The organism is Streptomyces sp. NPDC001822 (genome assembly GCF_042892135.1).
In the GTDB taxonomy this organism is placed as follows: Bacteria; Actinomycetota; Actinomycetes; order Streptomycetales; family Streptomycetaceae; genus Streptomyces.
In genome coordinates, this window is record NZ_JBIATW010000002.1 from 1 (window position 1) to 55070 (window position 55070).

General features: G+C 68.5%; 55 protein-coding genes, 1 tRNA gene and 2 pseudogenes (1 of these 58 running past the window's edge). 39 read left to right on the forward strand and 19 right to left on the reverse strand.

The features are described from left to right. Positions 1 to 209 precede the first annotated feature (209 nt). Positions 210 to 1100 (forward strand): annotated as a pseudogene (locus ACFYY2_RS04200) (tyrosine-type recombinase/integrase); the annotation flags it as partial. A 291-nt stretch (positions 1101 to 1391) separates the two neighbouring features. Here ACFYY2_RS04200 and ACFYY2_RS04205 read toward each other — a convergent pair. Further along, the gene (locus ACFYY2_RS04205) at positions 1392 to 2114 is read right to left on the reverse strand and encodes a GntR family transcriptional regulator (RefSeq protein WP_388736850.1); all 723 of its coding nucleotides are present in this window, start codon (positions 2112 to 2114) and stop codon (positions 1392 to 1394) included. A gap of 78 nt (positions 2115 to 2192) precedes the next feature. Here ACFYY2_RS04205 and ACFYY2_RS04210 point away from each other — a divergent pair, with 78 nt between their 5' ends. The 8 genes and pseudogenes from ACFYY2_RS04210 (at position 2193) to ACFYY2_RS04245 (ending at position 10198) form a co-directional block, all read left to right on the forward strand. After that, complete coding sequence (locus ACFYY2_RS04210; protein ID WP_388738548.1) at positions 2193 to 2471, forward strand: hypothetical protein; 279 nt, start codon at positions 2193 to 2195, stop codon at positions 2469 to 2471. A 529-nt stretch (positions 2472 to 3000) separates the two neighbouring features. Next, positions 3001 to 3225 carry a hypothetical protein gene (locus ACFYY2_RS04215; protein ID WP_056797382.1) on the forward strand — a complete coding sequence of 75 codons (225 nt, stop codon included), beginning with the start codon at positions 3001 to 3003 and terminating at the stop codon, positions 3223 to 3225. Between the two features lie 8 nt (positions 3226 to 3233). Continuing rightward, positions 3234 to 3964: pseudogene (locus tag ACFYY2_RS04220) on the forward strand (GntR family transcriptional regulator). Continuing rightward, positions 3961 to 4263: a hypothetical protein gene (locus ACFYY2_RS04225; protein WP_079099411.1), complete on the forward strand. Its 303-nt coding sequence runs from the start codon at positions 3961 to 3963 to the stop codon at positions 4261 to 4263. Before ACFYY2_RS04220 ends, ACFYY2_RS04225 begins: the two are co-directional and overlap by 4 nt. Before the next feature lie 500 nt (positions 4264 to 4763). Continuing rightward, positions 4764 to 6158, forward strand: a complete 1395-nt coding sequence (locus tag ACFYY2_RS04230; RefSeq protein ID WP_079099412.1) for an N-6 DNA methylase — start codon at positions 4764 to 4766, stop codon at positions 6156 to 6158. After that, entirely contained in the window at positions 6155 to 7786 is a 1632-nt protein-coding gene (locus tag ACFYY2_RS04235) for a restriction endonuclease subunit S (protein WP_107103328.1), read from the forward strand. The genes ACFYY2_RS04230 and ACFYY2_RS04235 overlap by 4 nt, the downstream gene beginning before the upstream one ends. Next, complete coding sequence (locus ACFYY2_RS04240) at positions 7787 to 9331, forward strand: AAA family ATPase (RefSeq protein WP_388736854.1); 1545 nt, start codon at positions 7787 to 7789, stop codon at positions 9329 to 9331. 87 nt (positions 9332 to 9418) lie between these two features. Beyond that, on the forward strand, positions 9419 to 10198 hold the full coding sequence (locus tag ACFYY2_RS04245; RefSeq protein ID WP_157862914.1) for a hypothetical protein: 780 nt from the start codon (positions 9419 to 9421) through the stop codon (positions 10196 to 10198). Between the two features lie 325 nt (positions 10199 to 10523). Here ACFYY2_RS04245 and ACFYY2_RS04250 read toward each other — a convergent pair whose 3' ends face one another. Continuing rightward, the gene (locus ACFYY2_RS04250; protein WP_037828775.1) at positions 10524 to 10991 is read right to left on the reverse strand and encodes an NUDIX hydrolase; all 468 of its coding nucleotides are present in this window, start codon (positions 10989 to 10991) and stop codon (positions 10524 to 10526) included. Between the two features lie 18 nt (positions 10992 to 11009). Between ACFYY2_RS04250 and ACFYY2_RS04255 the strand changes: the two genes are divergently transcribed. The 11 genes from ACFYY2_RS04255 to ACFYY2_RS04305 all read left to right on the forward strand — a co-directional run bounded on the left by ACFYY2_RS04255 (position 11010) and on the right by ACFYY2_RS04305 (position 18721). Continuing rightward, positions 11010 to 11789 (forward strand): GntR family transcriptional regulator, encoded by a 780-nt coding sequence (locus tag ACFYY2_RS04255; RefSeq protein WP_103511814.1) that lies wholly within the window; start codon positions 11010 to 11012, stop codon positions 11787 to 11789. 139 nt (positions 11790 to 11928) lie between these two features. Next, positions 11929 to 12285: a hypothetical protein gene (locus ACFYY2_RS04260; protein ID WP_030636120.1), complete on the forward strand. Its 357-nt coding sequence runs from the start codon at positions 11929 to 11931 to the stop codon at positions 12283 to 12285. A 2-nt stretch (positions 12286 to 12287) separates the two neighbouring features. Next, positions 12288 to 13643, forward strand: a complete 1356-nt coding sequence (locus ACFYY2_RS04265) for an FtsK/SpoIIIE domain-containing protein (protein WP_388736858.1) — start codon at positions 12288 to 12290, stop codon at positions 13641 to 13643. A gap of 75 nt (positions 13644 to 13718) precedes the next feature. Next, positions 13719 to 14384 (forward strand): DUF2637 domain-containing protein, encoded by a 666-nt coding sequence (locus tag ACFYY2_RS04270; RefSeq protein ID WP_359282722.1) that lies wholly within the window; start codon positions 13719 to 13721, stop codon positions 14382 to 14384. 18 nt (positions 14385 to 14402) lie between these two features. After that, on the forward strand, positions 14403 to 14594 hold the full coding sequence (locus ACFYY2_RS04275) for a mobile element transfer protein (protein ID WP_014047488.1): 192 nt from the start codon (positions 14403 to 14405) through the stop codon (positions 14592 to 14594). Positions 14595 to 14606: 12 nt separating this feature from the next. After that, positions 14607 to 14762, forward strand: coding sequence for a hypothetical protein (locus ACFYY2_RS04280; protein ID WP_388736862.1), 156 nt, complete (start codon positions 14607 to 14609; stop codon positions 14760 to 14762). Between the two features lie 23 nt (positions 14763 to 14785). Continuing rightward, positions 14786 to 15082 carry a SpdD-like protein gene (locus ACFYY2_RS04285; protein WP_388736865.1) on the forward strand — a complete coding sequence of 99 codons (297 nt, stop codon included), beginning with the start codon at positions 14786 to 14788 and terminating at the stop codon, positions 15080 to 15082. Positions 15083 to 15210: 128 nt separating this feature from the next. Next, on the forward strand, positions 15211 to 16584 hold the full coding sequence (gene repSA / locus ACFYY2_RS04290) for a replication initiator protein RepSA (protein WP_388736867.1): 1374 nt from the start codon (positions 15211 to 15213) through the stop codon (positions 16582 to 16584). A gap of 2 nt (positions 16585 to 16586) precedes the next feature. Continuing rightward, entirely contained in the window at positions 16587 to 16787 is a 201-nt protein-coding gene (locus ACFYY2_RS04295) for a helix-turn-helix transcriptional regulator (protein WP_388736870.1), read from the forward strand. Continuing rightward, on the forward strand, positions 16787 to 18049 hold the full coding sequence (locus ACFYY2_RS04300; protein WP_388736873.1) for a tyrosine-type recombinase/integrase: 1263 nt from the start codon (positions 16787 to 16789) through the stop codon (positions 18047 to 18049). Before ACFYY2_RS04295 ends, ACFYY2_RS04300 begins: the two co-directional genes overlap by 1 nt. 537 nt (positions 18050 to 18586) lie before the next feature. Continuing rightward, entirely contained in the window at positions 18587 to 18721 is a 135-nt protein-coding gene (locus ACFYY2_RS04305) for a hypothetical protein (protein ID WP_388736876.1), read from the forward strand. 80 nt (positions 18722 to 18801) lie between these two features. On the opposite strand, the gene ACFYY2_RS04310 is transcribed toward ACFYY2_RS04305, so the two are convergent. Beyond that, positions 18802 to 19563, reverse strand: a complete 762-nt coding sequence (locus tag ACFYY2_RS04310; protein ID WP_327116193.1) for a phosphoglyceromutase — start codon at positions 19561 to 19563, stop codon at positions 18802 to 18804. A 197-nt stretch (positions 19564 to 19760) separates the two neighbouring features. Between ACFYY2_RS04310 and ACFYY2_RS04315 the strand changes: the two genes are divergently transcribed. Beyond that, on the forward strand, positions 19761 to 21140 hold the full coding sequence (locus tag ACFYY2_RS04315; protein ID WP_388736879.1) for an MDR family MFS transporter: 1380 nt from the start codon (positions 19761 to 19763) through the stop codon (positions 21138 to 21140). Positions 21141 to 21214: 74 nt separating this feature from the next. On the opposite strand, the gene ACFYY2_RS04320 is transcribed toward ACFYY2_RS04315, so the two are convergent. After that, the gene (locus tag ACFYY2_RS04320) at positions 21215 to 21355 is read right to left on the reverse strand and encodes a hypothetical protein (protein WP_327116189.1); all 141 of its coding nucleotides are present in this window, start codon (positions 21353 to 21355) and stop codon (positions 21215 to 21217) included. A 291-nt stretch (positions 21356 to 21646) separates the two neighbouring features. Beyond that, entirely contained in the window at positions 21647 to 22324 is a 678-nt protein-coding gene (gene phoU, locus ACFYY2_RS04325; RefSeq protein ID WP_388736883.1) for a phosphate signaling complex protein PhoU, read from the reverse strand. 199 nt (positions 22325 to 22523) lie between these two features. Between phoU and ACFYY2_RS04330 the strand changes: the two genes are divergently transcribed. Together ACFYY2_RS04330 and ACFYY2_RS04335 are read left to right on the forward strand one after the other, a co-directional pair. Next, the gene (locus tag ACFYY2_RS04330; RefSeq protein ID WP_388736885.1) at positions 22524 to 23792 is read left to right on the forward strand and encodes a sensor histidine kinase; all 1269 of its coding nucleotides are present in this window, start codon (positions 22524 to 22526) and stop codon (positions 23790 to 23792) included. After that, complete coding sequence (locus tag ACFYY2_RS04335) at positions 23789 to 24469, forward strand: response regulator transcription factor (protein ID WP_327116183.1); 681 nt, start codon at positions 23789 to 23791, stop codon at positions 24467 to 24469. The genes ACFYY2_RS04330 and ACFYY2_RS04335 overlap by 4 nt, the downstream gene beginning before the upstream one ends. 130 nt (positions 24470 to 24599) lie before the next feature. On the opposite strand, the gene ACFYY2_RS04340 is transcribed toward ACFYY2_RS04335, so the two are convergent. After that, the gene (locus ACFYY2_RS04340; protein WP_388736888.1) at positions 24600 to 25256 is read right to left on the reverse strand and encodes a DUF461 domain-containing protein; all 657 of its coding nucleotides are present in this window, start codon (positions 25254 to 25256) and stop codon (positions 24600 to 24602) included. 726 nt (positions 25257 to 25982) lie between these two features. Between ACFYY2_RS04340 and ACFYY2_RS04345 the strand changes: the two genes are divergently transcribed. The 6 genes from ACFYY2_RS04345 to ACFYY2_RS04370 all read left to right on the forward strand — a co-directional run bounded on the left by ACFYY2_RS04345 (position 25983) and on the right by ACFYY2_RS04370 (position 32885). Next, on the forward strand, positions 25983 to 26465 hold the full coding sequence (locus ACFYY2_RS04345; protein WP_006380568.1) for a CarD family transcriptional regulator: 483 nt from the start codon (positions 25983 to 25985) through the stop codon (positions 26463 to 26465). Positions 26466 to 26838: 373 nt separating this feature from the next. Beyond that, on the forward strand, positions 26839 to 27603 hold the full coding sequence (gene ispD, locus ACFYY2_RS04350) for a 2-C-methyl-D-erythritol 4-phosphate cytidylyltransferase (protein ID WP_388736890.1): 765 nt from the start codon (positions 26839 to 26841) through the stop codon (positions 27601 to 27603). Continuing rightward, positions 27593 to 28108: a 2-C-methyl-D-erythritol 2,4-cyclodiphosphate synthase gene (ispF, locus tag ACFYY2_RS04355; RefSeq protein WP_388736893.1), complete on the forward strand. Its 516-nt coding sequence runs from the start codon at positions 27593 to 27595 to the stop codon at positions 28106 to 28108. Before ispD ends, ispF begins: the two co-directional genes overlap by 11 nt. Positions 28109 to 28270: 162 nt before the next feature. Then, positions 28271 to 29671 carry a cysteine--tRNA ligase gene (cysS, locus tag ACFYY2_RS04360; RefSeq protein WP_388736896.1) on the forward strand — a complete coding sequence of 467 codons (1401 nt, stop codon included), beginning with the start codon at positions 28271 to 28273 and terminating at the stop codon, positions 29669 to 29671. A gap of 106 nt (positions 29672 to 29777) precedes the next feature. Continuing rightward, positions 29778 to 30734 (forward strand): 23S rRNA (guanosine(2251)-2'-O)-methyltransferase RlmB, encoded by a 957-nt coding sequence (gene rlmB, locus ACFYY2_RS04365; RefSeq protein WP_388736899.1) that lies wholly within the window; start codon positions 29778 to 29780, stop codon positions 30732 to 30734. A gap of 510 nt (positions 30735 to 31244) precedes the next feature. Then, the gene (locus ACFYY2_RS04370) at positions 31245 to 32885 is read left to right on the forward strand and encodes a DoxX family membrane protein (RefSeq protein ID WP_388736902.1); all 1641 of its coding nucleotides are present in this window, start codon (positions 31245 to 31247) and stop codon (positions 32883 to 32885) included. An 80-nt stretch (positions 32886 to 32965) separates the two neighbouring features. On the opposite strand, the gene ACFYY2_RS04375 is transcribed toward ACFYY2_RS04370, so the two are convergent. The 3 genes from ACFYY2_RS04375 to ACFYY2_RS04385 form a co-directional block, all read right to left on the reverse strand. Continuing rightward, on the reverse strand, positions 32966 to 33685 hold the full coding sequence (locus ACFYY2_RS04375) for an NDP-sugar synthase (RefSeq protein WP_388736905.1): 720 nt from the start codon (positions 33683 to 33685) through the stop codon (positions 32966 to 32968). Positions 33686 to 33721: 36 nt separating this feature from the next. Further along, positions 33722 to 34135, reverse strand: a complete 414-nt coding sequence (locus ACFYY2_RS04380; RefSeq protein ID WP_388736907.1) for a hypothetical protein — start codon at positions 34133 to 34135, stop codon at positions 33722 to 33724. Between the two features lie 242 nt (positions 34136 to 34377). Next, positions 34378 to 35514, reverse strand: coding sequence for an ABC transporter ATP-binding protein (locus ACFYY2_RS04385; protein ID WP_388736909.1), 1137 nt, complete (start codon positions 35512 to 35514; stop codon positions 34378 to 34380). A gap of 176 nt (positions 35515 to 35690) precedes the next feature. On the opposite strand from ACFYY2_RS04385, the gene ACFYY2_RS04390 reads away from it, so the two are divergent. Further along, a tRNA-Thr gene (locus ACFYY2_RS04390) sits at positions 35691 to 35764 on the forward strand. Positions 35765 to 36374: 610 nt separating this feature from the next. After that, the gene (locus ACFYY2_RS04395) at positions 36375 to 37397 is read left to right on the forward strand and encodes a hypothetical protein (RefSeq protein ID WP_388736912.1); all 1023 of its coding nucleotides are present in this window, start codon (positions 36375 to 36377) and stop codon (positions 37395 to 37397) included. A 159-nt stretch (positions 37398 to 37556) separates the two neighbouring features. On the opposite strand, the gene ACFYY2_RS04400 is transcribed toward ACFYY2_RS04395, so the two are convergent. The 3 genes from ACFYY2_RS04400 to ACFYY2_RS04410 all read right to left on the reverse strand — a co-directional run bounded on the left by ACFYY2_RS04400 (position 37557) and on the right by ACFYY2_RS04410 (position 40365). Beyond that, positions 37557 to 37922 carry a hypothetical protein gene (locus tag ACFYY2_RS04400; protein WP_388736914.1) on the reverse strand — a complete coding sequence of 122 codons (366 nt, stop codon included), beginning with the start codon at positions 37920 to 37922 and terminating at the stop codon, positions 37557 to 37559. A 76-nt stretch (positions 37923 to 37998) separates the two neighbouring features. Continuing rightward, positions 37999 to 38685 carry a TNT domain-containing protein gene (locus tag ACFYY2_RS04405; RefSeq protein WP_388736916.1) on the reverse strand — a complete coding sequence of 229 codons (687 nt, stop codon included), beginning with the start codon at positions 38683 to 38685 and terminating at the stop codon, positions 37999 to 38001. Positions 38686 to 38964: 279 nt separating this feature from the next. Beyond that, positions 38965 to 40365, reverse strand: a complete 1401-nt coding sequence (locus tag ACFYY2_RS04410) for an NAD(P)/FAD-dependent oxidoreductase (RefSeq protein ID WP_388736918.1) — start codon at positions 40363 to 40365, stop codon at positions 38965 to 38967. Between the two features lie 63 nt (positions 40366 to 40428). Here ACFYY2_RS04410 and ACFYY2_RS04415 point away from each other — a divergent pair, with 63 nt between their 5' ends. Then, the gene (locus tag ACFYY2_RS04415) at positions 40429 to 41337 is read left to right on the forward strand and encodes an aminoglycoside phosphotransferase family protein (RefSeq protein ID WP_388736920.1); all 909 of its coding nucleotides are present in this window, start codon (positions 40429 to 40431) and stop codon (positions 41335 to 41337) included. Positions 41338 to 41383: 46 nt separating this feature from the next. Next, complete coding sequence (locus ACFYY2_RS04420) at positions 41384 to 41860, forward strand: GNAT family N-acetyltransferase (protein ID WP_388736921.1); 477 nt, start codon at positions 41384 to 41386, stop codon at positions 41858 to 41860. 110 nt (positions 41861 to 41970) lie between these two features. On the opposite strand, the gene ACFYY2_RS04425 is transcribed toward ACFYY2_RS04420, so the two are convergent. Then, positions 41971 to 43173 (reverse strand): FAD-dependent oxidoreductase, encoded by a 1203-nt coding sequence (locus tag ACFYY2_RS04425; protein ID WP_388736924.1) that lies wholly within the window; start codon positions 43171 to 43173, stop codon positions 41971 to 41973. 98 nt (positions 43174 to 43271) lie between these two features. Between ACFYY2_RS04425 and ACFYY2_RS04430 the strand changes: the two genes are divergently transcribed. Further along, positions 43272 to 43970: a pentapeptide repeat-containing protein gene (locus ACFYY2_RS04430; RefSeq protein WP_388736927.1), complete on the forward strand. Its 699-nt coding sequence runs from the start codon at positions 43272 to 43274 to the stop codon at positions 43968 to 43970. A 52-nt stretch (positions 43971 to 44022) separates the two neighbouring features. On the opposite strand, the gene ACFYY2_RS04435 is transcribed toward ACFYY2_RS04430, so the two are convergent. From ACFYY2_RS04435 to ACFYY2_RS04445, 3 genes are all read right to left on the reverse strand, one after another. Then, entirely contained in the window at positions 44023 to 44520 is a 498-nt protein-coding gene (locus ACFYY2_RS04435) for a hypothetical protein (RefSeq protein WP_388736929.1), read from the reverse strand. A 195-nt stretch (positions 44521 to 44715) separates the two neighbouring features. Further along, positions 44716 to 45363, reverse strand: coding sequence for a response regulator (locus ACFYY2_RS04440; protein WP_388736931.1), 648 nt, complete (start codon positions 45361 to 45363; stop codon positions 44716 to 44718). Beyond that, positions 45360 to 46676: a sensor histidine kinase gene (locus ACFYY2_RS04445; protein ID WP_388736934.1), complete on the reverse strand. Its 1317-nt coding sequence runs from the start codon at positions 46674 to 46676 to the stop codon at positions 45360 to 45362. Before ACFYY2_RS04445 ends, ACFYY2_RS04440 begins: the two co-directional genes overlap by 4 nt. A gap of 282 nt (positions 46677 to 46958) precedes the next feature. Here ACFYY2_RS04445 and ACFYY2_RS04450 point away from each other — a divergent pair, with 282 nt between their 5' ends. Beyond that, positions 46959 to 47516, forward strand: a complete 558-nt coding sequence (locus tag ACFYY2_RS04450; RefSeq protein WP_388736937.1) for a heme-binding protein — start codon at positions 46959 to 46961, stop codon at positions 47514 to 47516. A 106-nt stretch (positions 47517 to 47622) separates the two neighbouring features. Beyond that, positions 47623 to 49041, forward strand: coding sequence for a M1 family metallopeptidase (locus ACFYY2_RS04455; RefSeq protein ID WP_388736939.1), 1419 nt, complete (start codon positions 47623 to 47625; stop codon positions 49039 to 49041). 25 nt (positions 49042 to 49066) lie between these two features. Here the strand turns inward: ACFYY2_RS04455 and ACFYY2_RS04460 are convergent, their stop codons facing one another. Both ACFYY2_RS04460 and ACFYY2_RS04465 read right to left on the reverse strand, forming a co-directional pair. Further along, on the reverse strand, positions 49067 to 50644 hold the full coding sequence (locus ACFYY2_RS04460) for a M4 family metallopeptidase (protein ID WP_388736941.1): 1578 nt from the start codon (positions 50642 to 50644) through the stop codon (positions 49067 to 49069). A 206-nt stretch (positions 50645 to 50850) separates the two neighbouring features. After that, positions 50851 to 51426, reverse strand: coding sequence for a TerD family protein (locus tag ACFYY2_RS04465; RefSeq protein WP_327116139.1), 576 nt, complete (start codon positions 51424 to 51426; stop codon positions 50851 to 50853). A gap of 173 nt (positions 51427 to 51599) precedes the next feature. Here ACFYY2_RS04465 and arfB point away from each other — a divergent pair, with 173 nt between their 5' ends. Continuing rightward, positions 51600 to 52034 carry an alternative ribosome rescue aminoacyl-tRNA hydrolase ArfB gene (arfB, locus tag ACFYY2_RS04470; protein ID WP_329039677.1) on the forward strand — a complete coding sequence of 145 codons (435 nt, stop codon included), beginning with the start codon at positions 51600 to 51602 and terminating at the stop codon, positions 52032 to 52034. Positions 52035 to 52075: 41 nt separating this feature from the next. Here the strand turns inward: arfB and ACFYY2_RS04475 are convergent, their stop codons facing one another. Continuing rightward, a complete protein-coding gene (locus ACFYY2_RS04475; protein WP_388736944.1) occupies positions 52076 to 52582 on the reverse strand; it encodes a flavin reductase family protein in 507 nt (168 codons plus the stop codon). 347 nt (positions 52583 to 52929) lie between these two features. Here ACFYY2_RS04475 and cdgB point away from each other — a divergent pair, with 347 nt between their 5' ends. Together cdgB and ACFYY2_RS04485 are read left to right on the forward strand one after the other, a co-directional pair. Next, positions 52930 to 54582: a diguanylate cyclase CdgB gene (cdgB, locus tag ACFYY2_RS04480; RefSeq protein WP_388736947.1), complete on the forward strand. Its 1653-nt coding sequence runs from the start codon at positions 52930 to 52932 to the stop codon at positions 54580 to 54582. Between the two features lie 133 nt (positions 54583 to 54715). Next, positions 54716 to 55070 carry the 5' portion of a carbohydrate-binding protein gene (locus ACFYY2_RS04485; protein ID WP_388736949.1) on the forward strand. It continues 650 nt past the right edge of the window, so 355 of the gene's 1005 nt are visible here — the first part of the coding sequence; it begins with the start codon at positions 54716 to 54718; the stop codon falls past the right edge of the window.

Here is a 55070-nt window from a genome sequence, read left to right on the forward strand (position 1 = left end):
CCGGCTCACACCCGTCGAATACGAAACCGTCATGACCACACCGGCCCTCCAAGCCGCGTGACTGAACCTGTCACCTGAAGGTGCGGCAGACCCCAGCTTGAGCTGTGGCAGTTGCTGCCTTGTCCGCTGACCTCTTAGAGGTCCTAACAAAGGCTTTGCGTGGATCGAGGGCTGATCAGTCAGGTGGCTTCAGTGACCGATGTCGCATGCTTGGGACCCGACCCTTGGGTTCCTTCCAGCCCAGCCACATGCGGGAGTTCGTGACGCAGCTCGAAGAGTCCGGCATGTCCGGCGCTTACGCCCGTGTGATCTTCTCCAACGTCCGCGCCATCCTCTCCGCCGCTGTTGAGGACGGCTACCTGCGCCGGAACCCCTGCCACTCGCGCACGGTGATGCTCCCCGAGATGGGGACGCGCCGTGTTGTTCCGTGGCAGCCGGACCGTGTCATCGCCATGCGGAGCGCCATGGCAGAGCGCTTCCGGCCCATGGTGGACATGGGTGCCGGATGTGGCCTGCGGCAAGGCGAGATCCTCGGACTATCTGTGGATGAGTTGGACCTCGACAGCGGCACGCTGCACGTGGTGCAGCAGCTCAAACTCAGCGTGAGCAAGCCTGTGTTCGCACCGCCGAAAGGCGGCAAGCTCCGTGACGTCCCGCTTCCCGAGCCCGTGGCCGAAGCGCTCAAGGAACACATCAAACGGTTCCCGCCCGCTGAGATCACGCTGCCGTGGATGCGCGCGAACGGCCGGCCAGTGACCAAGCGTCTGATCTTCACCGGGCCCAACGGTGGGCACATCTGGCGCACCTCACTCAACGAGGACCACTGGAAGCCCGCTCTGGCGTCCGTCGGGGTCATCCCGAAGGCCAAGAGCCGCGAGCACACCGCTGCGCGTGAGCACGGGATGCACGCCTTGAGGCACTTCTACGCGTCCGTTCTGTTGGACGCGGGGGAGAGCATCAAGGCCGTCAGTGAGTACCTCGGGCACTCCGACCCCGGACTGACGCTCAAGGTGTACGCGCACCTCATGCCGAGTAGCCGCGACCGGGCCCGGAAAGCACTCGGGGAGGCACTTCGGCCGCCGCAGGATCCGCCGCACTGAGGTCCCACAGTGGGCCCAGGCCGTGAAAATGCCCCCGACCCGCGCCGTATGCGCAGGTCGGGGGCATGATCGCTATATCTACTTCTTCTTGCCCTGGGTCTTGCGGTAGATCGCGGCGACCAGGGTTTTCGCAGGTGGAGACGCTGATCGGCTGCTGGTGAGTAGTCGCCATTGGTCGTCATCGGGTGCCCTTGAGCAACCTCGGACGGCCCAGGGACGGCCCAAAAACGGCCCTCTCACCGTTCGCCGTGCGGGTCATTGTCGACCGATGGGGACTTCGTAAACGATCTCTCACAGCGCTGCGGGAAGGACGATGTCCGCCGTCTCTACGGGTCGCCCCTGATCGCTGTAGTAGGTCCGCTTGATGTGCGTCACGAGAGCGGATTTCTGGATCCCCAGGAGCGAAGCTTCCTCGGCGGTCGCCAACCGCGGCTCCGGCTGCTCGACGGCGTGGCTGACCGTGACGCCGATTTCCGCCATGCGGTTGACCACTCCTTGCCCGGCATGCGGCCCGCCCTCTGGGAGGACGACAAGGGTTCCGGCGGTGAGGTCGTACGGCTCCCAGCTCGTCGACAGCTGCACGGGTCTGCCGTCGGCGAGGAACTCGTACACGGTGCGGACGCAGAGATCACCTTCGGCGATGCCAAGGCGCGACGCGATGTCAGCCGGAGCCGGCACCTTCGCCTCGGTCCGACTCTCCCAATCGCTTTGCCTGCCCACAGCCTTCATGTCGGCCCGGAAGGGTGAGCCGGTCGGCTGCTCGCGTGCCGACGATCGCACCACCCGCACGCGTGGTCGGGGCTCGGCGACGTAGGTGCCCGACCCGGCACGGCCCTCCAGCACACCTTGGGAGATCAGCAACTCCTGCGCCCGGCGGACGACGTTCTCGCCTACGCCGCATTCCTCGCCGATCTGGGCGCGGGAGGGCAGGCGGTCTCCCGGCTCCCACACGTGCTCCACGATCCGCTGCCGGAGGACATCGGCGACGCGGAGATAAGGCGGCTGCTCAGGCATATGGAAAATCTAGTCCACTAGCTCTAATCTAGTTAACTAACTTCACTGAAAGTGATCGCTGGTGACGGAGGCTGCCCTGTGCCCGCTTCGGGAGTTAGTGCGGCGGCCATCGCCGCCCGGCTATCGGCCCTCGGGCTGCCTACGCGAACGGAGGAACACCCCCGGCACACGGCGGTGGAAACGGAGGTGCCCGACGGGTTCTCCGCCGAGTCGTGGAGGGAGGTCCTGGACGTGGTGGCTGAGGCAGATCGATTCGGGCTCCTCGCCACCAGCTTGAACGGCCGCACCTTATGGGCGGTCGTACACAAAGCGGCCCCCACGACGGGCGATGTCGGGGGACCGAGCTATCAGCGATAGGAGCTGAACAGCGTGCTTAACCGTATCCGCCGCGCCCTGACCCTCGCCAGGGCGCGGAACTCCTCAAGTGGCAGACACCGACGTGTGTTACCGCCTCCCTGCCCTCCGGCGTCCCCTGCCGCCTCCCACGGATCCGTTGGCGGGCCGACTCTTTTCCTGGGCCGGGCAGTCTCCGGTGCGGCGGCCCACCGAAACCGGCTCCCAGGGGAGGACGTTGCACTCGTCCGTCCGTACGTGCTGGCGTCAGAAAGCCGTACTCGCGCACGCTCGATGGTCATCGCCCCTCACCTGCCGTCGGTTGCCTGGCCGTTCCTGGCTGGGGGTCACTGATGCTGGCGCGTCGACAACGGCACATCTCGGGCGCCTCGGCCGTCCCCTACCGTTCGACCGCTTGCAGGATCGGCACGCACTCCTCCTGCGCGGAATCTTCTCCGGTCCCGATGCCAGCCGAGCTTCCGGTGATCTGCGAAGCGTGTGACTGCCCGTGCCACTCGCCTGCCGGCCCTTGCCTGCCCATGGAGGTGACGCAGTGAGTGCCTGGGTCCCCGGCGGCACGCTGGCTTCCAGCATCGAGATCACCGCGGCCACAGTCCAGCGCGGCGACGTCATCCAACTCGGCGGCCACACCTGTCGGGTAGGAGACCTCTTCCAGCTTCCTCGGGGAGCGAAGCAATTGGTCTTCGAGTCAGGCGAGCTGCTGATCATGCACGCGCGTACCCGGTTCCTCGCCGTGCGCATGCCGAGAAGGCGGTGATCGACTCGATGCGCTCACGTCACCACGACATCGCCGATGACCTCCGGCAGCAGATCACCGCGGGCAGTCTTCAAGCCGGCGAACGCCTTCTGTCCGAAGCCGGCCTTGCCGACCGGTACGAGGTCAGCACGTTGACTCTGCGGAGAGCTCTCGCCGTACTCCAGGGGGAGGGCCTCGTCGAGAAGATCCACGGCAAGGGCAACTTCGTCCGCCGACCTCACCGCAAGATCTTGTACGTCGGTGGCTGGGGCACCCTGGACCCGTTGACCGCCGCCGAGCCGTACACACGCGTCACGATTCGCAGCACCACGGTTCCGGCTTCCGTGCACCTGGCGGCGTTGCTGAAGGCGCCAGCAGGCAGTCCCCTCGCGGAGTACTCCTGTCTCAGCCTTGAACAGGGGACGCCGCACGGCCTGGCCCGCATCTACGTACCGCGCGACCTGGCCGTGGCCGGAGTTCTCGACGACGACTCCCTTTGCCGGGAGACAGCCGCGCGTTTCGCCGTCCTCGGGCCGTCGCCAGCCACCGTCCGGGAGACGGTCTGCGCCCGCACTCCGACCCCGGACGAAGCGTTGGCCCTACGGATCGGGTCGACCACGGCCGTCCTCGCGATCACCCGCATTGTCACCGACTGCACGGGCCGCGTCGTTGAGGCTGCGCTGCTGTCCTTCCCGGGAGACCGCGTCGATGCCGTCTTCACCGCCCCCGTGTGCTCGACGAAAGGCAGCCCGAACGATGACGGCACCGAACGAACTGCGACTTCTCCCGTGGTCGGGCCCCGAGAACAAGCCCTGCTACCTGAGCACTGACGACGCCGGTGGCTACATGTCCCAACTGGCAGATTGCGTCGAAGCGGCCCAACTAGACACAGCCGCCGAACTACTGGAAGCAGCTTCAGTAACCCTCGACAACCTCGACGCGGACCCGAGTGACCTTCGTCGCCTGGGACACGATCTGACGTGCGCATTGAGTGACGTGCTCCGCGTTGCGGCAAGCCGCGGTCACCTCTTGGCCTGGAGCGAACGTCGCCGAAGCTGAAGACTCGGCGGGACAACGGTGCCCGCCGAAGTCAGTCTCTCTTCAACGCGGGGAGGGGACCTCGACCAGAGTCGGGGTTCTCCTCCCCGTTGCGCGTTGCCGAACAAGCTGAACGCCGCGCACCGGCACATCGGGCGCACTTCTCGGCGGTTTGAACGCTGCCCGTTTGTCAGGAGCCCCTCCGCCTGGGTGTCAGCTCGGGCGGTGCACGCATGCCCTGGCCCGAAGGCACCAAGCCGGCTTGCACGGAGGTCTTCTGCTCTGGTTGGGCCAAAGGGCAAGGCAGCCCAGCACGAGGTCACGCCGCGGACGACAGCCCAACCAGACAGCAGGGCCCGCTACCAGCAGGCATCGCGTCATGACCCTTCAGTCGCCCCCCGGCAGGGAGCGAAGCGGTGCACAATGCCCAGCGGCAAGCCGGTACACCGGTCTCAAGGTCAGACACCACGGAGTGGGTGCCCCTAGGTAGGCTGGGCCACCACCAACCTAAGGATGCGACTATGCAGGACACTTCGGATGTGACCCGGAGGCTTTGGGCTCTGTGCGGAGTGCTGAGAAACGAAGGTGTGACCTACCACGAGTATTTGAATGAACTCACTTATCTTCTCTTTCTCAAGCTCGCCCATGAACTTGATATGGAAAACAGGATTCCAGACGATTGCCGTTGGGTTGAGCTTACCGAAAGTGCATCTGATGGCATCCTTTCGCGATATGCTGAAATGCTGGAAAATCTCGGCACGGCAGATGATGAAGTTGTCAGAACTATCTTTGCGGATTCGAAAACGGGCATCAATTCAGGCGAATCTCTGATGCAGCTAGTTCAAGGTATCGAAGACATTGATTGGTATCGAGCGCGACAAAATGGCCTTGGCGACGTATATGAAGGGCTAATCCAAAAGAACGCGCAAGAGTCTCGTTACGGCGCCGGTCAATACTTCACGCCTCGACCAGTGGTAGAGGCGCTCGTTCAAGTCACTGCGCCAACAGATGAAGATACTGTGTACGATCCTGCCGCAGGTACCGGTGGGTTTCTAGTAGCCGCAGGATTGGGCACTGCGACCATCCATACTTCGCCTCCTAAACTGGTTGGCATTGAGTTGGTCCGGGATGTTCAGCGTATGGCGCTCATGAATCTGCTGCTGCATGGCCTCGAAGGGAAGGTTATTCTCGGCGATGCTCTGCAGCACGATGTCGGTGAGAATGGATACTCGGTCTGTCTCACAAATCCGCCGTTCGGTGCAAAGGGTGCTCTAACTGCAGAGCAGAATGAGAGACTTGAGTACCAAACCTCGAACAAACAACTTGCATTCTTGCAGCACGTCTATCAAAATCTGGCTAAGGGAGGCCGTGCTGCGATTGTCGTTCCTGACAACGTTCTGTTCGAGGGAGGGACGGCCGCCACCGTACGGACCAGGCTCCTAGAGAGCTACAGGGTTCATACTATTTTGAGTCTTCCGACAGGAATTTTTTATGCAACCGGCGTGAAAACTTCAGTGCTATTCTTTTGCGCCGACGGCGCAACTGAAGAAACCTGGTTCTATGACTTGCGTTCAGGGCAGACGAGTTTCGGCAAAAGAAGGCAGATGCTGGCTAGCGACTTGAGCGAATTCGTCTCAGCCTATGGTGCCGATGCTTATGGAAAAGGCCCTCGGATTGAAACGGATCGGTTCAAGCGCCTGACTCGCGAGGAGCTCACCACTCGTGGTGATCGTCTCGACTTCGCTCACGTGAAGCCCGCCGGCAGTCCGGTGGGTTCAAGTAGCATCACTGATCTCCTCGATGAGACCAGAACCTTGCGCGAGGAACTCGACAGCGCCTTGGCTGGGATTTCTGACATTGAAAAAATTCTGACGCGTCATCTCCAGGACCATGAAGTGGAGACACTCGGGCGATGATAATTCCCGATGCGTTCCCCGCAGAATGGCGCTTCTGCCTGGTGAAAGAAGCTGGTGAAACTCTGGTTGGCCAACAACGTTCACCAGAGACTACAAGCGGTCCAGCGAGCGATCAGAGGGACTATCTGCGCGTTGCGAATGTTCGTGATGATGCGCTAGATCTACAGGATCTTGCAACAATGAGCTTCGACACTGTTGCCAGAGAGAAGTACCGCCTTGTAGACGGAGACATTCTTCTATGTGAGGGACAGAGTCGTGAGCTCGTAGGGCGAGCGGCGATGTATCGATCCGAGCCTGAACAGCTCTACTTCCAGAACACGCTCATCAGGTTCCGGGCTCACCGTGAGGTTCTGCCAGAATTTGCCCTACTAGTCTTCAGGGCGTATCAGCACTCCGGCGTGTTCGCGGAAATTGCTAAGTCCACTACAAATATTGCTCATCTCGGACTTCGTCGCTTTCAGGAGCTACCTTTCCCGCTGCCTCCTAGAATTACCCAAGAGGCAATCATTGATTGCGCCCGTGATATACAGAGCTCTATCGACGCGACTCTTGTAGCGATGAGTAACATCATTGATACGGCAACCGATCTTCCAGGTAGGGCGAGAAATCTTCTTATCCTGGAAGGCGGTGAGCTTGGAGTGCCTGGAGAGTCAGATCAGGAAACGCGGACAACTTGGCAATCAGCAGCGGACGTCGTCGCTGAAGACTCTCCTATCGTTTATGGGATTCTTCAGCCCGGGCCTGACATCGATGACGGTTCGGGCGTTCCGTATGTTCGCGGCCAAGACCTGCGGGACGGATTTATTCTTCAAGAGCACCTGAGGAGAACATCGCAATCGATCGCTCAGCGATATGAGCGATCATCGCTAAAGCGCGGTGATGTGCTACTTGGTATCATTCGCAGCCTCCGTGTCGCCGTCGTGCCGCAAGAGCTCAGCGGAGCGAACATTACTCAAGGAACGGCCAGGATCAGACCCAGTAGCCGCGTAGATAGCGACTACCTGGCGCATTGGCTATCAAGCTCGGCGGCACAGGGGTGGCTCCGAAGCCGATTGCGCGGTATCGATATGCCTGGATTGAATCTGCGTGATGTTAGGCAGTTGCCTGTACCCGTACGGGAACTTCGTACTCAACGTCAGATCGCCGTGACCTTGGATGAGGTGACCGCAGCACATCAGGGTGTTATCAGGGATGCGCAAAGCGCCGTCAGCCGGCTCCAAGGGCTGGAGCGCGAGTTCACCGCATCTTGCGCTTTCGGAGACATGGCTAGATGGATTACGCAGAGCACAGCAGGCGACGAGAGCGAGTCTTTGTCCTCGCTAATTTTGACCCAGGTAAAAGAAGCGGCTTCAAAGCCACGCAAGAAGACCCCTTCTAGGTCGCCGCGGTCCAGCAAGAACAGGAGCAAGCGCATTAGTCTCAAAAGCACCACCACTCCGCAAGAGATACTAGCCGTGCTGCGTGAGGCTTCGGCCCCTTTGGACCCAGAACACCTATTCCGTCAGCTTTCTCTGTCGGATAGCGCTGTTGATAGCTTCTACGCTGCCTTGCGGGAGCTGAAGCAACTGCGCCAGCTTGAAGTGGTGCGCCCGAACGATACGGATGTCAAGATTTCGGTGGCAGATTAAATGCGTATCACGCGTGTGAAAGTAGAGTCGTTCAAGAACCTGCGGGACTTCGAGATTCAGCTTGACGAAAATGCCGCTGTTTCCGTACTGGTGGGGCGCAATGGCAGTGGAAAGTCCAATCTCCTTGAGGCTTTGACGATTATCTTTCGTGACATCGACCTCGGACGGCGGCCCGATTTTGCGTTCGAGTTGGATTATCTAATCAAAGAAAATTCGGTTTCCATTTCCTCGGAGCCGTCCCGAACGGGCCACAGTGTTAAATGCCGAGTGAATGGGCGCCCGATTAGTTTCACTAAGTTCTCAGGAACTGATGGGCGAGAGTACCGACCCCAACATGTATTTGGCTACTACTCCGGCCCGAGCAATCGTCTCGAAGAACACTTCATCCCTCATCAGGAGCGTTTCTACAGGGACCTAATTGACGGCATCGAAAGGCCGTTGCGGCCTCTTTTCTATGCTCGAAATGTGCACTCCAACTTTGTTCTCCTAGCTTTCTTCTTGGATGAAGATCCTGTAGTCATGCGCTTGCTGCGTGATCACCTTGGCATTGAGGGCTTGGACTCGGTTCTCTTTGAGATGCAGAAACCCTCATGGCCTGGCAAAGACGGTGATGAACGATTTTGGAACGCGCGCGGCACGGTTCGAGCGTTACTCGATCGCTTGTACCGGCTTTCGCTTGCGCCTATGAGGTTGGACCGCAAGGTAAGAACAGGATTGTCTCGGACTGCACAGACGGAGCACCTCTACCTTTACCTTGAGAGTCTGTTTGAGGCCAAAGAACTTAGAGCCGCCTATGCAAGCAATGGCGACTTCTTTAAAGCTCTCGAAAGTACTTACATTTCTGAACTAATTCATGATGTCCGCATCAGAGTAAGAAGCACTAGGTCATCCTCTTCTCTAACGTTCCGAGAACTGAGCGAGGGAGAGCAGCAGCTTCTTCTTGTCCTTGGATTGATGAGGTTCACTCGAGAGGAAGAGTCCCTCTTTCTACTCGATGAGCCTGATACGCATTTGAACCCGGCTTGGAGCGTTCAGTACCGGAAGTTCCTGGGCGAGTTTGGTGGGCTCGACGACGGTTGCCAGGTTCTGATGGCAACCCATGACCCGCTTGTTGTAGCTGGCCTACTCAGACAAGACGTGCGTATTCTTGAACGCCATGGGGACGGTCGCATAACCGCCGTAGAGCCGTTGGAGGATCCGCAAGGAATGGGCGTCGGAGCGCTCCTGACGAGTGACGTTTACGGGTTGAGGTCTCAACTCGACCTCGAGACGCTCGACAAGCTGGATGAGAAAAGAAGTTTGTCCGCACGACCTGATGATGAATTGACTGCAGAAGAGCAGGACAGGCTAAATAGACTAGGGAATGAGCTTAGGCATCTCGGTCTTTTGATGGAAGACAGAGACCCTGAGTTTCAGGCCTATCTCAAAGCCAAATCGGCAAGTCAAACGTCGCAGCGTCCCCTTTCTTTCACGAGGGAGGAAGTGGAGGAAAACTTCGAAGATGCTGTGGCGCTGTTGAATGAGATCGAAGAGCAGGAAGACTAGTGCTGTCGGGGGCAGTTCTTGATTTTCATTGATCGGCAGGAAGTTATCGCGCGTCTTCCGGAAGGGTGGAAGGCTAGGGCGAAGGGCGTGACCGATGAGCTACTGGAGGCTGATGGGATCGCGGAAAGAAAGAAGATTATCGATGATAATCAGGAACTGTGGCGAAGTATCAAGGGTGTCTTGGCGGCCGTTGGGTATCAGAAGTGCTGGTACTGCGAGACTGCTGACATCCGGTCAGATAACGCGGTCGACCACTTTAGGCCGAAGGGGAGAATTTCTGGGGGGAGCAAGGAAGGGTATTGGTGGTTGGCCTTCGATGTGCGCAACTACAGATTTGCTTGCACCTATTGCAATAGTCGGCGCCACGGAGAGGGTGGGACGATTGGGGGTAAGGCTGACTTTTTCCCCTTGGCCGTGGGCTCGCGCAGGTCGGACAGTCACCTGATTCCAATATCGGTCGAGATTCCAATGCTTCTCGATCCATGCGATGAGTTTGACATCACCGCCTTGTGGTTCGATGAGACGGGCCAGGTGAAGGTGAATCCTGGTGCGGAAATATTGGAAGAAAATGTGTCCGATCGCGTAGCTGTATCGCGTTCTCTGTATCATCTAGATCACGTAAGACTCATTGAAGCACGTAAGCGCGTCTTTCTTGAAGTGCTTCAAATGTGTGATCAGGCGGACGAGGCACTTGTGAGCTATAAAGCGACTCAAGATGGCATGGCGCGAAGCGTCTTCCGTGAGTCGATTAATGCCCTCAGGAGAATGAAAAAAGAGGATGCCCCTTACTCGGCTGTAGCTAAGTGTGCTGTGCGGGGCTATCGCAGTACCAGCCCCTCAGCCAAGCTCATCGCCGAGGCTTCATAGGCGGAGCGGGTTTGGCCGGTGTCCTGCCCGGTTTGGGGTCGAGCATGAGCAGGGGGCCGTACGCTGGCCGGCAACTCGGGCAGGCTGTGATCCTGCCCGGAATTTGAACGAGTGGCCCCCTGGTCTTGCTCGACGCGGGACCCGAACCGGGGAGGTGGCTAAAGCCGTGGAGCCGACCGCCCCAGCCACAGCGGGTTTCACCACCTTCAGCCCGCAGCACGCAGCGCGCCGCCGGGCGCGGCCAGCCGGGGCGAAGACAGAGGCAGGCCGCGCCCGGCGGCGCGCGCCCGCGCCGTGCGCGGGCCTTGATGAAGTAGGGAAAGTTCTATCGCGCTGGCGTCAGGCGCTTGCCGTCATGGCTTCGCACATGGGGCCCGTTCCCGTCGAGGGCATCCAGCAGTCGGACCGCGTAGACCTCGGACATCCACTCGGTGACCTCGTCCGGCGTGAGCCAGCCGACCGCGGTCGATTCGCTGGACGTGCGCTCGCTTCCGCCGGCGGGCTTGCACCGGAAGACCAGGGCAACGATGCCCCGGGTGGTGTTCTTGTAGACCCCGGTGAGCTCGTCCACCTCGACGTGGATACCCGTCTCCTCCAGGACCTCACGCCGTACACCCGTCTCCGGGGTCTCATCGAGTTCGAGTACGCCGCCGGGGAGCTCCCAAGTGCCGTTGTCAGCGCGGCGGATTGCCAGGAGTCGTCCGTCCTCACGCACGACCACTCCGGCTACGGACACGGAGTGGAGTGGCGTTGACGTGCCTTCCTGCGCACTGTTACTCATGTACAGGAGCATAGGAGGAAGAGAAGGACTATGGAAACAGCGGTAGGAGGTGGGAAGTCCGTACCTCGGTACGTGCAGATCGCCGAGGAGATCGTTCAGCAGATCCGCGCAGGAATCCTCAAGCCCGGTGACATGGTGCCCAGCGAATCGGAGCTCGTGGAGCGCTACGGCGTCTCCGGCGGCACCATCCGCAAGGCCATGGTGGAGGTCCGCGCGAGTGACCTAGTGGAGACCCGCCAGGGCAAGGGGTCCATGGTGAAGGCCCGGCCCCCGGTACGGCACCGTTCCTCGGACCGATTCAAGCGCTCCCATCGGCAGGGCGGCAAGGCCGCGTACCTCGCCGAGTCGGAGCAGTCCGGCGCCAAGGCTGGCGTCAGCGTTCTATACATCGGTCCGACGGACGCTCCGAATGACATCGCGGAGCGGCTCGGCGTCCCGGCCGGCACCCAGGTGCTCGCCAGGCGTCGCCTCTACTTCCGCAACGAGACTCCTGTGGAGACGGCCACGTCGTATCTCCCTTGGGACGTTGCGAAGGACATCCCCGAGCTGTTCGCGAAGAACCCCGGCGGTGGTGGCATCTACGCCCGCCTCGAAGACCATGGGCACGAGTTCGCGGAGTTCGTCGAGACGCTGCAAGCCCGGCTGGCGACCAAGGCTGAGGCCTCCGAACTGGCCCTGAGTCCCGGCGCTTCGGTGGTTCACCTGATCCGTGAGGCACGAACGACGGAGGATCGCGTCGTAGAGGTGTGCGACACGCTCATGGCCGCTGACCAGTTCGTCTTCAGCTACCGGATCCCCGCCTCCGACTGACGCACACTCAACTCAGCGCAGCCCGCCGCGACTTCTTCGTCTCGGCGGGTTGACTCATGTATAGGAGTGATGCACTCTTCCTTATGTCACTCATGTACATGAGTGGCTGAGTCGAGCACATCTATAGGAGTGATCTTCTGTGCGTACGATCCCCGTCGACACCTCCGCCGCGTCCGTGATGGTCGCCAAGCCCCCGCAGATCAAGGTCAAGGACCGCCGGACCGGTGAGATCGCGGTGGACGTTGAGAGTGGCGCGAAGCTCATGACCGTGGACGTGATGTTCGCGGCGAATGAGGAGGTGGAGATCCTTTCGGTTACCGTCCCTGAGCCGGGCATCTCCGGTGAGCTGATGATGGGCACGCCCGTCGCCGTCACCGGACTGATCGCCCGGCCGTGGGAGAACGAGTTCAACGGGCAGAAGCGTCACGGGATCGCCTTCCGTGCGGTGGCGGTCACCTCGCTCGTCGCCGCTGCCGAGAAGCCCAAGGCGGCCTGATCATGACCGGGTGCCTGGTCACGCTGCTGCTGGTCGTCGTCACCGCACTGATCCTGCGGTGGCGGCGTCCCGCCTGGTACTGGATGACCTTCGGGGTCACCCTTGCCGCGTTGCGAGTAGCTGTCCGGTACGCCTCGGTCATGGACGCCTGCGGGCTCACCGTTCCGCCCGCGCGTTGGCGTCTCTCCCTCGCCCGGATGACGAACCGCCCCGTTCCTGAGTCGAGAGCCCCGCGCATTCTCCGGCTCCGCCCTACTCGTACTGGGCTGGTCCTGCGGATCAAGCTCCGACCCGGTCAGGATGCCTTCGACGTCGCTTCGGCCACCGACCGACTCCGGCACTCCTTCGGGATGTACGGAGTCACCTCCCGCGAACTTCGCTCGGGAATCGTGGAGTTACGGATGACGGGATACGACGTCCTTCGGCGGGTGCAGATGCCGGCCGAAACCGGCCCCGCGCCGATGCGTATCCCCGTCGCGCTGCGCGAGGACGGATCCGTCCACTACCGCGACTACCGGGCTGTGCCCCACGGGCTGACGCTCGGCGCGACCGAGTCGGGGAAGTCCGTCTACCAGCGCAACCTGGTCGCCGGCCTCGCGGCGCACGACGTCGCGCTCGTCGGGATCGACTGCAAACAGGGCGTCGAGCTCTTCCCGCTCGCCCGGCGATTCTCCGCCCTCGCCGACAACCCGGACTCCGCCCTCGAACTCCTCGAAGCACTCGTGCAGCACATGGAGGACGTCTACCAGCTCATCCGTTCCGCTCAGCGCATCACCGTGGACGTTCCGGACGCCGACATAGCTGCCGACATCTGGGACCTGCCGGCCGACATACGCCCGACTCCGGTCGTGGTTCTGGTCGACGAGGTTGCCGAGCTGGCGCTGTTCGCCACCAAGGACGAGGAGAGGCGCCGCGACAGGATCGTCACTGCTCTGGTCCGCCTCGCCCAGCTCGGCCGTGCCTCGGGGATCTACCTGGAGATCTGCGGACAGCGCTTCGGATCCGAACTCGGCAAGGGCATCACGATGCTCCGTGCCCAACTCACGGGTCGGATGGCCCACCGCGTCAACGACGAGTCCAGCGCCAACATGGCTTTCGGAGACATCGCTCCGGACGCCGTCCTTGCCGCGATCCAGATTCCCACCGACGTCCCCGGCATCGCGGTCTCGGGTGACTCGACCGGTGGATGGACCCGCATACGAGCACCGCACACCTCACTGCGCCAAGCAGTGAACATCTGCAACCGGCACGCCGACCGCACTCCGGATGTGCCCGCCCTCGCGGCCTTCCGGCCCGCCGTCGCACCCCTGGCCTCGGCCACCGCGCCGCGCACCAAAGCCGCGCCCACCACCGCCTGACCTCCCGCTCTCCGGTCGGTGTGGCCATTCCCGCGCCATGTCCCTACCCGTCCCATGCCGAAAAGGAGAAGTCCGATGGCCCGTCCCTCCGTGCGCGTGGACGCCGTACTGATCCAAGCCGTGATCGCTGGCGCGCTCTCCTTCGCCCACCTCCACGACCTCGCCGCCGCCGCGGGCCAGGACGGCTGGAAGGCATGGGCCTACCCGATCAGCGTTGATCTGCTCCTGGTCGCTGCCTGGCGGCGGTTACGAAAGGACGGCCCGTCCCGGCTCGCTTGGTGCTGGTTCCTGATCGCGCTCGTCGCCTCGCTCGGTGCCAACGTCGCCACCGCCGGATTCCTCGATCTCGCGCACCCTCCGGCCTGGTTGCGCTTCGGCATTGCTGGATGGCCCGCGCTCGCCTTCCTCGGCGGGACGCTCCTCGCCCACACCGAGACCCCGGTCGAGGACCGCACGCCCGTTCCGGCGGTGCCTACGGCTGATCCGTCGGCGCCGGAGCTCGTCACCGAGGAACAGGCGCCGGAGTTGGAACCAGCGCCGATTCCTGCCGCTGAGGAGTCTCCGGTCCTGCCTCCTGCCGACGCGTCTCCGCCCGTGCCGGCCGCGCTCGTCGACCACGCCCGGAAGGTCGCCGACGACCACCGCGCCCGTACCGGTTCACCGATCGACACCGACACGCTCCGCGCCCGCCTCGGAGTTCCGCCCCAACTCGCCGCCGCGATCGCCGCTCAGCTCGCCTGACACGAGAGGAGATCCACCATGCCCGCCCGCGACCACTTCCACTCCGTGATGCGGATCGGACCGGTGCAGATCGGTACCCACCGCGACCGGCACGGCCGCACCCAGCACGCCGCCGTGTGCACCGCCGATCGCTGCGGTTGGTCGTCCGACTTCAGCAGCCGGTCCGCAGCCCAGCTCGCCGCCCGCACCCACCGCTGCAAGGTCCGCTGAAGGAGACCCGCCATGGACGTACCGCTCTGGCTCGCCCTGATCGTCGTCGGCTGGCTCGGCGTGAAGCTGATCCGCCCGCCCTGGTGGCTCGTGCTCGTGCTGCTGCTCGGCGGCTATCTCCTCGCCGACAGCCTCCTGACCCCCGTGATCGACACCGCCATCAAGTAACCCCCACCGAAGGGAGAACCGCCATGCTCCGCCCGAAGGTCCCCACCAACCCGTTGCCGACCGGAATCGTCACTGGAACCGCCCGGAGCTACGTCCCCGCCGTGCCCCACCAGACCCCGGCCCCCACGGCTCCCGCACGTCCCACGGTTCAGCTCACGCCCGGTGCCGTCGTCGCCGTCATCGGGGGCGGCACGGCCGTGGTCCTGGTGGTCGGCGCGGTCCTGGTCTCCATGCTCCTCGCGGTCGCCGTCACCGCCGCGTCGCTCGCCATCAGCGCCCTGGTCGTTCGGTCGCTCGTGGCGTCGCAGAACCACCGCTGACCGGCTTCCGGGAGGCCTCGATACCGCCAAGCATCCGCCGCCCGGAAGCCGTGCTCCTGCCCGAACCACAGATCCGGAAGGAAGCACCATCATGACCGACCGCACCGCCCGCCGCCGGCGGAGTGCACATGCCTGAATCGCAGCTCGACCGGCTCACCCTCGGCGACCTGCTGAGGGTGGCCTCGGCCCCCGAGTTCCACCGCTGGGAGGACCAGATCCGCCGCACCCGTGGCTGCTCCGACCCGATCCACCTAACCGGTTGGACCCTCACCAAGGACAAGACCACCGGCGAGACCCTTCACCACTACTCGACCGAGATCGAGCCTGGCGGACGACTCCGCCTCGCCTGCGGGAACCGCCGTGCCTCCCGCTGCCCCTCCTGCGCCTGGACGTACGCCGGGGACACCTACCACCTGATCCGCGCGGGCCTGGCCGGAGACGACCGCCGCGATGTCCCCGCCACCGTGCGGGATCACCCCCGGGTCTTCGCCACCCTTACCGCCCCGTCCTTCGGCCCGGTCCACAACCGTCCCGAACGTGGCACTTGCCGTTGCGGTAGCCGGCACTCGGCAGACGCACCCGAGCTCGGTACCGCCCTGGACCCCGAGACGTACGACTACGCCGGATCGGTCCTGTTCAACAACCACGCCGGCGACCTCTGGATGCGGTTCACCACTCGCCTCCGACGGGAGATCGCGGCCCGCGCCGGACTCACGCAGGTGGAACTGAAGGAATCGGCTCGGCTCTCGTACGGCAAGGTCGCGGAGTTCCAGAAGCGCGGGGCGATCCACTTCCACGCCGTGATGCGGATCGACGGGCCGGACGGGCCCGGTACCCCTCCTCCGTCCTGGGCCACCGTCGACCTGCTAACCGACTCAATACGCGCAGCTGCTCGACACAGCTACACCTCGGTGTCCGCTCCCGCCGCCGATGATCAGCCCGCTCGTACCTTCCGCTGGGGCACACAACTCGACGTCCGCCCGGTCGTTGCCTTCGGCGACGGCTCCGATGTCACCGAACAGGCTGTGGCGTCCTACGTCGCGAAGTACGCCACCAAGGCGGCGGAGAACACCGGCACTCTGGACCGCCGCATCGGTGAACTCTGCGAACTCGATCGCCACGGCGTCCCTGACCACGCCCGCCGCCTCATCGCCGCGTGTCACCTCCTCGATCCGCTCTACCCCGAACGTCGGTTGTGGGCCTGGGCGCACATGCTCGGGTTCCGCGGTCACTTCTCCTCGAAATCCCGCCGCTACTCGACCACCCTCGGCGAGCTCCGCCAGGCCCGCGCCGACTTCCGCGCTGCTCAGGAACGGCAGTCCCTCGGCCTGGCGGCCCGCGTCCCGGACACCGTGCTCGTCCTGGCTGACTGGCAGTACGCCGGCCACGGTCACTCGCCCGGCGAATCCGTCCTCGCCGTGACCATTGCCCGTGGTCTCCAGCTCAATCGCGAAACCGCCCGTGAAGCCATGGCGGAGCTGGTCGACGAGGGGGAGTGGTGACCATGGCGCTTCCTCTGCCGAGTCGCTATCTGACGCCTGACGACCTGGTTGAGATGTTCGAGCTGCCCAGCGTCGAGACGGTCTACCAGTGGCGCCGGAAGCGGACCGGACCCCGCGGCTTCCGTGTCGGCCGGCACCTCCGCTTCGACCCCGACGACGTACGGGCCTGGGTCGACTCCCGCCGGAGCGAGGCGGTTGCCTGATGGCCGGACACATTCAGGACCGCTGGTTCGTGACCGTGACCGGTCCTGACGGTAAGCCGCGCAAGGTGAAGTCGGATCGCTACGGAGTGGGGTCCCGCTACCGCGCGCGCTACGTCGGGCCGGACGGCACGGAGAAGTCGAAGAGCTTCCCGGACCGACAGAAGCGGCTCGCTGATCAGTGGCTGGCCCATACCGAAGCGGACATGGCGCGGGGACAGTACATCGATCCCCGTGCGGCCCGGACCACCTTCCAGCAGTACGCGGAGGGCTGGGTGTCCACCCAAGGGGCGGACCCCAACACGCAAGCCTCGATGGAGTCGCAGCTCCGGCTGCACGCGTTCCCGTACCTCGGCACGCGTCCGCTTGGTTCGTTCCAGCCGGCGCACATCCGCGACTGGGTGCAGCAGCTCCAGGCGAACGGTGTCCGTGGCTCGTACGCCCGGACGATCTACTCCAACGTGCGGGCGGCTCTCAGTGCGGCCGTGGACGACGGGCACCTTCCTCGGAACCCTTGCGCTGCCCGATCGGTGCGGCCGCCGACCGTGGATACGAAGCGCGTCACGCCGTGGACGGCGAAACGGCTCTTCGCTGTGCGAGCGGGCATGCCGGAGCGGTACCAAGCGATGGTCGACCTGGGCGGCGGCTGCGGCCTCCGGCAAGGCGAGATCCTGGGTGTCGCGGTGGACGCGATCGACTTCCGGTTGGACACGTTGCACGTAGTCCAGCAGCTCAAGCTGAGCCGCAGCAAGCCCGTCTTTGCTCCGCCCAAGGGCGGCAAGCTGCGGGACGTGCCGCTCCCCGGGCCTGTCGCTGACGCGCTGCGGGCCCACATGAAGCAGTTCCCGCCGGTCGAGATCACGTTGCCGTGGAAGGTAGCGGGCGGACCGCTGGTGACCAAGCGGCTGGTCTTCACGGGCCCGCGCGGGGGTCACGTCTGGCGCACCTCACTGAACGAGGAGGCGTGGAAACCGGCTCTGGCCTCGGCCGGGGTCATCCCGGTCCCCGCGGCCGGTGCTTCGCACGCCGAGTCACGCGAGAACGGCATGCACGCGATGCGGCACTTCTACGCGTCGGTGCTGTTGGACGCCGGGGAGAACATCAAGGCGCTCGCCGAGTACCTCGGGCACTCCGACCCTGGCCTGACGCTCCGGGTGTACGCGCACCTGATGCCGTCGAGTCAGGAGCGGACTCGGAACGCTGTCACGCAAGTATTTGGCACGGTTGGAGAGCGGAAGCATGTAGGCGACTACCGGCAGGGTTAAGGTGCGCGGTTAGTAGAGGCGCTTAGAAGAAGCCGTTAGTAGAAGCGGTTAGTGGAAGCGTTAGTAGAAGTCGTTAACAGAAGCGATTAGTGGAAGCGATTAGTGGAAGCCGTTAGTGGAACCGCTTAGATAAGCGGATAGAGGGAAGCGCTTAGAGAAGGGGCTCACCGATCGACTTACGGAGAGTGGCCACCCTGCTCGCTCCCTGGTCAACTCTCTGTTGGGCGTGCATGCATGCAAGCCAAGCTCGTACGCATGCCGGGGGTTGGCCGGACGGAGGAAGGGGCTCCGGACACGCGAAGTCGCCACCCGCAAACTAGGCTTTTGGCGACCCTCATTCAATACCCCGCATGCCCTCACCTGGCGATTTGCTGAAGGGTCACTCGCCTTAATAGGGTTCACATGCAATTCAGGGCCGCTCCCGTGCCGGGGAGCGGCCCTGTCTCCATCAATGCGCCAGCGGAAACCAGCACCTGGAGGACACCTATGCTCGCACGCGCGAGTCTCACTATCCACATCGTCCCGTATGCGTTGCCGATGCCCTTGATCGGTTGCGCGGCGGCGGTACTGCCCATCTGGGTCGACATCCCGCTGGGTACGGCCGCCCTCGCGGGATTCTTCATCGCCTTCCGTGTGCGCGTGCGCCTGGCCCGTGGGCCTTCCCAGGTCTGACGGCCCACAGACGGCCCAGCCCACCAAAAAGCCCCCCACCACGCGGAGAACCCGCAGGCGGGGGGCTTCTTCAACTCTGCTTACTTCTTCTTGCCCTGGTTCTTCACAGCCTCGATCGCAGCCTTCGCCGCGTCCGGGTCCAGGTACGTGCCGCCCGGCTTCAGCGGGCGGAAGTCGGCGTCCAGCTCGTAGGAGAGCGGGATGCCGGTCGGGATGTTGAGGCCCGAGATGGCGTCGTCGGAGATGCCGTCCAGGTGCTTCACCAGGCCGCGGAGGCTGTTGCCGTGGGCGGCGACCAGGACGGTCTTGCCGTCGAGGAGGTCCGGGACGATGCCGTCGTACCAGTACGGCAGCATGCGCTCGACGACGTCCTTGAGGCACTCCGTACGCGGGCGCAGCTCCGTCGGGATCGTCGCGTAGCGCGGGTCGGCGCTCTGCGAGAACTCGGCGCCGTCCTCGAGCGCCGGCGGCGGGGTGTCGTACGAGCGGCGCCACAGCATGAACTGCTCCTCGCCGAACTCGGCGAGCGTCTGGGCCTTGTCCTTGCCCTGCAGCGCGCCGTAGTGGCGCTCGTTCAGCCGCCAGGAGCGGTGTACGGGGATCCAGTGGCGGTCCGCGGCCTCGAGCCCGAGCTGGGCGGTGCGGATCGCGCGCTTCTGGAGGGAGGTGTGCACGACGTCGGGGAGCAGGCCGGCGTCCTTGAGCAGCTCACCGCCGCGTACCGCCTCCTTCTCGCCCTTGTCGGTGAGGTCTACGTCCACCCATCCGGTGAACAGGTTCTTCGCGTTCCATTCGCTCTCGCCGTGGCGGAGGAGGATCAGCTTGTACGGTGCGTCGGCCATGGGTCCGAGCGTAATCGAACCCGTACGGGCTCCGCGCGCCCGGCCAAGGGGCGGACCGCGGCCGCCGTGAGGCCGTGACGATTGACGGGCGGCGTCAATTGAGTGGCGGTCGGAGATTTCACCTTCGTAATGTTCGGACAGCTGCGGTACCGCTTACAGGTCCGCGTCCATTTCTTACGTCCCTGGGGGGAGCTCCTATGTCCGTCGCCGGTCTCAGAAAGGCGGCACACGAGACGGTCGCCGGCTTCCCCAGGGAGTTCTGGTGGCTGTGGACCAGCACCCTGGTCAACCGTCTCGGGGCGTTCGTCGCCACGTTCATGGCGCTCTACCTGACCCTGGACCGGGGCTACTCGGCCTCGTACGCCGGTCTCGTCGCCGCCCTCCACGGGCTCGGCGGGGTCGTCTCGTCGCTGGGTGCCGGGGTGATGACGGACCGGCTCGGCCGCCGCCCGACGATGCTGATCGCGCAGTTGTCGACCGCGGTGTCGGTCGCCGTGCTCGGGTTCATGGTGCATCCGGCGGCCATCGCGGGTGTGGCGTTCGTCGTCGGTATGGCGAGCAACGCCTCACGCCCCGCCGTGCAGGCGATGATGGCGGACATCGTCCGCCCCGAGGACCGGGTGCGGGCCTTCTCGCTCAACTACTGGGCCGTCAACCTGGGGTTCGCCGTCTCGTCGGCCGGTGCGGGGTTCATCGCCGAGTACAGCTACCTGGCCGGTTTCCTGTGCGAGGCCGCTCTGACCCTGCTGTGCGCCGTCGTCGTCTTCCTCAAGGTGCCGGAGTCCAGGCCGGAGCAGGCGCCCCGGGTCGCCGGGGTCCGGCCGCCGGACGACGTGCGGCTGAGCACCGTCCTGCGCGACGGCCGTTACATGGGCGTCGTCGGGCTGTCGTTCCTCGTCGCGCTGATCTTCCAGCAGGGGTACGTCGGGCTGCCGGTGGCCATGGGCGCGGACGGGCTGTCCGCTTCGGACTTCGGCACGGCCATAGCCGTCAACGGTGTGCTGATCGTGGTCCTGCAGATCCCCGTGACCCGCTTCATCCAGCACCGCGACCCGCGCCGCCTGCTGATCATCTCGTCCCTGCTCGCCGGGTACGGATTCGGGCTGACCGCCTTCGCCGGCTCCGTCGGCGTGTACGCGCTGACCGTCTGCGTCTGGACCCTCGCGGAGATCGTCAACGCGCCGACGCAGACGGGCATCGTCGTACAGCTGTCCCCGTCCCACGGCCGTGGCCGCTACCAGGGGATGTACACGATGTCCTGGTCGGTGGCCGCTCTGATCGCCCCGCTGATGTCCGGTTTCGTTATCGACCACTACGGTGCCGCCTGGCTGTGGGGGACCTGCGCGGTGCTGGGCACCGTGACCGCGGCCGGCTACTGGCTGCTGATGCGGAGCCTCGAACTGCCCGGTTCGGTGAAGTCCGCGCAGGCGGCTCCCGTCGCACCGGCCGCGCCCGCGCCCCAGACGTCACTCGCCGCACCGGCCGTCACCGTCGAGCACGGGGCGCCGCCCGTCGACCACGAGGCGCCGCCCGCCGAGCGGGCCGTGGCGGCCGGGGGCACCGGACCGTCCCTCTGAGAGCGCGACGGCGGTGCCCCGGCACGGATACGCGTCCGTCGCCGGGGCACCGCCGTCGCGCTGCCGGGGCCGGGTCAGCCGCCGCACTGGCAGGGAGCGCCGGACTGGCAGCCGCACCCGCAGCCCGAGCCGCAGCCGCAGGCCCCCAGCACGGTGAGATGCACCACTTCGGTCGGGGGTTCCTGCTGGGGTTCGGTCACGGGGGAATCGGCCATGGTCCCTCCTCAGGGAGTACGGGAGTGCGACTCGACGGCGTACGGCACATGCGCGTTGTGCAGGGCGCGCACATGACGACGGCGGGGGATGTACGGCATGGCGCGCCGCCCCCGCACCCATTGCATGCCCCGTAAGGAGGGCGCATCAACGGCGCACGAAGGGGAACGGACGTACGGGCGCGGTGTTCGCCGCGCCCTTCGCGCCCCCTCCACCGAGGCCGGAGCCCCGTCCGCCCCGCCGAAGCGGAGCCTGCTCGTCCGAGCCGGAGCCCGTCCGCCTGGGCCGGAGCCCTACGCCCCTTCCACCGAGGTCGGAGCCTGCATCTCGTCCGCGTGCTCGCCCGTGACCAGGTAGACGACGCGCTTGGCGACCGACACGGCGTGGTCGGCGAAGCGCTCGTAGTACCGGCCGAGCAGGGTCACGTCGACGGCCGTCTCGATGCCGTGCTTCCAGCGGTCGTCCATCAGGTGCTGGAACAGCGTGCGGTGCAGCAGGTCCATCTCGTCGTCGTCCTGCTCCAGCTGGAGGGCCAGGTCGACGTCCTTGGTGATGATGACCTCGGCCGACTTCGCCATCAGCCGCTGTGCGAGCTGGCCCATCTCCAGGATGGTCGCGTGCAGGTCGTTGGGCACCGCGGTCGCCGGGAAGCGGAGCCGCGCGAGCTTGGCGACGTGCTGGGCGAGGTCGCCCGACCGCTCCAGGTCGGCACTCATGCGCAGCGAGGTCACCACGATCCGCAGATCGGTGGCGACCGGCTGCTGGCGGGCCAGCAGCGCGATGGCGCGCGCCTCCAGGTCGTGCTGCAGGTCGTCGACCTTCTGGTCCGCGGCGATCACGCTCTCGGCGAGCTTGAGATCGGCGTCGAGCATGGACGTCGTCGCCCGTCCGATGGCCGAGCCGACGAGGCGGGCCATCTCGACCAGGCCCTCGCCGATCGAATCGAGTTCCTCGTGATAAGCGTCGCGCATGGAAGTCCCTCTCCAGATCCTTGCTGAGGCCGGGGTCACTGGGCCGACCCCCACGCTGCCACGGTGCGGCCCCAACGCGTCGGGATCCGGCCTCCTAAGTGAACCGTCACTATCCCCTTGGTGAACTCTGGGCGACGAGTGTTCGAGATGGCACTCGGATGGCTGGGAGAGTGTCGGCGAGCCCGCATAACCTTGAAGCATGGACGTGAACGCGGCGGTCGCCGCAGCTGCCGCGATCGCCGGGCTCTGTACCGGTGTGATCGCTGTGCTGGCGTTCCGCTGGAGCGAGCGCGAGCAGAAGCGCCCCACGCGCACGTCCGTGCGGCCCGACAGCAACGCTCCGCTGCCCCCGGGGGTCGACACCGTCCTCTCCGTGCTCAGCTCGTCCGCCGTCGTGCTCGACGAGAGCGACAGCGTGGTCAAGGCCAGCTCCGCCGCGTACGCGCTGGGGCTGGTCAGGGGCGGACGCCTGGCCGTGGAGCCGATGCTCCATATGGCCAGGGACACCCGCCGGGACGGCGAGATACGCCAGGGGGAGCTGGACCTGCCGCGCCGGGGCACGGGACGCGGTGAGGCCCTGGCCGTCTCCGCCAGGGTGGCTCCGCTGGGGTCGCGCCTGGTGCTGCTGCTGGTCGAGGACCTCACGGAGGCCCGCCGCATAGAGGCGGTCCGGCGCGACTTCGTGGCCAACGTCAGCCATGAGCTCAAGACCCCCGTCGGCGCGCTCTCGCTGCTCTCCGAAGCCGTCATGGACGCCTCCGACGATCCGGAGGCGGTGGAGAGGTTCGCCGGCCGCATGCAGATCGAGGCGACCCGGCTGACCAACCTCGTCCAGGAGCTCATCGACCTCTCCCGGGTGCAGAACGACGACCCGCTGGAGGACGCCGAGCCCGTACGCGTGGAGGAGCTGGTCGTCGAGGCCATCGACCGGTGCCGCCAGCAGGCGGGCTCCAAGCAGATCACCATGGCGTCCGGCGGTACGGACGATCTCTTCGTCTGGGGCAACCGGGGCCAGCTCGCGGCCGCGCTCGGCAACCTCGTGGAGAACGCCGTCAACTACAGCCCCGCCCGTACGCGCGTCGGTATCGCCGCCCGTCGGCTCGCCGCGCCCGGCGGGGATCTCATCGAGATAGCCGTGACCGACCAGGGCATCGGCATCTCCGAGAAGGACCGCGAGCGGGTCTTCGAGCGGTTCTACCGCGTCGATCCGGCCCGCTCACGGGCCACCGGTGGCACCGGTCTCGGCCTCGCCATCGTCAAGCACGTGGCCGCCTCGCACGGCGGGGAGGTCACCGTCTGGAGCTCCGAGGGACAGGGCTCCACGTTCACCCTGCGACTGCCCGAGTCGGGTGTCGTCAGGGGTCGTACCAACGGCGGACCGTTCGTCCTCGACGACGCAGTCGACGACGAGGGGCCGTACGAGACCGATACTTTTGAACCATTTCCTGCCCCGGAGGCTCTTCCGTGACCCGAGTGCTTGTCGTCGAGGATGAGGAATCCTTCAGCGACGCCCTGTCCTACATGCTGCGCAAGGAAGGCTTCGAGGTGGCCATCGCGGCCACCGGCCCGGACGGCCTCGACGAGTTCGAGCGCAACGGTGCCGATCTCGTGCTCCTCGACCTGATGCTGCCGGGCCTGCCCGGTACGGAGGTCTGCCGCCAGCTCCGTGTGCGGTCGAACGTCCCGGTGATCATGGTCACCGCCAAGGACAGCGAGATCGACAAGGTCGTCGGCCTGGAGATAGGAGCCGACGACTACGTGACCAAGCCCTTCTCCTCGCGGGAGCTGGTGGCCCGCATCCGCGCGGTCCTGCGCCGCCGCGGCGAGCCCGAGGAGATCACTCCGGCGGCCCTGGAGGCCGGCCCGGTCCGGATGGACGTGGACCGTCACGTCGTCACCGTCTCCGGCGGCAAGGTCGACCTCCCGCTGAAGGAGTTCGACCTGCTCGAGATGCTCCTGCGGAACGCCGGCCGGGTGCTGACGCGCATGCAGCTGATCGACCGGGTGTGGGGCGCGGACTACGTCGGGGACACCAAGACCCTGGACGTCCACGTCAAGCGGCTCCGGGCGAAGATCGAGCCCGATCCGGGGGCGCCGCGTTATCTCGTGACCGTGCGCGGCCTGGGCTACAAGTTCGAGCCGTAAACCGGGGGCCGACAGCGACGTGGGGGGTGTCTCCGGCCGGAGACACCCCCCACGTGCGTGCGCCCGCCCGTGAGGGCGGGCGCTTACGCGTCCTCGGAGGCGGCGGACGCCTCGTCCGACCGCGTACGTGTCACTCGGAGGCGGACGCCTCGTCCGACGGGGTGGCCGATCCGTCCGCCGGTGCCGACGGTTCGCCGGACGCGGACGGGCTGCCGGACTCGGCACCCGGAGTCGCGGACGCGTCGCCCGAGGGGGTGGGCTTCGGCGTCGGCAGCGTGCTGGGGCCGAACTTCTCGAAGAAGCTGGTCGCCGGCACGACGGAGGCGCCGAGCTCGATGTCCCCGGTCTCGCTGAACGTGAAGGCCACGTTCTGCACGCTTCCGTCCGCGCCGACCTGACGGCCGTTCTCGATCACGGCGGAGGCGTTGTTCTTGCCGCCGAGCACGAGCCGTCCGCCGGCCGGGAGGACGAGCGGGCCCTTGCCCTTGGCGGGCTGGAGCTTCACCGTGGCGTTGCCGCCGGGCAGCGTGATCTTCTCCAGGACCTCACGCTTCGTCGTGTCGTTGAAGAGGGTGGCGGTGATGACGGCCGGGCCCTCTGCCTCGTGATCCGGCTGCGTGATCACGTTGAGGTTCTGGATCTTGATGCCGTCGACAGCGGTTGCTGCGTTGTCTGGCCTGACCTGGAGCGTCTGCGCGTTGTTGCCGGCACCGCAGGCGGACAGGGTGGCGATCGAGAACACGAGGGCAGTGGCGGCGAGGGCGCCGTGTCGAAGGCTGCGGCTCACGGCGGCGGCAACTCCTTGAACGTTCGGACTGCGGACTTCGGACTCTGCGGACAGGAAGGCCCGAGCGGCCGTAAAGCCGCCCTAAGTGTGTGTCAGCGGGCTTCAGGTTACCGAGCCGTCGTCCCAGGCCCGCACCCGACCCGCCCCCGGGGGAGGTCGGTCTGCGGACCGCCTACGCCGATGCCGTGGTGCCCGGCGGGCCGACGCGCCCGGCCCGCGCCCGGCCGTGGCGGATCCGCGAGGTTCCGCGCGGTCCCGGCGGCGCCCCGCCGGGCCGGCGGCTCCGCGACCACGTGGATTCGCACCGCGTTCACATAAGGCGGTCGGACGGCGCGTTGAGCGCGTGGTGATCCAATTCCCCGGGGCGGCGTATTTCCCGCGCATAATCCACCCGGCCGGTGCCCGTTGATCAATTTCATTGACCATGGAGGCTAAGACCCGTACGGGTGATCGATGTCCGAACGGAGCAAGGAAAGTTCACCATCCGGAACGCGACAAAACGGGACGTTCGGCTCCTTCTGGAGGGCTTCCGGGGCGTGTGACGGGCACGTTTCAGCTCGCCCGTACGCCCGCTCCGACCTGCGAATATCTTCTTCCGCAAGCCTTCCGCAGCACGTTCGTGTTGCTGTTGTCAAGCCCCGAGATATGCCCTGACCTGCGAAAACGCCATTCAGGAGAAGCTGTTCTCGTGTTACTCTGGATAGCCACGGAAGGGGTACCTGTCACATGACGTTCAAGGTTGGCGACACCGTGGTCTATCCCCATCACGGGGCCGCGCTGATCGAGGCTATCGAAACTCGCCAGATCAAAGGCGTGGACAAGACCTACTTGGTGCTCAAGGTCGCCCAGGGCGACCTGACGGTTCGTGTGCCGGCGGACAATGCGGAGTTCGTCGGTGTGCGTGACGTGGTCGGGCAGGAAGGCCTGGACCGGGTCTTCGAGGTGCTGCGCGCACCGTACGCCGAAGAGCCGACGAACTGGTCCCGACGCTACAAGGCAAATCTCGAGAAGCTCGCCTCCGGCGATGTCATCAAGGTCGCCGAAGTGGTTCGTGACCTGTGGCGTCGCGAGCGCGAGCGCGGTCTCTCCGCAGGTGAGAAGCGCATGCTCGCCAAGGCCCGCCAGATCCTGGTGAGCGAGCTCGCCCTCGCGGAGAACACGAACGAGGACAAGGCCGAGGCCCTTCTCGACGAGGTCCTCGCGTCCTGATCCGGACGACACCGATGACCGGATGACACCGGCGAGAAGTGTCCGGTCCGTGCATATGTGCCGCGGTGCCCGCTGACAAGTCGTTCTGACGGCGAGTCACCGGGCACCGCGGCATGTCCGTCTCCTGGACGGCGCGAAGCCGACCAGGGCAGCGTCCGGTGGCGAGATCCGGGAGATCCACCCCGGCCGCGTCCCGGTGTCGTCGCCCTCGATAACCTCGCACCCTCTTCACGTTCAAGCCCCGTCGGCGGCTCGGCCGACCAGGGGTCACGGAAGGGGTCCCGGTCAGGTCGAGGCGTCGCGCCCGGCTCACTGGGCCCACTACCCATGTCGGCCGTGGAAACAAACCTGCCGAAGCTTCGGAGTGCAACCGATGTCACCGATGTCCCCGACGCCCGCCGAACCGAGTACCGGACGCACCGCGGCGGTCATCCCCGCCGCCGGCCGAGGGGTGCGGCTCGGCCCGGGTGCTCCCAAGGCGCTGCGCGCCCTCGGCGGTACCCCGATGCTGATCCACGCGGTACGGGCCATGGCCGCGTCCCGCGCCGTCTCCCTCGTCGTCGTGGTCGCGCCTCCGGACGGGGCGCCCGAGGTCAAGAACCTCATCGACGGCCACGCGCTGCCCGAGCGCACCGACTACGTCGTCGTCCCCGGCGGTGCGACGCGCCAGGAGTCCGTGAAGCTGGGCATCGACGCGCTGCCGGAGGATGTCTCCGTCGTGCTCGTCCATGACGCCGCGAGGCCGCTCGTGCCCGTCGACACGGTGGACGCCGTGATCGAGGCCGTACGCGACGGGGCCCCCGCGGTGGTCCCCGCGCTGCCGCTCGCCGACACGGTCAAGGAGGTCGAGCCGGGAGAACCGGGTGCCCCCGAGCCGGTGGTCTCGACTCCCGTCCGGGCGCGGCTGCGGGCCGTGCAGACACCTCAGGGATTCGACCGGGCCACGCTGGCCGGGGCGCACGAGCGTGTGGCCGTCGACGGGGACGGCGCGACGGACGACGCGGGCATGGTCGAGCGGCTGGGCGGGACCGTCGTCGTCGTGCCCGGCCACGAAGAGGCCTTCAAGGTGACCCGGCCGCTGGACATGGTCCTGGCCGAGGCCGTTCTCGCACGCCGGAGGGCGAACGATGGGTTCTGAAGCAGCACGCGAGCAGCCCGTGCCCGTGATTCCGCTCGTGGGGATCGGGACCGACATCCACGCCTTCGAGGAGGGCCGCGAACTCTGGTGCGCCGGTCTGCTCTGGGAGGGAGAAGGGCCCGGTCTGGCCGGGCACTCCGATGCCGACGTCGTGGCCCACGCCGCCTGCAACGCCCTGTTCTCGGCTGCGGGACTCGGTGATCTGGGGCAGCACTTCGGCACCGGCCGCCCCGAGTGGTCCGGGGCCTCCGGGGTCACCCTGCTCACCGAGGCCGCCCGGATCGTGCGGTCCGAGGGCTTCGGGATCGGCAACGTCGCCGTGCAGGTCGTCGGTCTGCGCCCGAAGATCGGCAAGCGCCGGGAGGAGGCGCAGAAGGTGCTCTCCGACGCGGTCGGCGCCCCCGTCTCCCTGTCCGCGGCCACCTCCGACGGCCTCGGCTTCACCGGCCGTGGCGAGGGCATCGCGGGCATCGCGACCGCGCTGGTCTACCGCACCGCGGGCTGATCCCGGAGCCGGGGCCCGCCACGGCGGGCCCCGGCGCGGAGGCCGTACGCCCCGCCCCACGCGGCCGCGGGGCGGCCAGTCGGCCGGTGCGCCCGCGATCAGTTCTGACACGTTTTCCACAGGGGGCGCTGGGCACTGGTGCGGGCCCACTACCCTTGAGGGGTGACTATTCGCCTGCACGACACCAACGCCCGGCAGATCCGTGACTTCACCCCGCTCACCCCGGGCTGCGTCTCGATCTACCTCTGTGGCGCGACTGTCCAGGCCGCCCCGCACATCGGTCACATCCGGTCGGGGCTGAACTTCGACATCATGCGCCGCTGGTTCGAGTACCGCGGCTACGACGTCACGTTCATCAGGAACGTCACCGACATCGACGACAAGATCATCAAGAAGTCGGCCGAGCAGAACCGCCCCTGGTGGGCCATCGGCTACGAGAACGAGCGGGCGTTCAACACGGGTTACGACACCCTCGGCTGCCTCCCGCCGACGTACGAGCCGCGCGCCACGGGCCACATCACCGAGATGGTCGAGATGATGCGCGGCCTCATCGAGCGCGGCCACGCCTACGAGGCCGACGGCAACGTCTACTTCGACGTGCGCTCGTTCGAGGGATATCTCGAGCTGTCCAACCAGGACCTCGACGACCTGCGCCAGCCCTCCGGGGACAACGAGACCGGCAAGCGCGACCTGCGTGACTTCGCCATGTGGAAGGCCGCCAAGCCCGGCGAGCCCAGCTGGGAGACCCCGTGGGGACGCGGCCGCCCCGGCTGGCACCTGGAGTGCTCGGCGATGGCCCACAAGTACCTCGGCAGCGCCTTCGACATCCACGGCGGCGGCATCGACCTGATCTTCCCGCACCACGAGAACGAGATCGCCCAGGCCAAGGCCTTCGGCGACGAGTTCGCGAAGTACTGGGTGCACAACGGCTGGGTCACCATGTCCGGCGAGAAGATGTCGAAGTCCCTCGGCAACTCCGTCCTGGTCAGCGAGATGGTGAAGGCCTGGCGCCCCATCGTCCTGCGGTACTACCTCGGCACCCCGCACTACCGCTCCATGATCGAGTACAGCGAGGACTCCCTGCGCGAGGCCGAGTCGGCCTTCGCGCGCATCGAGGGCTTCGTCCAGCGCGTGGTGGAGAAGGCCGGGGGGCCGGTCGAGGCCGCCGCCGAGGTGCCGCCCGCGTTCGCCGAGGCGATGGACGACGACCTGGGTGTCCCGCAGGCGCTCGCGATCGTCCACACCACGGTCCGGCAGGGCAACTCCGCTCTCGCGGCCGACGACAAGGAAGCCGCCGTCGCGCGCCTCGCCGAGGTGCGCGCCATGCTCGGTGTCCTCGGTCTGGACCCGCTCGACCCGCACTGGGCCGGCGAGAGCGACCGGGGCGAGGACCTGCACGGCGTGGTCGACACCCTCGTACGGCTCGTCCTCGACCAGCGGCAGTCGGCACGCGAGCGCAAGGACTGGCCCGCCGCCGACGCCATCCGCGACCAGCTCAACCAGTCCGGCCTCGTCATCGAGGACGGCCCCACGGGGCCCCGGTGGACGCTCGGACCGCGCTGAGCGGGTCCTCGCACCATGCGTGAGCAGCGCAAATGTGCCGCCCGGCCGTCCGGGCGGCACACTTTCACTTGACGACGTTTTTCTGAAGCAACGAAACAGGTAGGTCATGGCCGGGAACAGCCAGCGCAGGAACCGCCGCACGTCCAACAAGAAGGGCATGCAGGTCGGCAGCGGTGGCCAGCGACGCCGTGGTCTCGAAGGCAAGGGACCGACGCCGCCCGCCTCCGCCCGCAAGGGACACAAGAAGAACAGGGTGGCGAGCGCCCAGGCCAAGCAGGCCGCGGCCCGCCGTCCGGCCCCGCGCCGCGGTGGCGTCAAGGGCACGTCGGAGATGGTCGTCGGCCGCAACCCGGTCTTCGAGGCGCTGCGCGACGGCGTTCCCGCGACCACGCTCTACGTCCAGCAGTACATCGACAACGACGAGCGGGTCCGCGAGGCGCTGCAGCTCGCCGGTGAGCGCGGCAACATCAACCTCATGGAGGCGCCGCGCCCCGAGCTCGACCGGATGACGAACGGCCTGAACCACCAGGGCCTCGTCCTCCAGGTCCCGCCCTACGAGTACGCGCACCCGGAGGACCTCACCGCCGCCGCGTACGACAACAACGAGGACCCGCTGATCGTCGCCCTCGACGGTGTCACCGACCCCCGTAACCTCGGTGCGATCGTCCGTTCCGTCTCCGCCTTCGGCGGCCACGGCGTGGTCGTCCCCGAGCGCCGGGCGGCCGGTATGACGGCCGGGGCGTGGAAGTCCTCGGCCGGCACCGCGGCCCGTACCCCGGTCTCACGCGTCACCAACCTGACCCGCGCCCTGGAGGGCTACCAGAAGGCCGGTCTCACCGTGGTCGGCCTCGCCGCCGACGGAGAGCACACCGTCGAGGACCTGGAGGAGCTGGCGGGCCCCGTCGTCATCGTCATCGGCAGCGAGGGCAAGGGCCTCGGCCGCCTCGTCGGCGAGACGTGCGACTACCGGGTGCGGATCTCGATGCCGGGCGGCGCCGAATCGCTGAACGCCGGTGTGGCCGCGGGCATCGTGCTCTACGAGGTGGCCCGCCGCCGGGCGTGAGACGCGGTGGCGGGGGCGGGCCGGCCGGGTTCTCCCCCGACGCCGCGCCCACGGCCCCGCCTGTCCGAGGCCGCGCCCCTGCGGTCCTACGCCCGCGCCCCGTGAGTCCCGCCGTCCCCGCGTGTCCCTCCCGTGCCCAACGAGGCGCGGTACGCGGAATCCATGACACCGGGTCGCCGCCGGGGCAGGCGGAGTACGCCACACGTCTGCGCGGCGCTGCCCCCGAGGGGGTGGTGGATCTCCGTACGGGCGCGCCCCGGCGGGGGTTCGGGAAACCCGCCCGGCCCGCTCGGTCACGGGCTCGCCGCCGGGCCGGTCGACGCCGTCAGCCTGCCGTTGCCCGAAGGGCACGGCCCCTTCCACGCTCCGCCGCGCCCGCGGGGCGGGCACCCGGCATCCCGCTCCGGGGGCCGGGATTCGGCGGACTCGACCGGTGTGGACGGATGTTGACGGGTCTCGGACACTTCCGATGCGTCAAGGCAGTGTCCTAATCACACATCACTCGGTTAGATGAGTGTGGACACCAGAACGCCTCGGTTCGACGACCAACCCGCCCTGAGCATGACGAAGGTGGACAGCGACCCCGCGCAGGTCATCGTCAGCCACGCCAGCTTCCGGGTGCAGCTCGCCCCGGGTCAGCGCACACGTCTGCGCCCCCTGGGCTCCGCCGGGCCGGCGAGGATCCCCGCCATGAGCGGTGCGGGGGCCCGCAGGCGGGCTCCCGTCGTCTGGAGCGGCAGGTCCGAGCCGGGCGACCCCGGCGCGACCGGACTGCTGCAGGCCGTACGGAACTCCACCGCCGGCCACCTCGACACCCGCCCCGGCGGCGACTTCGGCGCGGGCTACGACGACGCGGGCGGCGGCACCCAGGTCATCCCGCGCCTCGACGAGACCCAGCCCAACCCCGTGGTCCCCGCGCCCCACCGGCACGGCGGCGGCCGGAGCGGCCCCCTCCTGCCCCCCATGCGGCAGGCCGTCGGCGCCTACGACTCCGCGGGCACACCGCCGTACGACGGATACGACACCGGCTACGGCGACGATGCCCAGGACGGCGAGGGCCGTGACGGCGCCACCGCCGGGGAGCGCCGCCACGCCGGCGACAACGTCCGGCACGCCTACTACCCCGACCGCCGGATGAACCTCGGGGTCGTGCTCCTCCCGCTGCGCGTCCTGCTCGGTTTCATCTCGATCTACGCCGGCATGGGCAAGCTCTGCGACCCCGCCTACTTTGAGGGCGGCGACCGGGGCTCCATGGTCAAGTGGCTGACCTCGCTGCACCCGTGGTCCGCCGCGGAGCCGCTGCGCGACTTCGCGCTGGCTCACCCGGTCGGCGCCGGTCTCCTGGTCGCCTTCCTGCAGGTCGTGGTGGGTGTGCTCACCGTCCTCGGCCTGTGGCAGCGGGTCGCCGCCGCGTTCGGCGCCCTGCTCTCCGCCGCCCTCCTGGTGACGGTCAGCTGGCGCAGCGTCGCCACGTACGGCGTCTCGGACATCCTCTTCCTGGCCGCCTGGAGCCCGCTGGTCATCGCGGGTGCCCCCGTCTACTCCCTGGACGGGCGCCTCGCCGGCGAGGCCTGGCGCACGCTGGGCCCGCGGTCGGAGATCCGTGACCTCCGCCGCCGGGTGCTGCGCCGCGGCTCCGCGGTGGCCACCGTGGTCGTGGGTCTGACGCTGCTCGTCGGTTCCATGCTGGGCGGAGCGGTCCGCTCCAGCGAGGTCGTCACGGTGCCGGGCCCGGACAGCTACCCGACCAACCAGCTGCCGGGCTCCCCGCTCCCGGGCGAGTCCAAGGCCAAGAAGCGCAAGCCGTCCAGCACCCCGGAGGGCCGCCGTCCGGAGACGTCTCCGTCCAGCGCTCCCGGTACCCCGTCGGCCAAGGAGTCCACCCCGGGTTCGGGTTCCTCGCGTGAGTCCGGTCCCACCGCCGGGGCGAGCACGGGACAGCCCAGCCAGACCCAGGGCACCGGTCAGGCTCCGCCGCAGGAGCCGGAGCCGCAGGAGCCGCCGTCCGGGGACCCGGGCCCCAGCTCCTCGGGTTCCAGCAGTTCGGGCGGCGCCACCGGCGGTTCGGACGGCGGCGGTTCGGACGGGGGTTCCGGTGGCGGATCGTCCGGCGGTCCCGGCCAGAACCCGATCGGCGGTCTGCTCGGCTGACCGACGCACCACACGCCGTGAGGGCGGCCACCGGACATCCGGTGGCCGCCCTCACTCATGGGCAGGGCGTGCGCGGGGTCTCAGTCGCCCGCGTGGGCGCCCAGTTCCTTCGCGGCCTCGGTGAGGTCCTTCGCCGTGTCGATGGCACGCCAGTAGGCGCCCTGCGGCAGCGGGTACCCGGCCAGCCGGCGTTCGCGGGCCAGCCGGGGGAACGTCGTGCGCTCGTGGTCGCCCCGGTCCGGCAGCATCCCCGTGAAGGAGGGTGCGAAGACGTACACGCCGGCGTTGATCAGGTACGGCGACGGCGGCGATTCGATGAAGTCGGTGATGTGCCCGAAGGCGTCCGTCTCGACGGCGCCCCAGGGGATGTGCGGCCGGGCCAGCGCGAGTGTCGCGGTGGCGTCCCGCTCCGCGTGGAAGGCGGCCATCTCGCGGAGGGAGAAGCGGGTCCAGATGTCGCCGTTCGTGGCGTACCAGGGCTCCGACGGATCGGGGAGCCGCGTGGCGGCGTGCTTGAGACCGCCGCCCCGGCCCAGGGGCTCGGTCTCGACGACGGTCGTGACGCGCAGAGGAAGCGCGGCGGAGTCCAGCCATTCCTGGAGGACACCCGCGAGATGGCCGCACGAGATCACGGCATCGGTGACGCCCTCGGAGGCCAGCCAGGACAGCTGATGGCCGATGATCGGCGTCCCCGTCCCGGGGATCTCGACCATCGGCTTGGGGCGGTCATCGGTGTACGGGCGCAGCCGTGACCCCTGGCCACCCGCCAGGATCACGGCCTGCGTCGGATACGTATGCATGGCAGGCACGATATGCCGTGCCCGGACATGCCCCGCTCAGCTGAACTGCGCGACCCCCGAGGCGAACGAGGTGTCGCAGACCGGACGGGAGAAGCGGTGGGCGCGGGTCGGGCCGTACTGGTCGACGGCCGCCTTGCCCAGGGCCCTGGCGAGTGACATGCAGTGCCTGGCGAGCGACGGACGCCCCTCGACGGCACGCTGGAGGCTTGTCAGGGCGACGCCCGGGTCCTTCTCGCGGAGCTCCAGCAGGAGCTTGTCCCGCAGGACGTCCTGCGGTGCCCGTGCCTTGGCCTGCTTGGACACGGTCTCCGAGGCGGCGGTCAGCAGCTGGGTCTCGGTGTCCTGTCCCGACCACTGCACACGGGTGACCGCGAGGGTCCCGGACAGGACCATGACGACGGGCAGTACGAGAGCTAGGGTTCGGCCGATTCGGCGCGCGGTGTGGGTCACGCAGGCGAGCGTAGCGGGCAGTGATGACTCGGCGACATTTCGTCACCCTTGCGGGGGATGGTTCGACGAGGCTTTTCGAATCACACGTTGACGCACCGAGGTGAATTGCCCGTTCTGTCGGGGTATTTGGTGCCCGGTCGACGCGAAACCCGAAGCCGCGACACGACACGCGAACGGCCCCGGTTCCTCGGAGGGAACGCGGGGCCGCGGCGGGATGATCAGGTGATCGGCCGGTCGGGACGTCAGTCGGTCAGACGCTCACCGGTCGAGGTGGCGAAGACGTGCAGCTCGTCCGGACGCGGCACGACGTGCAGCTCGGTGCCCTTCTCCGGGACGGCGCGGCCGCCGACACGGACGACCAGGTCCTTGTGCTCGCCACCGACCTGCGCGGCACCGTAGACGAAACCGTCGGCGCCGAGCTCCTCGACGACGTTGACGGAGACGGCCAGGCCGGCCGGGGCGTCGGCGGTGCCCTTGGAGAGGCCCTGTGCGGCGGCGCCGCCGTGCTCGACGATGTCGAAGTGCTCGGGGCGGATGCCGACCGTGACGGTGCGGTCACCGCGGTCGGCGGCGGCGGAGAGCGCGGCGCGGGAGACCGGGACGACGCTGTTGCCGAACTTCACGCCACCGTCGGTGATCGGGACCTCGACGAGGTTCATCGCCGGGGAGCCGATGAAGCCGGCCACGAAGAGGTTCGCCGGGCGGTCGTACATGTTGCGCGGCGAGTCGACCTGCTGGAGCAGACCGTCCTTGAGGACCGCGACGCGGTCGCCCATGGTGAGGGCCTCGACCTGGTCGTGGGTGACGTACACGGTGGTGATGCCGAGGCGGCGCTGCAGCGAGGCGATCTGCGTACGCGTCGAGACACGGAGCTTGGCGTCGAGGTTCGACAGCGGCTCGTCCATGAGGAAGACCTGGGGCTCACGCACGATGGCGCGGCCCATGGCGACACGCTGGCGCTGACCACCGGAGAGGGCCTTCGGCTTGCGGTCCAGGTAGTCGGTGAGGTCCAGCATCTTGGCGGCCTCTTCGACCTTCGCCCGGATCTCGGTCTTGTTCACACCGGCGATCTTGAGGGCGAAGCCCATGTTGTCCGCGACGGTCATGTGCGGGTAGAGCGCGTAGTTCTGGAACACCATGGCGATGTCCCGGTCCTTCGGGGGCAGGTGCGTGACGTCGCGGTCGCCGATGCGGATCGCGCCGCCGTTGACGTCCTCGAGGCCCGCGAGCATGCGCAGGGAGGTCGACTTGCCACAACCGGAAGGACCGACGAGGACGAGGAACTCGCCGTCCTCGATGTCGATCTCGAGCTGGTCCACAGCCGGCTTCGTGGAGCCGGGGTAGACGCGGGACGCCTTGTCGAACGTGACACTGGCCATGGCAGTACTTCTCCTCACCGGCAGGAACGTGCCGGACGATCCGAGTAATGGAGTGGTGTGGTCCACCGGAGTGAACCTGGAGTGACGCTACCTGGCGATTTCGGATCTGTCAGTAGTCCAAGGTCCCGAATATTGGGCGTGACCAGGCCGTGAGGTTGGTTAGACTGCTCCGGCACGCCTCCTTAGCTCAGCTGGCCAGAGCAACGCACTTGTAATGCGTAGGTCATCGGTTCGAATCCGATAGGGGGCTCGGGGAGAACCCCAGGTCACACAGCCCGTGACCTGGGGTTCTCTGCTGTCCGGGGTGTGACGTGTCGCACGGTCGAGGGCTATGCACGACAAATGCGCAGGTCTGAGGTCGAATGCCCCGTTTTCTCGGGGCGGCAGGCGGTTCACCCAGTCGTGGGTGTACGTGTTCATGGCGAAACCGGTCGTCGTCTTCGGTGTCTCGTCGCCGTTGAGCTCGTGCTGCTCCTGCGTCCGGTCGGCGGTGTGAAGCGTGATGGGTGCGGCGCCCACCTCTGATCACCCGTCAGTGATCACTCCACCGCCTCGGCGGCGTGGCGCTCGGTACCCAAGTCGCATGGGGGGATGGGGGAAAGAGTGATCATTTCGAATTCCGGCTGATCAAGTGTGACGGCCCGTCCGGAGTGGAAATAAATGATCAAGATTGAGGAATGGTCCCCCGGTTCACTCGCTGGCTTTAGTTTGTATAGTGAGCGGGTCCGAAAACGGGCCACGACATACAAATGAACACGGGTGGCAGCAGACGATGGCACGAGGCCAACGGTCAAGTCGCTGGTGACGCCGTGCCCGTGGGGGGCATGCGCCACCCCGGGAGAACAGTGCGCAGAATAATCATGAAGCGATGGCTGCGGATCACGGCTTTCGCCGTGGCCCTCGCCATCGGTGTCGGCATAGCGTCGCCCGCTTATGCGGGTCAGCCGGGAGAGTCCAACTACTGGAGCCCTGAGGTCTCGAACGGCCAGAACGTCCAGGGCAGGGGCGAGGACGAGGCGAGGGCGCCCAACGGTGACCTCGTCGAGGTGTGGCGGGGGTGGACCAACGACGAGATCTACCTGTCCGTGAACAACGGACCGGCCAGGCGGTGGCAGTCCACGCTGTCGGGCAACGTTGCCCGCACCTACGCCCGCCCTCGTGTGGTGTGGACCGATGCGGGGTGGCGGATCTGGCACACAGGTGTCGATGGACACATCTATTACGGGGGAATCTCGGTATCCGGCGGTCAGCTCGTCGGCTTCGGTGAGTTCTGGCAGGTACCCAACAATGCGGTGACGCGTCCGGATCAGCCGCCGGCCGTGGTCGCTCTCCCGGGCGGCGAATCCGCTTATCTCGCCTGGGTCGGCAGCAATAGCAACCAGATCTACGGCCTTTACTACAACGGCGGGGTGAGCCCCACGGTGTGGGGCCAGCCGGTCGCCATCCCGCATGCCACGAGCGCGACGGCGCCGAACCTCGCCTTCAACCGGAACTGGGGTACGGATCAGCTCGGCCTCACCTGGGCCGGTGAAGATCACGGCGTCTATCTGGCATGGCAGACGTACGGAACGAGTTCGTGGTCGACGTTCCACCTCTACGGCCGGTCGACCAACGTGACACCGAGCATCGTGTTCACCGACAACGGAACGGGCCAGCTTGCCATCATCCCGTACGTGAACGGTTCCAGCTCCGGTGCGACCGAGTACACGACGCTCCGGAGCGACAGGACCTGGGGCGGACAGTGGACCACTGAGAGCCAGCAGCTCGCCACCTGGAATCACCTCCCGCCGACCCTCGCCACCTACAACAACGTGGTGTACTCCATCGCCATCGCGCTCAACGGGTACATGTACTGGAAGGCGTCGGGCGACTACAGCAAGTAGTGGCCTGAGCGGCGCGACGTATGTGCGCGCCGCCGACGGCCCGCAGGCCGCCGGAGCGCAGGCCATCGGTCGGAATCCGGTGGACGGCTCAGCGGAAAGCCCGGCTCGGATTCGTTCCGAGCCGGGCTTTCTTCGTCGCCCGGGGGCTGTCGCCGAGGTTCAGTCACCGGTTCGGCCGTCGTCCTCCGGGCCGAGAGCCTGCTCGAAGTCCTCTTCCGCGCGGCGCTGGATCTCGTCGGCGTCGGCCAGGAGCCGGTCGACCCGTTCCGCGCCGCCGGGTACGGGCGGGGGCACGTCCGTGAGGGTGGCGTAGAGGTAGCCGCACGCCTCCGCCTCCGTGCCGAAGCGCTCGATGACGCTCTCCTCGCCCCGTTGGCGCATGAGGACCGGCCACGCGTCCGCCTCCCGGCGCAGGACGTAGTACGCGTCCAGCTGGAAGGGGACGCCGTGGACGCCCGGGATCTCGTACAGCGCGTCCGGGACCCCCTCGCGGCGGAGGCGTTCGGCGAGCTCGGTCCTGTTCATCGGGTCGGTTCCCCCTTGCATGCGCCCGGGCGGGCTCCGGCCGTGCCGGAACCCGCCCGGGGGAGTGCGGCTGCGATCAGTTCAGGGCTTCGAGCTTCTGGGCGGTGACCAGCTCCGAGACCCGTTCGGTCGTCTTGTACTGGATCCCCAGGCCGGGCTGCCCGAACCAGGGCCGGATGCGGCCGGCCTGCACCGTGAACGCCTCCGTCACCCGGTAGAGGTGGTAGCTGTAGGGGTAGTCGTCGGTGTACCGGACGAGGTTGCTCGGCGGGATGGCGCGCTTGGCGTACGGCGTGCCGGCGGGGGCGAGGAAGTTGCCGCGTCCGCTGCCGAAGAGGTCGACCAGCTGGCCCACGCGAAGCGTCAGCGGCTTCTGAACCGGGTTGCCCGCACGGTCGAGGACGAAGCCGTCGTGGTCCGGGTACCACCAACCGGACTCGCCGGTCACGGGGTTGGTCTGCCAGTAGCACCCGAGGAACCAGTACGCCGATGTCGGGCCCGTGCGGTCGTAGCCGCGCAGCATCCTGCCGATGGCACCCGTCTTCGGCAGGACGCGGGGGCCGAGCCGCCAGTCGTCGAGGTAGTACTGCTCCAGGGCCGGGTTGGGCGCTCCGTTCGTGCCGCGCGTCCGGCCGTCGGTCGGGCAGTGGGCTCCGGGGCGTGCCCTGTCACCGGTGTCGGCGTGGGCGGCCGTCGGTGCCGGGCCGACGAGGAGCAGCAGCGAGGCGATCGCACTCCAGGCGATATTCCGCAGCACCCGCATAGAGATGGTCCCTTCCCATGGCCCGCGCAGGCCGAAGGGGCAGGCGGGCGTCGAGGTCGCGCGAGGGCGCCCCGGAGGAGGGCGCCGCGTTGTGGTGACCCTCAGTCAATTCCGCCTGCGGCGCCGGGTGCGGGCAGGGATACGCGCTGTCACCCGTACGGAGCCGGACGTTCTCCTGATCGGCCTAGCTGTATTGCCCTGTGAGGTTGGGGACGGGGCCGGCCGGACGGTCCCGTGGTGGCGGGACCGCCCGGGCCGGTCATCGGTGGTTCGCGGTGCTCAGTGGCGTCCGGCGATGCGGTCCGCCACCTTCGCGACCCGGTCGGTGCCGGCCCGGGACGAGGCGGCCTCGCGGCGGTCGGCGGCCCGGTAGGCGGCGTAGAGGGTGTGGACGCCCAGCCACCGGAAGGGTTCGGGTTCCCACCGGCGCACCTTGTGGTTCACCCAGGGCAGGGCGGTCAGTTCGGTCGGGCCCGCCTGGCCGGAGTCCTGCTGGATCAGGTCCCGCAGGGTGCGCGCGGCTAGGTTGGCGGTGGCGACGCCCGAGCCGACGTAACCGCCCGCCCAGCCGAGGCCGGTGCTGCGGTCCAGGGTGACGGTGGCGCACCAGTCGCGGGGTACGCCGAGCACCCCGGACCAGGCGTGGTCGATGAGGGTGCCCGCCGTGGTGGGGAAGAAGCGGATCAGCAGGTCGCGCAGGGCCTCGATCGTGGCGGGCTGTGTACGGCCGTCGTTGTCGGTGGCGGAGCCGTAGCGGTAGGGGATGCCGCGGCCGCCGAGGGCGATGCGGCCGTCGGCCGTGCGCTGGGCGTACATGTAGGCGTGGGCCATGTCGCCCAGGGTCTCGCGGCCGTCCCAGCCGATGGTGTCCCAGAGAGTCTCGGAGAGGGGCTCGGTGACGATCATGGAGGAGTTCATGGGGAGCCAGGTGCGCGCGTGGCCCTTGAGGCCCGCGGTGAAGCCTTCGGTGCAGCGCAGGACGTAGGGGGCGCGCACCGTGCCGTAGGGGGTGACGGCGTGCTTGGGCCTGATCTCGGTGACGGGGGTGGACTCGTGGATCGTGACGCCGAGGGCCTCCACGACGTCGGCGAGGCCCTTGACCAGCTTGGCCGGGTGCAGCCGCGCACCGTGCGGCGTCCAGCTGGAGCCCACCGCCCCGCTGACGCGGACGTGCTCGGCCGTCTCCCGGGCACCCCGGAGCACGCGGTCGGTCTCACCGAAGGCGATCTCGACGGAGTGGAAGTCCTTGAGGCGCGCCAACTGGGCCGGAGTGCGGGCGACTTCGAGGACACCGCCCTGGTGGATGTCCGCCTCGATGCCCTCCTCGTCGGCGGTGCGGACGACTTCGCCGACGGTGTCGTTCATGGCGCGCTGGAGGCGTACGGCGGCGTCGTGGCCGTGGAGTCTCGCGTAGCGGTCACGGCCCGCGATGCCGTTGTAGAGCCAGCCGCCGTTGCGTCCGGAGGCGCCGTAGCCGCAGAACTTGGCCTCCAGCACGGTGATGTTGAGGAAGGGCACCGCCTTCTTCAGGTAGTACGCGGTCCAGAGTCCCGTGTAGCCGCCGCCGACGATGCAGACGTCGGCGGTGCCGTCGCCGGGCAGCGGCTCGCGGGGGGAGGGGGTGCCCTCGTGGGCGTACCAGAACGAAATGCCGCCGTTGACGGTACTGACGGTGCTCATGAGTTCCCTGCTTGTCCGTGTGCAGCCGAGTCGCTGGAGGGACGGTACCCCTACGCTCGGGGTGTGATCGAGGTTCCGGACGAGCTGGTCGAGAGTCTTCGGGTCCACGGCGGCACGAGGGGGCGGGAGTTCGCGGACGCGCTGCCCGGGCTGGCCGCGCGGTTCCTGGAGGAGTGGGGTCTGCGGCTCGACGGCCGCGCGATGTACGGCATGTGCGCGCTGGTGCTTCCCGTGGCGCGGGAGGACGGCACGCGGTCGGCGCTGAAGCTCCAGGCGCTGGACGAGGAGACCGCGGGGGAGCCCGTCGCGCTGCGGGCCTGGGGCGCCGCGGGCGCCGGTGCGGTGGGTGTCCTGGAGTACGACGCGGGCACCGGGTCGATGCTGCTGGAACGCCTCGACGAGCGACACCCGCTGACCGGTGTCGCCGACGCGCGCGAGGCTGTGCGGATCCTCGCGGGGTCCCTTGCACGGCTCGTCGCCGTACCCGCTCCGGCGGGGATGCGGAGGCTGGAGGACGTGGCCGCCCGGATGCTGGACGCCGCCCCCGCGACGGTCGCCGGGCTGGCCGCGGAGCACGAGCGGCGGCTGCTGCTGGACTGCGCGGCGGCGGTGCGGGAGGTGGCCGGGGAACCCGGGGACAGGTTGCTGCACTGGGACCTGCACTACGACAACGTCCTCGCCGGCCGCGCGGAGGACGGGCGCGCCGGGGAGTGGATCGTGCTGGATCCGAAGCCGCTGGCGGGCGACCCGGGATTCGAGCTGTTCCCGGCACTGGACAACAGGTTCGACGCGGCCGAGGTGCGGTGGAGGTTCGATCTGCTGACGGGAGTGCTGGGGCTCGACCGGGAGCGGGCCCGGGCGTGGACGCTGGGGCGGGTGCTGCAGAACGGGTTGTGGGCGGTCGGCGAGGGGCGGACGCGGCTGTCGCCGGATCACGCGGAGATCGCCCGCCGGCTGCTGGGGCGGGGGTGATGCGCGCGCCCGCCAGGGATGACGGGACAGCCCTTACGCTGCCCCCATGATTCGTGAAGCGAGCCCCGCCGATGTCCCCGCGATCCACGCCATGATCCGTGAGCTGGCCGACTACGAGAAGGCGCTGGACGAGGCGAAGGCCACCGAGGAGCAGTTGCGCGAGGCGCTCTTCGGGGAACGGCCCGCCGCCTACGCGCACATCGCGGTGTCGGACGAGGACGGCGAGGTGGTCGGCTTCGCGCTCTGGTTCCTCAACTTCTCGACGTGGCGCGGGGTTCACGGGGTGTACCTGGAGGATCTGTACGTGCGTCCCGAGCGGCGCGGCGGAGGCCACGGCAAGGCGCTGCTCGCCGAGCTGGCACGGATCTGCGTGGAGCGGGGGTACGGGCGCCTGGAGTGGTCGGTGCTGGACTGGAACGCCCCGTCCATCGCCTTCTACGAGTCGCTGGGCGCGCGTCCGCAGGACGGGTGGACGGTGTACCGGCTGACGGACGGTGCGCTGGAGCTGCTCGGCGGGGCCTGACGGGCGCGGCCGTCGGAACGTCTCCGCCGGCCCGAAGGCGTGGAGGCGGATGGCGTGCACGGCGGGATCCCCGGGATGTGGGTGGTGGCCGGTTCGCCCGCCCTGGGACCTCACGTGCTTTCGAGGTCGAGCCCGGTCGCGGTCGGGCGCCCGGTTGTTCCCAGGAGCCGCACGGCCAGGACCGCTGCGGCGATGCCGCTGTTGAACGAGACCTCGCTCAGGAGCCCCGGGGCGGCGACCATGTCACCCGCGAGCAGGAACCCGTCCCCGCGGTCGACGGCCGGACGGTCGCGCCAGGTGGTGCCCGGAGGGTCGACGGCGCCGGTGCGCCCGGAGGCCAGCGCCTCCCGGCGCCAGGTGGTGCGGTCCCGCCAGCCGGGGAAACCGAGGTCCAGCATGTCCTCGGCCCGGCGTACGGCTTCGTCACGGGGAGCACCGGGGGCGAGGGGGATCTGCGCCTGTACGAGCTGTTCCCCGGCCGGCGCGAGGGTGGGGTCCTGGGCCGTGAACCGTTCGATCCAGCCGGGGGCGTCGAGGTCGGACACGACGAACGGGTCGCCCCTGCGGGTCCTCAGGGCCAGGTCGAGGAGCGCGGTGCGGCCGCCCGTCCAGGTCAGCGAGGGATCGTCCAGCAGGGACCGGGCCGAGTCCAGGTGCGTGGCGACGATCACCGGACCCTGGCTCCGCAGCCCGGCCAGGTCGCCGGGGCCCACCCGGGCGCCGGGCTCGATGCGTACGCCGATGTCCCAGGCCCGCGAGGCCATCCGGTCGACGAGCCGGCCCCAGCCTCCGACGGGGTAGCGGGCTTCGGGCGGAAGTGCGGCGGCCCGGCGGAGCCGTTCCTGCACGAAGGCGGCGGACAGTGATCCGGGATCGTGGTGGAAGAGCGCCACTCCCATGTAGTGGGCCGCCGCCCGGGCGCCGTCCTCGCCCACCCGCCCGGTGGCCCAGCCGAGGAAGTCGGTGCCGACGGGGGCCCGGCGGGCGCTGCGGCGGGCGAGCCGGAGCAGGGCGAGGGGCGGGGTCCTGCGCAGTGCGCCGCCCCGGCGGAAGAAGAAGCGGGTGCCTTCGAGCGGCGGCACGGTGGCGAGCGGGCCGAGGAGACCCCGCTGTTGGAGCCAGTTCCGGTGCGGGCCGCCGTGGTAGAGCGCGTGCGGTCCCTCGTTGGTGAGGTAGGGGCCCTCGGCGGTCCTCGCCCGTCCGCCGAGGGTGTCGTGTGCCTCGTGGAGGGTGACCGGGGCCCCGGATTCGGCGGCGGTGATGGCGGCGGTGAGCCCGGCGAGCCCGCCGCCGACGACATGGATGCGCTGCATGGCTGGTCTCCTTGCGATCGGCGCTTCTGCGGGGTTGACGGATCGGAGGGCCTGTCCCGTGACACCGGGCCCGGCTGTTGTCAGTGGTGTGCGTCACGATGGGGGGCATGGCACGTACAGGCAACAGGAGCAGGGGCGCGAAGGGCGGGGTGGCGGAGGCGAGACGGCCGGAGGTCCGGCTGCCCCCGCTCGTGGACTACGACGGGGAGGGCCTGGAGCCCGACGGGGATTACGACGGGGTGCGGTTCGAGGGGACCGGTCTCGCCGACGCCTCGGGTCCCGGCGCCCGCTTCATGGACTGCGAGCTGCGCGGGTGCGCCCTGGACCGGACGGAGCTGGTGCGTGCCCGGTTCATCGACTCGGTGCTGACAGGCGTGCGGGGCGTGGGCACCGATCTGGCGGGGGCGTCGCTGCGGGACGTGGAGGTCGTGGACGCCCGGCTGGGAGGGGTGCAGCTGCACGGCGCGGTGCTGGAGCGGGTGCTCGTGCGCGGCGGGAAGATCGACTACCTGAATCTGCGCAAGGCCAGGCTGAAGGACGTCGTGTTCGAGGGCTGTGTGCTCTCGGAGCCGGATTTCGGTGAGGCCCACCTGGTGCGGGTGGAGTTCCGCGACTGCGTGCTGAAGCGGGCGGACTTCACCGCCGTACGCATGGAGGACGTCGATCTGCGCACGGTGGCGGAGCTGGACATCGCGCGGGGCGTCGAGCGGCTGGCGGGGGCGGTGATCAGCCCGGTGCAGCTGATGGAGCTGGCCCCGGCGTTCGCGGCGCAGATCGGGGTGCGGGTGGAGGCGTAGCCGGGGCGCCGCGCAGCGGCTTCGGGCCGCCCGTCTGCCCCCCGCCGGTCGTTCAGAGGCGGGGGAAGCGGGCCTGGAGGTCCCAGATCACGGGGTTGTCGGCGAGTCCCTCGTGCATGTCGGCCAGGTCCGCGACGAGGTCGTGGAGGAAGTCGCGGGCCTCGCGGCGGAGCAGGGAGTGGTTGAAGGTCAGCGGGGGCTCGTCGCCGGGCATCCAGTCGGCCTCGACGTCGACCCAGCCGAAGCGGCGCTCGAACAGCATGCGGTCGGAGGACTCGGTGAAGTCGAGTTCGGCGTACTGCCGGCGGTGCGAGCGGTTGCCGCGGGGGTCGCGGTCGATCTGCTCGACGATGTCGCAGAGAGCCCAGGCGAAGTCGAGCACGGGGACCCATCCCCAGGCTGTGGACACTTCGCGGTCGGCCTTGGTGTCGGCCAGGTAGACGTCCCCGGAGAACAGGTCGTGCCGCAGCGCCCTGACGTCCGCGCGGCGGTAGTCGGTCTGCGGGGGGTCCGGGAAGCGCCGGGAGAGGGAGTAGCCGATGTCGAGCACGGTTCGATGGTGTCATGCCGCACGGACGCCCTGCGCCGGGCGGCCGGGGCGGTCCGTGGGCAGGGCGGTCGGGACGGTCCGGGCGGTCGGGACGGTCCGGGGGGTGGGCCGGTTCGTGCGGGCGCGTCGACGTCCGTCCGCGCGCGACGGGCCCGTGGCCGTGGTGGGGGCGGGCGGGCCTCAGGGGAGCAGCCCTCAGGGGAGCAGCCGTTGTTCCTTGGCCACGGCGACCGCGCCCGACCGGGTCTCGACCCCGAGCTTCTCGTAGATCCGGCCCAGGTGCGTCTTGACCGTCGCCTCGCTGATGAAGAGGGCACGGGCGATGTCGCGGTTGCCGAGCCCCTGGGACAGCTGGCCGAGGATGTCGAGTTCGCGCTCGGTGAGGGTGGGCCGGGGGCTGCGCATCCGGGCCATGACCCGGCCGGCGACCGGGGCGGACAGCGTCGTGCGGCCCTGCGCGGCCGCGCGGATGGCGGCGAACAGCTCCTCCGGGCGTTCCGCCTTCAGCAGGTAGCCGGTGGCCCCCGCCTCGATGGCGCGGGTGATGTCCTCGTCCGTGTCGTACGTCGTGAGGACCAGGACGTGAACGGCGGGGCCGGTGCCACCGGTCCCGCTCGCGGCCGCGATGCGCCGGGTCGCCTCGACCCCGTCGATGCCGGGACCGAGCTGGAGGTCCATCAGGACGACGTCCGGCGTGAGCCGGGCGGCGAGGGCGACGGCCTCCTCGCCACTGCCCGCCTCGCCCACCACCTCGATGTCCGGTTCGCCGCCGAGGAGGGCGAGCAGACCGGCGCGCACGACCGCGTGGTCGTCGCAGAGCAGGATCCGTACGTTCGTGGTCATGCGCGGTCCTCCGGGACGGGTGGCGCGGTGGTGTGGGGCAGGGGCACGGCGGCCGACAGGACCGTCCCCTCGCCCGGTGCCGACTCGACGGTCAGTGTCCCGCCCAGCTGCCGCACCCGGGCGCGCATCGCGGGCAGCCCGTGTCCGCGCATCCCCTCGGGCGCACGCTGCGCGGGTGCGAAGCCGCGCCCGTTGTCGGCGACGTCGAGGACCACACGGTCGTCCAGATGCGTCAGCGTCAGGGCGGCGACGCTCGCCCCGGCGTGCTCGGTCACGTTCGCCAGGGCGCCCTGGGCGATCCGCAGCAGAGCCGACTGCACCCGGTCGGGAAGGGCGGCGGCGGGGGCTCCCTCCACATGGCAGCGGACGGTGAGGCCGCGCGCCTGAGAGGTCTCACGGTCCGCGAGGGTCCGCAGGGCGGCTTCCAGACCTCCGCCCTCCGCCAGTTCGGCCGGGGCCAGATCGTGCACGAAGCGCCGCGCCTCGGCGAGGTTGCGCTCCGCGATGCCGGTCGCGGTCAGGACGTGGCGGCGCGCTGTGGCGGGATCGGAGTCCCAGGACCGGTCGGCCGCCTGGAGCAGCATCTGCTGGCTGGAGAGCCCTTGGGCCAGGGTGTCGTGGATCTCCATCGACAACCGCTGGCGCTCGGCGAGGGTCCCTTCCCGGCGTTCGGTGGCGGCCAGTTCCCGTCGTGTGCGCAGCAGGTCGTCGATCAGTTCGCGCTGACGCTGGGCCTGGCGCCGCATGTGGACGAAGACGGCGGTGGCGACGGCCGCGACCGCGGGCGGGGCCAGTACGAGATTGGGGTCGAAGCCCGTGGCGAGCCGGAGTTGCGCAGCCACGACGAACACGGTCAGGAGGGCGACCAGCGCCAGGGCCGCGCGCGGCGGCAGGATCCGCAGACCCGTGTAGAAGAGCGGCACGGCACACCAGGCGAAGCTGGGCGCGAGGACGACCAGGACCATCCACACGACCACGAGGACGCCGAGCCACGTCAGCCGACGGGGTGTGGGGCGGGATCCGAGCACCGGGCCGAGGAGGTACAGCACGGCGAGCACGGCCGACAGGGCGATGATCCACGGGGTGCGGGTCTCGCCGGGGTGGCGCATCAGGAAACGCGCGAGCGAGGCGCCGAGCAGCAGGAAGAAGGCGGTGTGCATGAGCAGGGTCAGCCGGCGGTCGTCCGGACCGTCCGCCGCCGGGTCCGGACCGGTGCTCCCGGCCGCGGCCGCCCCGGCCCCGTCCGCCCGGTCCGCGTCCGCCCGGTCCCGGCTCGCCCGCTCCGCGTCCGGCCCGGTTCCGTTCCGCCGCACCTCGCACCCCGCGTTTCCCTCGACCCGTGGACCCGTCCCGTCGCGCCGCCGCTGACCTGCGGGGACACCCCATGGTCACCCCGCCGGGCCACCCCCGCATCAACCGATCGGCCGACAGGGCGGTCAGCCGACGCGCATGCCGCTTCCACCCGGTACGCCGACGGTACGGCCCCGGATCCGGCCGGAGGATCGACAACGGAAGCAGAAAGGCTCGATCCGGGCCGATCGATCCGAGCGAACGATCCGGCGAAACGATCCGACGAAATGATCCGAGGAGTCCCCATGAAGAAGATGTCGCTGCGCACCCGAGTCCTGACCGGTGCCGTCGCCGCCGCCGCCCTGGGCGCCGGCACCTTCGGCGCGATGTCCGCGAACGCCTCGACTCCGGCCGCCGCGCCGGCCGCGGCCGTCAAGGCCGACACCGCCGACCGGAACCTCCAGCAGACCACCCACCTGACCGTCTCCGCCGCCACGAAGGCCGCACAGGCCGCCCTGGACGCGGCGAAGAAGGAGAACCAGCGGGTGTCGGTCGCCGTCGTCGACCGCGACGGCAACACCGTCGTCACGTTGCGCGGCGACGGCGCGGGCCCGCAGTCACCCGAGTCCGCCGTGAAGAAGGCGTACACCGCCGTCTCCTGGAACGCGCCGACCTCCGAGCTGGTGAAGCGTCTGCAGCAGGCCCCGAACCTCAAGGACATCCCCGGCACCCTGTTCCTGGCCGGTGGTGCGCCGGTGCAGGTCAAGGGCGCCCCGGTGGCGGGCATCGGAGTGGCCGGCGCACCGAGCGGCGACCTCGACGAGAAGTTCGCGGCTGCGGGTGTCGCGGCCCTCGGCCGGTAGCCGGTACCGCTCGCCGGTCTTTTCACGGGACGGCCCGGCGACGCCGTGGCCCGAGGCGCGCCCCGGAGCCGCGCCCGGTCCGCCCGCGTGTACCTAGGATCGCGGGGTGGACCAGCGAACCGTGCCCGCGCGCCGTGCCGTGCCCGGCGCCGCCCTCCTGCTGGCGGCGGTCGTGCTGGTCACCGCCTGCACGGACGGCCGGGGCGCCGTCGTGGGCACGCCGGGTGCGGCGGGTGTGCGCGACCCGTACTTTCCCCGCCTCGGCAACGGCGGGTACGACGTCACGCACTACGACCTGTCGGTCGCGACGGACGCCCGCGCGGAACGGATCAGCGGCACCGCGGTGATCACCGCCCGGGCGACCCAGGACCTCAGCGCGTTCAACCTGGACCTCGCCGGACTGGAGGTCCGCTCGGCCACGGTCGAGGGCCGTCCGGCCGCGGTGAACCGGGCGGGCTGGGAACTGACGCTGCGTCCGGCGGCCGACGTCGCGGACCGGCTCCGCGCGGGCCGGACCTTCCGCACGGTCGTGCGCTACTCCGGTTCGCCCCCCACCGTCACCGACGCGGACGGCTCGGAGGAGGGCTGGCTGCGGACCGCGTACGGGGCGGTGGCGCTCGGGGAGCCGGCCGGCTCCATGACCTGGTTCCCCGGCAACCACCACCCGGGCGACAAGGCCTCGTACGACATCCGGGTCACCGTCCCCGAGGAGCGGAGCGCCGTCTCCAACGGCGAGTTGGCGTCCCGCCGTACGTCGGGGGGCCGCACCACGTATCACTGGCGCACCCGGGAGCCCATGGCGAGCTACCTCGCGACCGTCGCCGTCGGCCGTTACGCGGTGAGGCGGACCGTCACCGGCGACGGCCTTCCGGTGGTCACCGCGGTCGATCCGGAATCCGCCCGGGCGAGCGCACGCGTGCTGGCCCGGATTCCCGAGGTGGTCTCGTGGGGCGAGGAGAAGTTCGGCCCGTACCCCTTCTCGTCGGCCGGGGCGATCGTGGGCCGGCCCGACGACGCCGGGTACGCGCTGGAGACGCAGAACCGGCCGTTCCTCCCCGGCCCGCCCGGCCTGGAGCTGCTCGTCCACGAACTGGCGCACCAGTGGTTCGGGAACTCCGTCACTCCCGCGAGCTGGCGCGACATGTGGCTCAACGAGGGCTTCGCGACCTACGCGGAGTGGCTGTGGAGCGAGGACCACTCCGGCCCCACCGCCCAGGAGAGTTTCGAGGAGGCCTACGCCGACGAGGCCAACTGGGCCTTCCCGCCGTCCCGGCCGCCGGGCGCCGCGGATCTGTCCCGGCCCCCGGTGTACGGACGCGGGGCGATGGTCGTCCACCGCATCCGTCAGGAGATGCGCGACGACGCGGCCTTCTTCGCGCTCGTCAGGGGCTGGCTGGAGCGGCACCGCCACGGCAACGCCTCGACCGCGGACTTCACCGCGTACGCCGAGGAGGCGTCCGGCAGGGACCTCACGGAGGTCTGGGACGCCTGGCTCGACGGCGGGAGCCGGCCCGCACGCGGCTGACCGGCTCCCGCGTCCCCGTGTGGGGCTACTTGACGGCGACCCCGGTCCAGGCGGCGTCGACGGCCGCGAGTTCGGTGCTGCCGGCCCCGAACAGGTCGGTGGCCGCCTTCTCGGTCGCGACGCGGGCTCCGGCGTAGTCGGTGCTCGACGTCATGTAGACGGAGAGCGCCTTGTACCAGATCTGGTAGGCCTTCTGGCGGCCGATTCCGGTGACCTCGGAGCCGTCCGAGGTCGGGGAGTCGTACTCGACGCCGCCGATGGTCTTCGCGCCGCTGCCCTCGGCCAGCAGGTAGAAGAAGTGGTTGGCGACCCCGGAGGAGTAGTGCACGTCCAGGTCGCCGACGCCGGCGTCCCAGTAGTCCGCCGAGGCGCCGTCCTTGCTGGGCTTGTCCATGTAGCGCAGCGGGGTTCCGTCGCCGTTGATGTCGATCTTCTCGCCGATGAGGTAGTCCCCGGCGTCGGTGGTGTTGTCGGCGAAGAACTCGACGGAGGTGCCGAAGATGTCGCTGGTGGCCTCGTTGAGCCCGCCGGACTCGCCCGCGTATTCGAGGTTGGCGGTGGCGGCGGTCAGGCCGTGGCTCATCTCGTGGCCCGCGACGTCGATCGCGGTGAGCGCGCTCTTGTCGTCTGCCCCGTCGCCGTAGGTCATGCAGAAGCAGCTGTCGTCCCAGAACGCGTTGACGTAGGCGTTGCCGAAGTGGACGCGGGAGTAGGCGGCCCGGCCGTCCCCGGCTATCCCGTCGCGGCCGAGCTCGGACTTGTAGAAGTCCCAGGTCTTGGCCGCGCCGTAGTGGGCGTCGACGGCGGCGGTCTGGCGGTCGTCGCCGGTGCCGTCGCCCCAGGTGTCGTCGGCATCGGTGACGAGGGTGCCGGTGCCCGTCTGCCCCTGGTCGAGGTCGTAGGTCTTGTGGCCGCCGCGCTCGCCGTCGGTCAGCTCGAAGCCCGAGGCGCCCTTGGTGGTCGAGAGGGCCACCTCACCGCTGTACTGGCTGTTGCCGGTGCCGGTCTCCACGGCCTCGAAGCTGTGCAGCTTCTCACCGGTCGTGGCGTCGGTGATGACGTGGAGCCTGCTGGGGGTGCCGTCCTTCCGCACTCCCTTCCGCACGGTCTCGAAGGCGAGGACCGGCTTGTCGCCGCGCGCCCAGACGACCTTGCGGGCGCTCGCCGCCGCCTTCACCTCGGGCTGGGTCGACGGCACGGATATGCGCGCCGCGGCGGCCTTGTCCACGCCCTTGGACGTGCCGTCGGCGGCGGTGTGGGTGACCAGGTCGCCGCCGAGGACCGGCAGTCCGGCATAGGTGCGCTCGTAGCGGGTGTGCACGGTGCCATGGGCGTCCTTGATCACGTCACGGACGATCAGCTTCTCCTGGCTGCCGAGTCCGAGGGCGGCCGCGGCGGCCGGCGCGTCGCTCTGTGCGGCACGCAGGGCGGTGGTGCGCAGGGCCGCGGTGTTCACGCCGAGGGCGGCGGCTCCGGACGAAGAGGCGGTGCTGTCACCCGCGTTGGGGCCGGCCGAGGCGGTTCCGGTCTGTACGCCGACGACGACCATCGCGGCAACTGCGGCCAGGGCGGCGGCGCGAAGGGTGTTCATGTGGGGGGTCATGCCTTCTCCGTTGCTCGTTCCTGTGGGGGTTACGAGCGGAGAGCGTGCCATCGAATGAACGGAATTGACGGGACGCCGACAATTACCTCACAAGTCTTTGACCACTTCTTGTCCGACTGGAGTGCGCGTGTGTCCGCTATGTGACGCACGGGAGCCCCCGTCCGAACGTGCTCGGACGGGGGCTCCCGGTGGGCGGATTCCGTACGTCAGAGGTTGACGCCGAAGTCCTGGGCGATGCCGCGCAGGCCCGAGGCGTAGCCCTGGCCGACCGCGCGGAACTTCCACTCGGCGCCGTTGCGGTAGAGCTCGCCGAAGACCATGGCGGTCTCGGTCGCGGCGTCCTCGCTCAGGTCGTAGCGGGCGATCTCGGTGCCGCCGGCCTGGTTGATGATGCGGATGAAGGCGTTCCGCACCTGGCCGAAGTTCTGGCTGCGCGCCTCGGCGTCGTAGATGGAGACCGGGAACACGATCTTGTCGATGTCCGCCGGGAGGCCCGCGAGGTTGACGTTGATCTGCTCGTCGTCGCCCTCGCCCTGGCCCGTGATGTTGTCACCGGTGTGGACGATGGTCTGGTCCGGCGTCTGCTTGTTGTTGAAGAAGACGAAGTGGCCGTCGGAGTAGACCTTGCCCGCGCCGTTGACCGCGATCGCCGAGGCGTCGAGGTCGAAGTCGGTGCCGGTGGTCGTGCGGACGTCCCAGCCGAGGCCGACCGTGACGGCGGTCAGGCCCGGGGCCTCCTTGGTGAGCGAGACGTTGCCGCCCTTGGACAGGCTTACAGCCATGGGAAGTCCCTTTCCTCGTCGTGTGCGGGCTTTCGTGCCATCACGAAAGCTACCGTCACCCGTCCTAACGCAGACAAGAGACCACGAGGTTCCTGCCCGCTTTACTTTCTTTGCCGAACTTCTGGCCGAACGCTCGCAAAACAAGGTGACGGACGGGCCGTGGGCCGGGGAACATGGGGGTCATGTCCGGGCCCTATGTCATCCGCGGTTCGGTCTCCCTTCCGGAGGCCGAACTCATGTGGCGTTTCTCGCGGTCCTCGGGGCCCGGCGGGCAGCACGTGAACACCAGTGACTCCCAGGTGGAGCTCCGGTTCGACCTCGCGGCCACCGAGTCGCTGCCCGAGGTCTGGAAGGCGCGCGCGCTCGAACGCCTCGCGGGCAGGCTGGTGGGCGGGGTCGTGTCCGTACGGGCCTCGGAGCACCGCTCTCAGTGGCGCAACCGGGAGACGGCCGCCGTGCGGATGGCCGCTCTGCTGGCGGAGGCCACCGCGCCGCCGCCCAAGCCGCGCCTGAAGAAGAAGATCCCGCGCGGGATCAACGAGCGGCGTCTGCGGGAGAAGAAGCAGCGCGGCGACACGAAGCGCGGACGCTCGGGCCGCGACTGGTAGACGGCGGCCCGGCCCCCGGGCCGGCGGGGGTTCCGGGCCGGTCAGCCCAGCCTGCGGTAGCGGCCCTTGAAGTAGGCGAGGGGCTCGGCGTCCGCGTTCGGCAGGGACGCCGTCAGCACCCGCCCGATCACCAGCGTGTGGTCCCCGGCGACGACACTCTGCTCGGTGCGGCACTCCAGGGTGGCCAGCGCCCCGGAGATCAGCGGCGCGCCCGTGATCCCGCCCCGCACGAAGGGCAGGTCCTGGAACAGCAGCCGGTCGCTGATCCTGCCCTTCATGGCGAACCGGCCCGCGATCTGCCGCTGGCTCTCCGCGAGCACGGACACCGACCACAGGGGCTGCTCGGCCAGCAGGTCGTCCATCCGCGAGTCGTTGCGCAGGCTCACCATCACCAGCGGCGGGTCCAGGGAGACCGAGACGAACGAGGTCGCGGTCATGCCGACGTCCTCGCCGCGGCCGTGTTCGTCGAGCGGCGGTTCCTCGGCGGTGACGAGCACCACCCCCGCGGCCAGACGGGACAGGGCGGCGCGGAATTCGTCGTTGCTCACCCCCTCAGGATGGGGGACGGCCTCGGGGCGTGGGGCGGGGGGAGTCTTCTGCAGCACACCGGGCACGCTAACGCCGCGGGAAGGGCTCCCGCATCGGGCCAGGGGACCAGCCGGGTCCTAGGACCCGGGACCATCTGTGCGGATTCGCGATCCGCAAGCACGGGGGGCGCACACGGGCGCACTCGGAGGGCCTTTACCATGTGTTGTGACTTGAGTCACAGAGAGCAATATTTGTTGACCCTGTGTACCGGGTGCGCAGCTCACTGTGATTCAGTGGCGGTGACACTGCGATAAGTACGTCGATATGAAACCTGGAGTAACTGTCGAGGTCTCAGGGAGTGCGAGCAATGGAGGCCGAGTCGGAGCCGTACGTCCGCCTTGCGACCATGCGGCAGCTGCACCAGGCCGTCGCTGATCTCAACACGGCGCGGAGTCTGGCGGACACGCTGCAGAGCGTGGCCGACGGCATCGTCGCCGGGCTCGGCTACGAACTGGGCTGCGTGAACCTCGTCCGCCCCGACGGAGATCTCGTGGTCGCCGCGTTCGCCGGCAACACCGCGGCCGAAGCCCTGATCACCGGCCGGGTCGGCTCCCGTGAGTCGTGGGAGCGCAGGCTGACGATGGGTGAGGCCTGGGACAGTCTCCGGTTCATACCCCACACCGAGGGCTGGGTGCTCCTCGACGACGACGTGCCGCAGTGGCACACCGAAGGGCCCGAGCCCCGCTTCGAGGACGAGTGGCATCCCCTGGACCGCCTCTACGCCCCCATGTACGCCTCCGGCGGAGGCCTGGACCTCCTGGGGGTCATATCCGTCGACCGGCCGCGCAACGGCCGCCGTCCGGGCGCCTGGGGCCGTGAGGCCCTCCAGATGTACGCCTCCCAGGCGGCCATTGCGATCAGCAACGCCCGCCTCCGGGCAAACATGCAGCGCGCCCTGGTCCGGCTCGAACGCGAACAGCAGGCGCTGCGGGCCAGTGAGGAATCCTTCCGCCAGGCCTTCGAGTACGCGCCCAGCGGCATGGCCATCGCCGAGATGGGCGGTGACCAGCACGGCAGGCTGCTGCGGACCAACGACGCGCTCTGCCGCCTCCTGGGCCGCCCGGCGTCCGTCCTGCGCCGCTACTCCTTCGCCGACCTCGTCCATCCCGAGGACATCGGCACCCTGCTCCGCACGTCCGCCGAGGGCGGGCGGGCCGAGCTGCGTCTGGGCCGCAGGGACGGCACGTACCTCTGGGTCTCGCTGCGCAACTCGGTCGTCGCCGACACGACCGACGGCCCCCGATTCCTGCTGACGCACGTCGAGGACATCGAGGAGCGCAAGCGCAACGAACTGCACCTCGCGCACCGGGCCTCGCACGACGCGCTCACCGGTCTGCCCAACAGTGCGGAGCTGCGCTCGCGGCTCGGCGCGCGGCTGTGTGAGAGGCCTCACTCCTCGGTCACCTCCAACGCGGTCGAGGCTCTCGACGCGGCGTACGGCGACGGCTCCGCGGTGCACGGCTACCGGGCGGACGGTTACGAGTCCGAGATGGTGGCGGGCGTCGGCCCGTACGACCACCACGTGCACACGGTGGCGCCCGACACGGAGCGCGACGACGGGACCAAGGGGCTCGCGGTGCTCTTCTGCGACCTCGACGGCTTCAAGTCCATCAACGACCGCTTCGGGCACCACGCGGGCGACGCGGTTCTCATCGAGGTCGCCCGGCGGCTCACGACCTGCGTGCGGGACGGCGACACCGTCGCACGGCTCGGGGGTGACGAATTCGTCGTCCTCGCGGACGGTCTCGGGGCCGCAGATGCCGCGGACCTGGCCGTACGCTTGCGTAACGCCATCATTCCACCCATCCGGGTGGACGGCCGGGCCGTCAGGGTCGGGGCGAGTTTCGGCATCGGCTGGGCCGAGTGCGGCATGACCGAGGAAGAGGTCCTGCACTCCGCCGACCAGCGGATGTACATGGAGAAGCGGTCCCGTTCGAAGGTTCACCGCAGGGCCGGCTGACGTTTGCACCCCGGCGGTTCCCGTACCCCGCACGGTTTCCCGCGCGGGCCGAAGGCAATTCGACGTGTGCTCCGTTCGGGGTAGGCTCGGCCGGTCGGCGACGGCTGGCGACATGGTGAGGAGTGACCCAGGGATGACGGCCGGGAACAACGGCGCGAGCAAGCCCGAGGACGACGATCCGTTCGGCTATCTGTACGCGGACGGGCAGGCGGCGGGCGCACAGCCGCCCGGGCAGGGCGGCTACGGCTACCCGGGTCCTGCCGCCCAGCCCGGCAGGCCGAGAACGTCGTACAACCAGGTGCGTGCGGTGGGCGAGCGCCAGTACGGGCAGGTCCCGCCGCAGCAGGCGTACGGCCAGCAGCCCCAGCAGAACCAGCAGTACGGCCAGCAGCCCCAGCAGTACGGCCAGCCCAGCGCGCAGTACGCGGCGCCCGAGACCTACCCCGGCGGCGCGGTCACCGCGCAGCACGGGTCGGTGCCGCACGGCG

What these genes read in the sequence shown, in the direction of transcription:
- arfB (WP_329039677.1), top strand. Translation starts at nt 51,600, where the DNA reads ATGGGGGTCATGTCCGGGCCCTATGTCATCCGCGGTTCGGTCTCCCTT.
- ACFYY2_RS04240 (WP_388736854.1), top strand. Translation starts at nt 7,787, where the DNA reads ATGCGTATCACGCGTGTGAAAGTAGAGTCGTTCAAGAACCTGCGGGAC.
- ACFYY2_RS04255 (WP_103511814.1), top strand. Translation starts at nt 11,010, where the DNA reads ATGGAAACAGCGGTAGGAGGTGGGAAGTCCGTACCTCGGTACGTGCAG.
- ACFYY2_RS04265 (WP_388736858.1), top strand. Translation starts at nt 12,288, where the DNA reads ATGACCGGGTGCCTGGTCACGCTGCTGCTGGTCGTCGTCACCGCACTG.
- ACFYY2_RS04310 (WP_327116193.1), bottom strand. Translation starts at nt 19,563, where the DNA reads ATGGCCGACGCACCGTACAAGCTGATCCTCCTCCGCCACGGCGAGAGC.
- ACFYY2_RS04330 (WP_388736885.1), top strand. Translation starts at nt 22,524, where the DNA reads ATGGACGTGAACGCGGCGGTCGCCGCAGCTGCCGCGATCGCCGGGCTC.
- ACFYY2_RS04250 (WP_037828775.1), bottom strand. Translation starts at nt 10,991, where the DNA reads ATGCTCCTGTACATGAGTAACAGTGCGCAGGAAGGCACGTCAACGCCA.
- ACFYY2_RS04450 (WP_388736937.1), top strand. Translation starts at nt 46,959, where the DNA reads ATGAAGAAGATGTCGCTGCGCACCCGAGTCCTGACCGGTGCCGTCGCC.
- ACFYY2_RS04420 (WP_388736921.1), top strand. Translation starts at nt 41,384, where the DNA reads ATGATTCGTGAAGCGAGCCCCGCCGATGTCCCCGCGATCCACGCCATG.
- ACFYY2_RS04230 (WP_079099412.1), top strand. Translation starts at nt 4,764, where the DNA reads ATGCAGGACACTTCGGATGTGACCCGGAGGCTTTGGGCTCTGTGCGGA.
- ACFYY2_RS04315 (WP_388736879.1), top strand. Translation starts at nt 19,761, where the DNA reads ATGTCCGTCGCCGGTCTCAGAAAGGCGGCACACGAGACGGTCGCCGGC.
- rlmB (WP_388736899.1), top strand. Translation starts at nt 29,778, where the DNA reads ATGGCCGGGAACAGCCAGCGCAGGAACCGCCGCACGTCCAACAAGAAG.
- ACFYY2_RS04225 (WP_079099411.1), top strand. Translation starts at nt 3,961, where the DNA reads ATGACGGCACCGAACGAACTGCGACTTCTCCCGTGGTCGGGCCCCGAG.
- ACFYY2_RS04345 (WP_006380568.1), top strand. Translation starts at nt 25,983, where the DNA reads ATGACGTTCAAGGTTGGCGACACCGTGGTCTATCCCCATCACGGGGCC.
- ACFYY2_RS04425 (WP_388736924.1), bottom strand. Translation starts at nt 43,173, where the DNA reads ATGCAGCGCATCCATGTCGTCGGCGGCGGGCTCGCCGGGCTCACCGCC.
- ACFYY2_RS04400 (WP_388736914.1), bottom strand. Translation starts at nt 37,922, where the DNA reads ATGAACAGGACCGAGCTCGCCGAACGCCTCCGCCGCGAGGGGGTCCCG.
- ACFYY2_RS04430 (WP_388736927.1), top strand. Translation starts at nt 43,272, where the DNA reads ATGGGGGGCATGGCACGTACAGGCAACAGGAGCAGGGGCGCGAAGGGC.
- ACFYY2_RS04295 (WP_388736870.1), top strand. Translation starts at nt 16,587, where the DNA reads ATGGCGCTTCCTCTGCCGAGTCGCTATCTGACGCCTGACGACCTGGTT.
- ACFYY2_RS04375 (WP_388736905.1), bottom strand. Translation starts at nt 33,685, where the DNA reads ATGCATACGTATCCGACGCAGGCCGTGATCCTGGCGGGTGGCCAGGGG.
- ACFYY2_RS04275 (WP_014047488.1), top strand. Translation starts at nt 14,403, where the DNA reads ATGCCCGCCCGCGACCACTTCCACTCCGTGATGCGGATCGGACCGGTG.
- ispF (WP_388736893.1), top strand. Translation starts at nt 27,593, where the DNA reads ATGGGTTCTGAAGCAGCACGCGAGCAGCCCGTGCCCGTGATTCCGCTC.
- ispD (WP_388736890.1), top strand. Translation starts at nt 26,839, where the DNA reads ATGTCACCGATGTCCCCGACGCCCGCCGAACCGAGTACCGGACGCACC.
- ACFYY2_RS04395 (WP_388736912.1), top strand. Translation starts at nt 36,375, where the DNA reads ATGAAGCGATGGCTGCGGATCACGGCTTTCGCCGTGGCCCTCGCCATC.
- ACFYY2_RS04305 (WP_388736876.1), top strand. Translation starts at nt 18,587, where the DNA reads ATGCCCTTGATCGGTTGCGCGGCGGCGGTACTGCCCATCTGGGTCGAC.
- ACFYY2_RS04320 (WP_327116189.1), bottom strand. Translation starts at nt 21,355, where the DNA reads ATGGCCGATTCCCCCGTGACCGAACCCCAGCAGGAACCCCCGACCGAA.
- ACFYY2_RS04385 (WP_388736909.1), bottom strand. Translation starts at nt 35,514, where the DNA reads ATGGCCAGTGTCACGTTCGACAAGGCGTCCCGCGTCTACCCCGGCTCC.
- ACFYY2_RS04285 (WP_388736865.1), top strand. Translation starts at nt 14,786, where the DNA reads ATGCTCCGCCCGAAGGTCCCCACCAACCCGTTGCCGACCGGAATCGTC.
- ACFYY2_RS04405 (WP_388736916.1), bottom strand. Translation starts at nt 38,685, where the DNA reads ATGCGGGTGCTGCGGAATATCGCCTGGAGTGCGATCGCCTCGCTGCTG.
- ACFYY2_RS04235 (WP_107103328.1), top strand. Translation starts at nt 6,155, where the DNA reads ATGATAATTCCCGATGCGTTCCCCGCAGAATGGCGCTTCTGCCTGGTG.
- ACFYY2_RS04205 (WP_388736850.1), bottom strand. Translation starts at nt 2,114, where the DNA reads ATGCCTGAGCAGCCGCCTTATCTCCGCGTCGCCGATGTCCTCCGGCAG.
- ACFYY2_RS04270 (WP_359282722.1), top strand. Translation starts at nt 13,719, where the DNA reads ATGGCCCGTCCCTCCGTGCGCGTGGACGCCGTACTGATCCAAGCCGTG.
- repSA (WP_388736867.1), top strand. Translation starts at nt 15,211, where the DNA reads ATGCCTGAATCGCAGCTCGACCGGCTCACCCTCGGCGACCTGCTGAGG.
- ACFYY2_RS04280 (WP_388736862.1), top strand. Translation starts at nt 14,607, where the DNA reads ATGGACGTACCGCTCTGGCTCGCCCTGATCGTCGTCGGCTGGCTCGGC.
- ACFYY2_RS04410 (WP_388736918.1), bottom strand. Translation starts at nt 40,365, where the DNA reads ATGAGCACCGTCAGTACCGTCAACGGCGGCATTTCGTTCTGGTACGCC.
- ACFYY2_RS04465 (WP_327116139.1), bottom strand. Translation starts at nt 51,426, where the DNA reads ATGGCTGTAAGCCTGTCCAAGGGCGGCAACGTCTCGCTCACCAAGGAG.
- ACFYY2_RS04370 (WP_388736902.1), top strand. Translation starts at nt 31,245, where the DNA reads ATGAGTGTGGACACCAGAACGCCTCGGTTCGACGACCAACCCGCCCTG.
- ACFYY2_RS04460 (WP_388736941.1), bottom strand. Translation starts at nt 50,644, where the DNA reads ATGACCCCCCACATGAACACCCTTCGCGCCGCCGCCCTGGCCGCAGTT.
- cdgB (WP_388736947.1), top strand. Translation starts at nt 52,930, where the DNA reads ATGGAGGCCGAGTCGGAGCCGTACGTCCGCCTTGCGACCATGCGGCAG.
- phoU (WP_388736883.1), bottom strand. Translation starts at nt 22,324, where the DNA reads ATGCGCGACGCTTATCACGAGGAACTCGATTCGATCGGCGAGGGCCTG.
- ACFYY2_RS04300 (WP_388736873.1), top strand. Translation starts at nt 16,787, where the DNA reads ATGGCCGGACACATTCAGGACCGCTGGTTCGTGACCGTGACCGGTCCT.
- ACFYY2_RS04440 (WP_388736931.1), bottom strand. Translation starts at nt 45,363, where the DNA reads ATGACCACGAACGTACGGATCCTGCTCTGCGACGACCACGCGGTCGTG.